Below are 55,891 nucleotides of genomic sequence, written 5' to 3' on the forward strand. Positions count from 1 at the left end.
TGCACCGCGTCCCGCAGCAGCGGGTCGGTGAGGTAGAGGTTGTAGTCCTTCAGTTCGGCAGCCTGGTTGCTGACCTCGTGGGTTTCCCATTCATCCGATTGCTTGGGTTGCATGGCGGTCTCCGGTATCCTGATCGGACTAGTATAGGATTAAAGCTTGCCATGCATGTTCGGATTTTACCCATGACAGATTCCAGCCGGGCGGCGCGCCAGAAGCCCCGCCGCAGGCCGCTCCAGGCGCGCTCCTGGGCCACGTCGCTGGCCGTGCAGGAAGCCTTTGTTCGGGTTTTACTGGAGCGCGGCTACGACGGCGTGACCATCCGCGAGGTGGCGGCCGTGGCCGGCGTGGGCATCGGCACTTTTTACGCCTACTTCCCCAACAAGGAGGCGCTGGCCGCCGTGTGCCTGCGCACGCGCATGAAGGCGGTCGTCACCGGCCTGGCCGAGCTGTCGGAACCTGGCGGCGCGGCCGCGCCGGCCGCGCTGGCGGACGCCATGCTGGACCGCATGGTGGCGCAGTTCGCCGGCAACGCGGCGCAGTGGCAAGCCTTGCTGCACCTGGAACGGCGCATCTCCACGCCGGAAGCCTATGCGCGGCTGTACCGCATGGCCACCGACATGTGGGCGGCCGCGCTGCGCCGCGCGCTGCGGCAGGAGCAGCCGGGCCGGCCGGAACAGGCCGCCGCGCTGGAGCAGCTCGCGTGGATGGTGCATACGGCGTCCTACGCCCTGCTGACCCAGCGCATCATGCAGGACGGCCCGAAAACCGACGCGGCGGCGCTGCGGCGCCAGCTCGGCGTATTGGTGCACGCCTGCCTGGCGGCCGAGGACTGCCGCCAGCCCCCGGAGGCCGGCGGCGCTTGCTAGCTGCCAGCACCCAGGCCCGTGCGCCGCGCATGGCGTACCATGTGCTTATCCCAACCTGCCGAGAGTCCCGCCATGTTCAAATCCATCCGCCTGCTGCCCTTGCTGCTGGCCGCTTCCAGCGCCTGGGCCGTGTCCCTGGCCGACCTGTCCAACAAGGACGTGAACGCCGCGCTGAAAGCGGCGCTGGAACGCGGCTCCACCGCAGCCGTGAGCAAGCTGGGCGCCGAGAACGGCTTTCTCAACAATGAGAAAGTGAAGATCCAGCTGCCGCGCGTGCTGGAACAAGCCCGCCCCATCCTGAAAATGACGGGTCACGCGCAGCAGCTCGACGAACTGGTGGTGTCGATGAACCACGCCGCCGAAGCGGCCGTGCCGCTGGCCAAGCCGCTGCTGGTGGACGCCGTGAAAAAAATGACGCTGACCGACGCCAAAAACATCCTGAGCGGGGGCGACACCTCGGTCACCGAGTTTTTCCGCGAAAAGACCGCCAGCCAGCTGGGCGTGAAGTTCCTGCCCATCGTGAAGAAAGTCACCGATAAATCCGACCTGTCCGCCAAGTACAACGGCGCCATGGCCAAGGTATCGAAAATGGGCCTGGCGCAGTCCGGCACCGTGGAAGACTATGTAACCGAGCGCGCGCTGGACGGTCTGTTCACCATGATAGGCGAGGAGGAAAAAGCCATCCGCAGCGATCCGCTGGGCACGGGCAGCAAGCTGATCGGAAAAGTGTTCGGTGCGCTGAAGTGAACCGCGCGCTCTGCAATCTTGTCGGAAAACTTTACAGTCCCACCCAGGTCGCCGCGCCAAACCGTTGATTTTGCTGCGCGCAAGGACATGGGCATAAAATATGCTTAATATTTCTCAATTATAAATATTTCTTGAGGTTAAGCATGAAGCGCCTGTTCCTTGCAGCTCTGCTGGCCGCCGCTGCCGCCCTGGCCCACGCCGACATCATCTACGACAACGGCCTGGGTCGGGATGACTCCCTGCGCAGCGGCTACTACTCCACGGCATTGCAGCAGCAGCGCCTCTATGACGATTTCAGCCTGGCCGGCGCCCGCACCATCGACAGCGTGTTCTTCCAGATGGGGCTGACGGAAGACCCTTTCGTCGGCGCCTTCACCTTCACCATCTATAACGACGCCGGCGGCGGCAACATCGGCAGCGCGGTCTACAGCCAGACGCTCAACTATGGCGACTACGCGGCCATTCCCAACGCCATCGTCAGCTACCCCTACACCACTTTCTACGACGTCAGCTTCGCCACGAGCGGGATAACGCTGGGCGCTGGCAACTACCTGCTGAGCTTCTACGGACTGGACCTGGAGTTTCGCACCGCCAACACCGACGACCCGAACGGCGCCTTTCTGATACAGTTCGAAGACAGCGGCGACGTTTTTGAGATCGCCGGCGGCATGCCATTCCGGCTGGACGGCACGACGCCGCCTTCCACCGTGCCGGAACCGTCCACCTTGCTGCTGTCAGGCGCCGCGCTGGGCGCGCTGGCCTTGCAACGGCGGCGGCGCCGCAAAGGCTAGACGTTCGGGTCTGTGAATCTGATTCAAAAATCATATTCCATTCCAACGGATTATCAAGGCAATCGCTGCCCGCCATACTGCTCCCATCAACCAACCAAGGGAGCTGTCATGGATTTGAATCTGCAAGGTAAAACCGCGCTGGTGAGCGCATCGACTTCCGGCATCGGCTACGCCATCGCCAGCCAGTTGCTGGAAGACGGCGCCACGGTCATCGTCAACGGCCGCAGCGCGGCCACGGTGCAGCACGCGGCGGCCGCACTGGGGGAGCGCTTCGGCGCCGGTCGCGTGCTGCCGCTGGTGGCGGACATGAGCGTGGCCGGCAGCGAGCTGGCTGCCGCTGCCGCCTATCCGCAAGTGGACATCCTGGTCAACAACATGGGCAGCTACGCGCTCAGCGACTTCTTCAGCACCAGCGACGCGGACTGGCAAGCCATGTTCGAGACCAATGTGTGGAGTGGCGTGCGCCTGGCGCGCACCTATATGAAGGGCATGCTGGAGCGTGGCCGCGGCCGCGTGATCTTCATTTCCAGCGAAGTGGCGCTCACGCCCATGGCCGCCATGGCGCACTACAGCGCCAGCAAGGCCACCCAGTTGTCGATCTCGCGCAGCCTGGCCGAGCTGACCAAGGGCAGCGCCGTCACCGTCAACTCGGTGCTGCCGGGGCCGACCGAAACCGAGAGCCTGAAGGGCTTCATCGAGTCGGTCAATCCCGGCCTGGCGTATGCGGACGCCGAGCGCAAGTTCATGCAGGAAAACCGGCCGTCGTCGCTGATCTACCGCCTGGCCAAGCCGGCCGAGGTGGCCAATGTGGTGGCCTTCCTGGCCAGCGAGCGCGCCGCCGTCATCAATGGCGCGGCCATCCGTGCCGAGGGCGGCACGGTGCAGACCATCGCCTGATGCGGCTTGCTGCCAGGGCCGGCATTACGGCCAGCGGCGCGGGCTGCGGTACCGGCTGCGTTGCGGGCCTGCGTTTTGGGCCTGCGTTATGGGCCTGCGTTGCGGGCCTGCTTACGAGCCTGCGTTGCGGGCCTGCTTATGGGCCTGCTTACGGGCCCGCGTTGCGGGCCTGCTGCAGCGCCTCCCACAGCTCGCGGTACTGCAGCTGCTCGGCCATCGCCTCGATGCCGCGCGCCAGCACCGGATGCCGCGGCGCCAGCTGCTGCAGCAGCCCGTTGAGCTGATGGCGGTCCAGGTGCTGCACGGCGCTGCACAGCGCGTTGTAGGTGGCGGCATCCAGCGCCTGCACGTCAGCCGGCAGCACCGCGCCTTCGCCGGGCGCGGAGGCGCCGTGGTCCAGGGCCGGCTGCGGCGCCAGCGCAGGCAGCGTGCCAAGCTGGCCGATGTCGCTCAGCGCGCCGGACGCCGGGGCCTGCGCTGCGTCGGTGCGCGACAGCGCCAGCACCTGGTCAATCAGCGTGAGCAAGTGCTTGCCCGAGTAATGGATGAAGCGCAGGTTCTCCAGCTCGTCCTCGCCCAGCGACTGCGAGCGCGTCATCAGTTCCGAAAAGCCGATGACCGCGTTGAGCGGTGTGCGCAATTCGTGGCTCATATTCGACAGGAACACGCTTTTTGCGCGGTTGGCCGCCTCGGCCCGGTCCAGCGCCGCCGCCAGCGCCTGCGTGCGCTCTTCCACCAGCTGCTCCAGCCGGCTGCGGTAGCTGGCCAGCTCTTGCTCGGCCAAGGTGCGCTCGGCGTCGCTGTGCGCCAGTCGCTGCTGGGTTTCCCCTATCCAGCCCAGTACACTGTCGCGGGGCGCGTCCGGCAGCGGCGCGGAAAAGTCGCCGCTGCCCAGGCGTGCGATGTGGCTGTACAACTGCGGCACGGTCCCGCCCAGCACCGCCAGCACTTCCCCGCGAGCCATCCACACTAGCGCCAGCAGCATCGCCACCAGGCACAGGAACACTATCCGCAGCTGCAAGGCGCGCTGCTCGCTCAAGCGCACCGCGTTCAGCGTACGCTCGTCCGTCATGACGGCAAAGGCGCGTATGCGTTCCATGATGCCGGCCTTGGCGCTGTGGTAGGCGGCGTTGTGCAGCGTGGCGGTGGCCTGCGCGCGCGCCGCCGCGCTGGCCGCCGCGTCCGGCCCGGCGTCCGCCACCACGCGCATGGCGGCCAGCTCGGTGGCCGTCAGCAGGTCTGAACGCAGCTTGGCTTGTTCCAGTAGCTCGATCTCCTGCGCCGTGAAGCCGGCGCGGCGTATCAGCTCGCGCAGCGCAACGGCCTGGTCCTGCGGGCCGGCGACGGCGGCGTCCACCGGCAGCAGCTCACGGTATATATCGGGATGCCGGGCGGAGCGCGGCAGGCGGCCGTCCCGCACCGCCAGGATCTGATCGAAATGGCGCCTGTAGACCGCGTCGCCGGTGGCGGCGTAGCTGCGCGCCATGCGGGTCAGCTCATCCGAGGATAGGCGCAGCTCATCGGCCAGGTAGGTGGAGCGCAGGCGCATCTCGTTGGCGGCGTCGATTTTCTTCTCCGCCCGCACATAGAATACAAAGCTGGCGGCCAGCAGCAGCGACACCCCCAGCGTGAGCCAGAGGTGTACGGAAAGGCGGGACAGGCGTCGGTTGGAAGCGGCCGTGCTGGGCATAGGTGATCGGGTCTGCGGGTCTGCGGGTCTGCCGTCTCGGCGCGCCCATGGTATGCCTATCGTCCGGCGCGGGCAAGCGCTGTTGCAATTGGCCCCCGCGATTTTGCAGTTCGTCGCAAAATCCACCATGGCGGCGCGCGCCTCACTACAATGGCCTCACTGACAACTCACTGTACTCAAGGGAATACCATGCGCCGTCTCGTGATCCAAACCGCCATCGCCTCGCTCGCCTTTGCTTCCTTCGCCCACGCCGACGAACAGGTGCGCAACCTGCAGCCATTCACCGCCATCGACAGCAAGGGCGCTTACAGCATCGTGGTGGAAGCCGGCAAAACGCAATCGGTGAAAGTGTCCGGCAACGAGAAGTTCGTCAGCAACCTGGCTACCGAAGTGGTGAACGGCGAACTGAAAATTTACCACCGCGACAGCGGCTCCAAGAACACCAACGGCGAGCCGCGCATCGTGATCACGGTGCCGGCGCTGGTGAAATTCATCGGTGAAGGCGCTGGTGAGACGCAGCTGAAAAACATGGCGGGCGACCGCCTCGACGTGAGCTACCAGGGCGCGGGGCGTTTCGCCGCACAGGGCAAGGTGAAGCTGCTGCGCCTGAAGGCGCAGGGCGTGGGGGAAGTGGACACCAAGGAGCTGGACACCGAGCGGGCCGACGTGAACTTCAACGGTATCGGTAATGTGAAGGTCACCGCGCGCGATACGCTGAACGCGGTGGTGAACGGCATGGGCAGCTTGAATTATTACGGCAAGCCGCGTCATGTGAACAAGACTGTCAACGGGATTGGCAACGTTACGGCCGGCGACTGAGCTTGGCGGGTTACGGCTGCGCCTAACCCGCCCTACGGACCAGTCCACCCCACGCTGCACCTCGTAGGGCGGGTTAGCGCAAAGCGCGTAACCCGCCGTTCACCGCAGGCTGCCCGCCAGGCGCGGCGACGACAGCAACTGGCGGAACGCCGCCCAGCGCTGGGCGCGCGCCGTTTCCGGATCGGTGGACGTGGCGTGGCGCTTCACGTACTCGCCCACCAGGTCCGCGCCCACCGTGTAATTGATCACGTAGCCACGGTTCGCGTCATAAAATCGTATGCGCTGCTCGGCCTTTTCCGGCGGATACAGCAGCACATTGACCAGCCACTCCACGGTTTGCGCGCGCGTGGCCTTGCCGTCCAGGTAGGCGCGGGCGGCGTCGTTGTCGGCGTAGGCAAGCTTGCCGAACAGTTGCGTCAGCGCTGCGTATTTCTCGGCCAGCGCCGGGTCCAGCCCGGCCAGCGGATACAGCACGCCGCGCTCGAACTCCAGCCGCTCCTCCGGCGTGAACGCCATCAGGATGCCGTAGTTGGCACTGCCCTCGGCCACCAGCGACATCGGCGAATACAGTGGATAGACGCTGAACTCCTGCCAGTTCTTGCCCTTGACCAGGGTCTGCTCCAGCAGCGCGTTGTAGACGTGGTGGCCGGGGTAGCCTTCGTGGCAGCCCAGGTCCACCGCACGGTCGATGTAGATCGGGAATTCGGTATTAATCTGGATCAGGCTGTGCGCGTCGCCCTTGTACCAGTTGTAGCCGGACCAGGGCTGGTTCTGCACGAACTCCAGCACGAAGCTTTCGTTGGCCGGCATGGCGATGTACTTCGCGCTGCGCTCGCGGCAGGCGCGGATGGCCGCCTCCATCACGGGGCGCAGCTTGTCCTTGGGGATTTCAACGCGGGCACGGAACGCTTTCACGCGGTCGGCCAGCGGGCCTTCTCCGCCCAGCAGCTTGCCGATGCGGTCCTGCAGTTCCAGATAGTAGGCGCGTCCGTGCTGCGGCGCCACGGCGTTGTACATGACGGCGGTTTCCTCGTCGAAGCTGAACTTCTTCCCGCCCAGCATATCGACCCGCATCACCATGGACTGCAGCTGCTTGTCCAGGAAGGTGATGCGCAGCGCCTCGTCGGCGTCCGCGCCGGCCGGAGGCAGCGCCTTGCGCGCCGCCTCCGCCTCGCTGCGGATGGCGGCCAGGCTCAGTTTCTCCTTGACCGCCTGCTCCTGCAGCTGCGCCGGCCCGTAATAGGCGTCCACATAGGAAGCGTCGTGCTGACCCACGGCCAGCACCAGCTTCATGTAGCGTTCACCCACCTCCTGAACCGGGGCCGCCCAGGCACTGCCTGCGATCAGCATGGCCACTCCTCCCGCAAGCAGTTTCCGCATGCGCTATCCTTTACTTTTTCTTGGTGTCCTTCTTCACAGGAGTCTTGGCCGCAGGCGCCGCCGCTGCCGGCTGCGATGCCGGCGTGGTGCCGCCCTGTACGCCCAGCGCGCCGCCGGTACCCAGGCCGCCCGCCACTTCCTGCGCCTTGTAATTGCGCACCGCTTTCACGAGCTGGTTGTACGAGTCCATGAAGGCGGCGATGAGGATTTTACCCTCAGGGGTGTTGGAATAGCCACCGGCGCCTGCGAAACCGCCCGCGAACAGGCCGCCGAACATGTTGAAGTCGAAGTTCTTGGCGCTGCCTTCGGCCGCTGCCAGCTGCACGCCGGAACGGTTGTCGATCATGATCAGCGTGGTGGCCGCCTCGTTCGATTTCATGCCGCCAGCGACCATGCCGGCCACGCTGCCGATCAGGCCGAAGCCGCCCAGTGCGCCGCCCACGCCCGAGGTGCCCTTCTGGCTGAAGGCGATGGTGGGGCTCATGGTGTAGTCGGCGGCGACCATCTGGCCCTTGCCGAAGTTGCTGCCGCCGCGCATTTCGCCGCTCTGCTGGATGTCGCGCTCCATGTTCATGTTCTTCAGCGCGGCACCGCGCTCGACCACCACGAAGCAGTTGGACTGCTGGATCATCATGCGCAGCACCGGCACGGTGGAACCCAGCTTGTACTGGGACAGCGCGTGGTACCACGGCGCCGACTGGTCTTCCACCACGCCCAGCGTGCCGAGCGGCTTGTCGCATTTTTCCAGCTGCGAGCTGGCGTTGGCGGCGGTAGCGCCGCCGGCGGCGCCGGTGGCGACCGTGCCGCCGCCGCCCAGCTGCGGCTGGGTGCCGGCACAGCCGGTCAAGGCCAGCGCGGCGATGGCTGCTGCGAGATATTTACCCTGGATGTGAATCGTCTTATTGGTCTTCATAGTGCTACTCCCCTGGTCGTTTGCGTGGGCAAAAATGCGCTTCATTTTAGTGCTGGGGAGTATATTTCAAACAACAAGTTAGATTCTATACAATTGTCACACTAGTAATTATATTTATCTATCAATCTTAGCGAGACGATAGGTCGCGTCTTTGCAGGCGCAGTACCAGGTTCTCGGGCGACATCACAAAGCCCATGATTTCCCCGGCCTCCGCGCCCGACGCGGTCTGCACGGCGGCGATGTCGTAGCGCGCCAGCACCATGGCCATGGCGATCTTGATCTCCAGCAGCGCCAGATAGCGCCCGGGACAGGTGCGCGGCCCGGCGCCGAAAGGCACGCCCACCTTCTTGTCGGCGGCGACGGCGCCCTGCGCGTCCGGCAACCAGCGCTCTGGATCGAATTCGGCGGCGCGCGGAAAATGGCTGTCCGACACCGTGTGGTGGCGCAGCACGCACCACACCAGGGCGCCCGCCTTCACTTCGATGCCCGCCACCGCCGTGTCGCGCAGCGCTTCGAGCGGCATGAAGGGCGCCACCGGCTTCAAACGCATGGCTTCCTGGATGCAGGCGTCCAGGTAGTCCAGCGCGTCCATCTGCCCGATGCTGAAGGCTGCGGGGTCCGGGGCGTGGCGCAGCACTTCCTCGCGCGCCGCCTGCATGGCGCGAGGATGGCGCTGCAGCAGGTAGAGCAGCCAGGCGATGGTGTTGGCGGTAGTGTCTTCCCCGGCCAGCAGCATGGTCGAGACATTGCCCGCCACGGAACGGTCGTCCACGCCGCTGCCCGGCTGGTCGGCGGCGGCGATCATGGCTTCCAGCAGGTTGCCGGGACGCGCCGCGCGGGCGGGATCGGCCGCCATGCGCGCGCGCGCCTGCACGATCAGCTCATCGACAGCGCTGGCCATGGCGGCCACCGAGCGGTCCAGGCGGCGGTCCTGCGGCAGCTTCACGTAGCGCCAGTAAGGGAACAGCGCAATGCTGCGGCGCGCGACGGCGGGCAGGATGTCGTCCAGGTGGCGCTGTATGGTGTCTTCGCCGCCGTCGATGGTGTTCACTTCGGTGCCGAAGGCCAGGCCGGCGATGATGTCCACCGTGTAGCGCTTCAAGTCCGCCGCCAGGTCGATTTCGCGGCCGTCCTGCGCGGCGCCGTCCCAGCGGCGCTGCAGGCGCAGCGCCACTTTCACCAGCGCGGGAAAATAGGCCTTGATGGCGTGCGGCGCGAAGCCCTGCATCACCATGCGGCGCTGGTTGCGCCAGTCGCCGCCCTCGGCCATGAACACGCCCGGCAGGCCGCCCATTTCGTCGGACACCCTGGCCGTCACGCCGGGGCGGCGGAAGCCGTCCGGGCGGTCGCGCAGGATGGCGGCCACCGCTTCGTGGTCGGCCACTACCAGCACTTCGGTGCGGCCGAAATACACGGGGAAGAAGCTGCCGTAGCGTTGGCACCAGCGCTCGATGTCGCGGTGCACGCTCAGCGGCCGCACTTGCAGCAGATTGCCGACCAGCGGCCATGGGCGCGGTCCGGGCAGCGACGAGATCCGGCGCAGCGGCGGCTGGCCTTCGGTGGACATAGGAAGAATAGTAGACATCCTGACATCATAGCGGATCGCGCACGCCGTTGGTATGGGCCGGCGCAGCGCCGACGCTGCGCCGCTGTCCGCACGGCAGGCGTAAGATCGGCGCATGGACACGCAAGCCACTCCTATCTTTGCAAGGCCGGCCAGGGCCGCGATCGCTGCCATCATCGCCTGCGCAGGCTGCAGCGCCGCTGCGGCGCAGAGCGCGGACGCCGCGCCTGTCGCCACCGTCACCGTGCCTTACACCCGGGACCCGGTGGACAAGTCCTACCGCAAGATGGTGCGCGGCATGGAGCGCTACGAACGGGCGCGCACGCTGGCGCCGCGTTCCTCGCTGCGCTTCCAGGTGTTGCCGCGCCAGCCCGGCGTGAAGCTGGACGGCGTGGCCTTGAAGGTGGTGGGCGACAGCATCGCGCTGCCCGTGCCAATGGGACCGGACCACAGTTTCACGCTGGAGCGCAACGAGCGGGCCTGGCGTGAGGATGCCGCCCTGGTGGCCAACCGCAAGACCAGCAGCATGACCTGGCGCGCCATGGTGCGCAGCATCGGCGTGCCGCCCGGTATGCGGCGGCTCGGCGATTTGCGGCTGGAGTGCCTGGTGGGCATGGAGGCGGGGCTGGTGTCGAACAATTCCGCGCTGTTCGGATGGCTGAGCGATATGCTGGCCGATGCGGACAAGGTGTGCGCTTCGCCGGAGGGCAATTACCTGCAGTTTGCGGACCGGCCGCTGTTCGGGGTGACGCTGCATGCGAACGGCCGCTCGGTGGCGCTGCCGTTCCGCGCCCTGTACGCGGGCGGCACGCAGACCGCCGCCACCCTGCCCTATTGCGACTGCCAGGTGCTGCTGGACCGCAGCTACTACGCGCCGATCTGGGACCGTGCCTGGCCGGACGATGCGCTGCTCAGTTTTGAGTATATGGACGAAGCCGGGCCGCCGGTGCCGCCCGGCGTGGCCAGCAAAGAAGCGGCGCGCGCGGCGCTGGGGGAGCCAGCGGCCGCGCTGCGCTTCGACAGCGGCTACGAGGTGTGGCAGTACCAGTATCCGCCCGCCTCGGGCCTGCCGAAGGGGGAGGACGGCAGGCCGCGGATGGCGGAACTGGTGCTGCTGTTCGACAGCGCCGGCACAACACTGCAATACCGGCGCCGCGAACCGTAGCGGTGCACGGCGGGTTACGCGCCTTCGGCGCTAACCCGCCCTACGGATCGCCAGGACGGCGGCACCGTGGCGCCGTGATGCATGCCGGGTTGCCAGGCCGGCGGCACCGTGACGCCGTGACGCCGTGATGCACGCCAGGTTGCCACGCCGGAGGCACCGTGGCGCCGTAATGGGTTGCCAGGCCGGCGGCGCGGTGACGCCGTAGGTCGGGTTAGCGCATCGCGCGTAACCCGACAGCGCCGCCTCAGTCATTGGCCTGTGGCGAATACTTATCCGCCTGTGCCTTGGCGCCCACGCCGTGGGTGCGCACGTCGTCCGAAATCGGCAGCATGGACGCGTCCCACGCTTCCCACTGCTGCTTCAGCTCAGCCAGCCGCTCCGGATGCTTGCGCGCCAGGTTGGCGCGCTCGCGCTGGTCCTGCTCCACATTGAACAGGTACTCATTCCCGTTGATCTTCAAATACTTCCAGTCGCCCGCCCGCACCGCACGCTGCGCGTTCGCCTTGTAGCGCCAGAACAGCGTGCGCTCGGCAGGCGGCTGCTCGCCCAGCAGCACCGGCAGCAGGTTCTGCCCGTCGGACGGATAGGCCGCATCCGGCTGCGTGCCCGCCGCCGCCAGCAGGGTCGGCAGCCAGTCCATGCTGATGGCCACCTGTTTGCTCACCTGCCCGCCCTTCAGCCGCGCCGGCCAGCGCACGAGGCCGGGCACGCGGATGCCGCCTTCCAGCAGCTCGGTCTTCTGCCCGCTGAACGGCCAGGTTTTCGAAAAACGCTCGCCGCCGTTGTCGCTGGTGAAAACCACGATGGTGTTCTCCGCCAGGCCCTGCTTCTCCAGCGCCTGCAGCACCCGGCCGATGGACGCGTCGAGCGACACCACCATCTTGGCGTAGGTGGCCAGGTCGCCGCCGTCGTAATGGAAGATGTTGTCGATCTGTTTAGCCACTTCCTCGTCCTTCGGGCCTTCCCATGGCCAGTGCGGTGCGGTGTAGTGCAGCGACAGGAAGAAGGGCTTGGACTTGTCCTGCTTCTTCACGAAGGCGGCGGCGCGCTCGCCCAGCAGGTCGGTGTAATAGCCCACTTCGTGCACCGCCACCTCGCCTTCGTACAGATCCTCCTTCACGTCCGGCCCCACGCCCGGCTTGTGGGTGAAGTAATCGATGGCGCCGCCGTAATTGCCGTAGAAGGAATCGTAGCCGCTTTTCAGCGGGCCGAAATTCGGCAGGGAGCCCAGGTGCCATTTGCCCACCAGCGCCGTGTTGTAGCCGGCCTTCTTCAGCAGCGACGGCAAGGTGGGATGCTCGGGCGGCAGGCCGACCGTTTCCGACGGGCCCGCGATCGGCTCTTCCAGGCCGCCGCGCAGGCGGTACTGGTAGCGGCCTGTGATCAGGCCGAAGCGCGTGGCCGAGCACACCGCCGAGTTGGAGTAGGCCTGCGTCAGGCGCACGCCTTGCGCGGCCAGCTTGTCCAGGTTGGGCGTGCGGAAATCGGTCTGCCCGTAGACGCTCAGGTCGCCCCAGCCCAGGTCGTCGGCCAGGATGAAGATGACGTTGGGCTGGTTCTGCGGGCGGCCCTTGCCGGCCGCCAGCGCCAGCGATGGTGCAACAGAAAGGGCCGACAGCCCTCCCAGGCCGGCAACGACGGCGCGGCGTTTCTTGTTGATGCTCATGTGTTCTCCTCGTTCAGAATTCGTGACGGGCTGTAACGCCCACGGTGCGCGGCGTGGCGATGACCGCGTTGTAGGAACCGAAACCGCTATTCCACATACTGGTGTAGTAGTGCTTGTCGAACGCGTTCTTCACCCACAGCGACACGTCCCACGCCGCGCCGCGCGTGGTGCGCAGGCCCAGAGAGAAATTGCTCACGCTGTAAGCCGGGATCTTCGAATACTCGGAGGCGTCCAGCGTACCGTAAGTGGCGGCGCGGTAGGAATAATTGGCGTTGTAATAGGCTTGCCGGCCTTCCCCCGCCGCGTGCGCGTACTGCGCGCCCAGGTTGCCGATCCAGCGCGGCGCGTTCACCAGCGCGTTGCGGCCGGACAGGTCGCAGAAGGTGGCGGCGCGCTCCGGCGGGCAAGGCGCGTTGCGGTAGTCCAGGTAGCTGGCGTCGTTGAAGGACCCGTTGGCGCGCAGCGTCAGCCCTTTCAGCGGCGTGGCGATGGCTTCGATTTCCAGGCCGCGCGTCCTGACGTCGCCCGCGTTGGTGAGATAGGAGCTGCGGCTGACCGGGTCATAAGCGTTGCTCTGATAGCCGTGCACCACGGTGGCGAAAAGGTTGCCGTTCAGTTGCAGGCGGTTGTTCAGCAAGCTGCTTTTCACGCCCAGCTCCAGCGCATTGGCGCGCTCGGTCCCCACCAGCATCGACGCTGCGCCGCCTGTGCCCGGGACGGCGAGGTTGATGCCGCCGGATTTTTCCCCGTGCGATAGGCTCGAATAGAGCAGCACTTCCGGCGTAGCCTTGTAGCCCACGCTGAGCAGCGCCGTGGGACTGAACTGGGTCAGGCCCAGGGTGCCGGAATCGTAGGCGCCGTAGCGGGCGTTGCGCGCGGCCAGCGCCGCCCCTGTGACCGGCGCGCCGCCGGTGGGCGCGTAGCGCAGCACGCGCGCGGTCTTGTCCTCGTAGCTGGCGCGCACGCCGGCGGTGACGTCCAGCTTGTCCGTGGCGTGCCAGGTGGACTGGGCGAACAGCGCGTAGCTGTTCACACGCAGCTGGCCGGGCGCGTCGCTGCTCAGGTTGGCCCAGGCGCCTGCCGGATTGCCGTTGTAGATATCGGCCAGCGGGCCGTTGACGGTGAAGGAGTTGTTGTCCAGCTCCTGGTAGTAGTAATAGGCGCCGAACACCGACTCCAGCGCCTGGCCGGACGGCGTGGCCCAGCGCAACTCCTGCGTGAACTGCTTGTGGCGCGCGGAGGCGCCCACGTTCAGGGTGACCGGTACCGGCAGGCCGTCGTCATTGCGCGGCGTGAAGTTCCAGTAGCGATAGGCGCTGACGGAGGTGAGCTTATGGTCGCCCGCCAGCGTCCAGTTGGCCTCGGCCGAAGCGCCGCCCTGGTGCACCGTCACGTGCGAGCCGTTGTCCAGGTTGACCGCGCGCTGGGCCGGGTCCAGCACCGGCGTGGCGCCCACCAGTTTGGCCTGCGCGATCGCGCGGCCGCTTGGGCCGGCGTTGTAGAAGACCAGTGTGCCGTTGTTGGAGTCTTCCTCGTTGTAGTCGGCGATCAGGCGCAGGCTGAAGTCGCGGTTCGGTTCATACAGGGCCTGGGCGCGGAATCCCTGGCGGTCGCCGCCCTGTACCTTGCCGCCGTCATACAGGTTAGTGATGTAGCCGTCGTCGCGCGTCTTGTAGGCCGACAGGCGGCCCGCCAGCGTGTCGGTCAGGCCGCCGGACAGCACCAGCCTGGCCTGGCCGTAGCCGAACCGGCCGCCGGACAGCTCGATGCTGCGCTCCGGGTTGAAGGTGGGCTTCTTGGTGGCGATATTGAGCACCCCGGCGGTAGTGTTCTTGCCGAACAGCGTGCCTTGCGGGCCGCGCAGCAGTTCCAGCTGCTGCACGTCGAGCGCGTCGAAGGCGGCCATGCCGGGGCGGGCCAGGTAGACATTGTCCAGGTAGATGCCGACGCTGCCTTCCAGGCCATCGCTGGCCGGATTGTTGCCCAGGCCGCGCACGGCAAAGCTCATCTGGCGGGCATGCACGTAGTTGATGGTGGTGCTGGGCAGCAGCTGCTGCAGATCCTGCACGCGGTAGGTGCGGCTGCCGTCCAGCGCATCCTCGCCCAGCACGGTCATCGGCGTGGGCACGTTCTGCGAACTCTCGACGCGGCGGCGGGTCGTCACCAGCACGCTTTGCACGGCGCCCACGATGACCGGCTCGGCGCCGCTGGCGGCGGCGGTGCCCACGCTGGCGGCCGCACCGGCAGCGGCTTCGGCCTGCACATCGGCGGCGGTTTCTGCTGCCGTTTCCGCTGCATCGGCGGCGGCATGCAGCGGCGCAGCCAGCGCCAGCACGGCCAGCGCGATGGTACTCAGTTGCGGAACCGGCCGCGATGGACTGCGGCTGGCGAGACGGTTTGCTGCGGATTTCTGTACCACGGTACTCCCCTTGTTTGAATTTTTGCGCAAGCGCTCCCCTGCCTGTGCGGCATGCGGCATGAAGGGCGCTGCGGATTGCTTTGTTATTTGTCGGCGAGCGCTTTTTCTGAGCGCGGAGTGCCCTGTGGGACCCATTCGTAAGGGACCGGCTGCGCGCGATAGACCCAGTTGGTCCTCACCTGCTTGCCTCCACCACCGACGGCTGAATTGCCGAAATAAGGACTGACGTATTCCCACACGATGTCGCCCTGCGGCGTCACCTGGAAGAAGCGGCCGTTCATGCCTTCGTCCACCAGCGTGTTCCCGTTCGGCAGGCGTCGTGCGCTGCTGATGAAGGCGCTGTAGAAGCTCCACTGGGTCTGGCTGGAATCGGCGGCCGTGTACTGCCACACGATCTGCTTGCTGACCGGATCGATCTCCAGTACCCGCGAATGCGGGAAGATGCCGGGGCTCACGCGCGGATAGCCCGCCTCTCCCTGGTTGTCGAACACCAGGAGGTTGCCCGCGCCGGGCAAACCCTTGGCGATCAGGTGCGCGTCGTGCGGGCCGATGATCTGGTCCACGGCGCGCGGTACCTTGGAGCCGGCAATGGCCTGGTAGTCCGGGCCCAGGTTCCACACCACCTTGCCGCTCTGCTTGTCGATGATGGCGATGAAGTTCGCCTCGCGGGAACCGATGATGATGTTATCGGGATGGAAGCGCCGGTCGCCCTGCTCGAACCACTTGTTCGCGCCCAGCACGGCCATATTGTTCACGTGCAGATAGTCCACCGGGCCGGCACCCAGGTGCGGCCGCGCCGCGCGCACCAGCTTCAGCGCCTCGGGCGTAAAGCCGAATTCCTCCAGGTGGTCGGACGCCACCCATTTCCACGCGATGGCGCCGGACGGCGTGACCTCATAAATCACATCATCGAGCACCTGTGCGGCCTGGAAGCCCGGCACGCTGTGCACCAGGTTGGCGAGCACCAGCGTGTTACCGTTGGCAAGGCGGCGCCAGTCATGGTGCTGCTTGGCCGCGCCGCCCGGCGCGCCGCTGCTGGCCACCGAGGCCGAACCATACGCTTCCTGTGCGCCGGCGCCCCATTGCCACACCACCTTGCCGTTCCAATCGAGTTCGCCGATGCTGGTGTTGCCCAGGCCATTGCCGGTGGTCTGCGCACCGGGCACGCTGCCCAGCTGCAGCAGGATGTTGCCCTGCTTGCCGCCCGCCAGCGCAGGCTCCAGCAGCAAAGGCGGAAAGCCCTCGTGCGGCCACTGGCGCACCTCGTTGCCGTTCATGTCGATCAGGTGGGTCTTCTTGTCCTGGCCGCTGAATACCACGTAGCTGTTATAGGCGCGGGCCGGATCGTAGCGCGTGACGCCGGTGGGGTAAACGCTGGGCCCCGCCATCGCAGCGCCGGCCGCCATCGCCAGCCAGGCGCCCGCCGCCGCAACCGTTCCCCATGCCGCACCTGCCTTCGCTACCGCCATCACCGCCTCCTTGTGCATCCCGCAATGTTGAAATTCGAGACTGCATCATAGGGAGGCGCGCGGCGGCGCACCACGAATCATTTTGCATAATATTATTTGGCGCCCCGGCATTAGCTCATAGCCAAATACATAGGTTCAGCGCGGCACGACCATCACAGGGCACAGCTGGTAAGGATAAGGATCGGCGCCGATGTGGGCCGGGTAGATTTTGCAGGCGGTGCCGTCCAGCGCCAGTCCGTAGCCTTGCAGCGTCTTCTGCGCCTCGGCCACCACGGCGCGGTCCAGCGCCGGCAAGTCCATGCGGTACTTCGGCTGCAGCTCCAGCGCGCAATGCTGCCCGCCCGGCGCGCCCGCCAGCGGCTGCATTTGCACCTGGAAGCGCACGCGCTTCAGTATGCGGTCCAGCTTCGCGCAGCCGGCCTCGCTTTCGGTCAGGCCCAGCATCTGCGCCAGCTTGAGCTTTCTCGGCACGCTGTCCTGCTTGTAGTTCTTGTTGGCGTAAAGCATGGCGTAATGCGGTCCCGGGCGGCTGGCGATGACGGCGTTGATGCGGTCCACGTGGGCCGGGGTGGAAGGGAAGCCCACCAGCGACACCACGCTCACCTCTTTCGGCATGAGCGTGGCCATCCAGCCCATGGGCGGATGCACGTGCGCGGTGAACACGATGGTGGACGCAGGCTGCGCAAACGGCGGCAGCTCGGCGCTGAAGCTCTTGCTGGCCCATGGCGCATGGCCCCAGGTAACGAAGGGGAACACCGCCAGCGTGGTGAAGGCCAGCACCCAGCCGCCCACGCGGCGTGCAGCACCCGGCGCAAGGACACGCTGCAGCAGCACCCACACCACCAGCGGCGCCAGCATCTCGATAGGGATCAGGTAGCGGTGGATGCTGAACAGCTTCATCCAGCCCAGGTAGCCCAGCGCGAAGAAGACCAGCACAAAACAGGCACGCGGCGCCAGCGCGGGCTTGCCATCGCGCCGCTTGGTCACGCGCACGAACAGCAGATAGGCGCACACGCCGATAAACAGCAGGTACACGATGGGCCAGATGGTCTGGCGCAGCGCCACTTCCGACACCCGCAGGAAGTCGAAAGTGAATACGATGGGCCAGAACAGCGCTTCGAGCGCGTTCTTGGGCAAGTGGAAGGCATCCATCACGGCCACTTGCTGCGCCAGCGGGCTGCGGAAGATGCCGTTAAATTGCGGGAACAGCGGATTGCCGAAAGCCTGCCACATCTTCAGGAGCCACCAGCCGGCCGTCACGGCGATGCCGGCCAGCGTGGCGACGCCGAACAGGAAGGCGAGGCGGAAGCGCAGCCACAGCGTGCCGGGCGCCACGGCGAAGGCGGCGCACAATGCCAGCGCATAGGTGGCATTGGTCAGTTTCAGGCCGGTGCCCAGGCCCATGACGAAGCCGGCGCCCAGCGCGGCCAGCACGGCGGCGCGGCTCCATTGCTGCAACTGGTCCCAGCGCCGCAGCAGGATGAGCAGCGCGCCCAGCACCAGCAGCGCGGTCATATTGTCGCCCATCGAATTGCCCAGCTCCGACAGGAAGCCGGCGCTGCATGCGCCGGCTATCCCCAGGAGCAGCGGTACGCGGTAGCCGCCGCCCTGGTCCGCACCCAGCACGCAGCGTGCGATGGCGAACAGCAGCACGAAGTTCAGCCCATGCAGGACACCGAACACGAAGCCGGTGACCGGGCCGGGGAACCAGGCGGTCATCAGATAGTACGGTAGGTCCAGCGTGGGGTTGAAATAGCTTTGCCACTGGCCGGGCGCAATGTCCACGCCCATGCGGCCGTTCAGCAGCGCGTGCGGGTTGTAGAGGTGATAGTTCTTCATATCCCAGCCGTCGTCCTGGCCCAGCATCAGCGACATGAGGCCGAACAGCAGCGGCACCAGCACTGCGGCAAGCATGGGGGCGCGCGGGCCGGACAGCGCCCGGGTGCGGCGCGCGAACCAGGCTTCCAGGGCAACGAGGGGCCGTAACAGCAGAGAGAGGGAAGACGTCATGGTCTAACAGCAAAAAATCGGGAAGGTGGCATTATAGTGCGTCCAAGCAGCAGCCTTGCCAGAAATGCAAATCAAACAGGGGCTTGGCAAATCGAAATTTGGTTTGTATAATTGCGGGCTCTTGGCCTGGTAGCTCAGTTGGTAGAGCAGAGGATTGAAAATCCTTGTGTCGGTGGTTCGATTCCGCCCCGGGCCACCAAGAACATCGTTCACGCAACGCCCACTCATGCAAGTGGGCGTTTTTGTTTCTAGCATGCAGTGACTGCCGGCTTATGCGACGCACAAGACAGCACACATGGTCGCCTTCAAGAGCTCCTCATCATCGACGAGTTCCTTATACTGCGCGTATGGGCTCAGGACAACGTTCCCGCAGCTGGCCTGGGCTTATCGCCGCACGCCGCGCAATCGCCTTCCCGGCACGCCAAAGTATCTGACCGCTGATTGCCGGCCCCGGGCGTTTTCCATGGTAACGAGGAAGTGCCTTCCATATGCAGCATCAGTTCCGAACCGAACTTGAAACGAGCTTATATCTTCCAGCTTAACCCCGTGCTTGGCACAGAACTCGGGAAGTACTTCCCGATAGAGTAAAACTGCACGGGCGAGACTGGGGGACGCAGGCGAGCCCGTAGTGGTCGCTCTGAGGAAATCCACGAGAATGTACCCCTCTTTCGAGGCAGCCGCTTCGGCAAAAACATCCATCGCATAATATCCCACCAGAAGGCCGATTCCACTCGCAAACGAATCAGCGAAGTTATGTCCGATGGCTTTAATCGTTCCGAGCTTCGTCGTCATATCTTTCAAGTCATTGATCGAACCCAACTGATTGCCCAGATGTGCGCAGTGGCACTCCGCTCACTGTAGCACAGCCCAACCCAGCCTTGAACGCCCGCTTGTTACCTGATGTAATAAGTAAAGTAAATCACCGGACATTTACAGCCCCCGGCGTGTGCAATACGCTGGCGATGTCCGTGGGCAAGCCGCCCGCCTTACTCTGGAGTTCTCAATGAAAAAGACCATACTCGCCGGCCTGCTGGCCGCCGCCGCCAATCTCGCCACCGCCGGCACCGTGCTGGTGGTGGTGTCCGACCAGGACAAGCTGGACCTCAAAGACGGCAAAGTCATGCAGACCGGATTCTTCCTGAACGAGCTGATGGAGCCGGTCCAGGCCTTCATCGCCGCCGGGCACACCGTCGTCTTCGCCACGCCCAGCGGCAAGGCGCCGTCGGCCGACCAGAAGTCGGACGATGTGAATTTCTGGGGCGGCAATGAAAAAGCGCGCCAGGAAAGCAAGGCCTTGCTGGCCACGCTGAAATTGACCGCCAAGGCGGGCTCGCCGGCAATCAGCTTGGCGCAGGTGAAACGCATCGGCTACGACAAGTTCGACGCGGTGTTCGTACCCGGCGGCCACATTCCGATGCAGGACCTGCTGAAGAACAAGGACCTGGGCGAGCTGCTGACCAGCTTCCACAACAATGGCAAGGTGACCGGGCTGACCTGCCACGGCACGATCGCCCTGCTGTCCACCATCCCGGACGCGCGCGGCTACGTGGGCAAGCTGGAATCGGGCCAGCGTCCGCAGCCTGCGCAGTGGATCTACACGGGCTACAAGATGACGGCCTTCACCAACGAGGAGGAGGAGCAGGCCAAGGGCTACCTGAACGGCGGACAGATGAAGCTGTTCCCGCAGGACGGCCTCGTCGCGGCCGGCGGCAACTTCGTGGAAGCCAAGGCCTGGAGCGAAAATGTGGTGGAAGACCGCGAGCTGATCTCCGGCCAGAATCCGCAGTCGGCCAAGGCGGTGGCGCTGGCCATGCTGAAGAAGCTGCACTGATCCACAGGCCGGCTCTCGCCGCTCACGCCGCTCAAGCCGCCACGACCTTGAGCGGCGGCGGCTGGGGATCGTTGCCGCCGGCGGGGCCGGGCAGCTGCCCGTCAAACCGGAAGCCGCTTGCTTCATGCACCGCCCATGCGCCCTCCCCCAGCAATTGCAGCACATGGGTGTGGTGACGCAGCACGGCGGGGCGGTGGGCGATGCTGATCAGGGTGGCGCCGCTGCTGCGCAGGCGTTCATAGAGCGAGGCTTCGTTGCCGCTGTCGAGCGCGCTGGTTGCTTCGTCCAGGATCACAATGCGCGGCGCATGCACCAGCACGCGGGCGAAGGCCAGCCGCTGCTGCTCGCCGACCGACAGCAGCTTTTCCCAGTCCTGCACTGCGCCCAGGCCGCCCACGCGCTCGGCCAGCTGCGGCAGATGGACCTGCTCCAGGATCGCGAGCAACTGCTCGTCGTCCAGGCTGGACTCCGCGCTCGGGTAAATCAGCTGGCTGCGCAGCGTGCCGGGCTGAAGGTAGGGCTGCTGAGGCAAGAAGAAAACGCTGTCCAGTGGCGGATGCTGTATGACCCCGCTGCCGGTGTGCCACAAACCGGCGATGGCGCGCAGCAGCGAGCTCTTGCCGCAGCCGCTGTCGCCGGTGATGAGGAGCGCGTCGCCCGGCCGCAGCGCCAGCGTCAGCTCCTTGATGAGCACGCGTTCGGAGGCCGGCGGATGCAGGGTCAGCGCTTCCAGCGCGATGTGCTCGCCCGGACGCAGCTGGATGCGCGGGTGCGCGCCGTCCGGCTCGGCCTCGGGCTGCACGCCGGGCAGCACCAGGTTGGACAGCACTTGCAGCCGGCCGATGCCCGCCACGAAGCGGCTCAGGCTCTCGAAATTGTCGACAATCACCGCCACCGCTGCGAGCACGGCTGTAAATGCACCGGCAGCCTGGATGGCCCGTCCCACTTCCAGTTCGCCCGACAAGACGCGGTCGGCCAGGATCACGCCCGGCAGCACCAGCGTGAGCTGGCTGAAGGTGCGCTGGAACAGGTTCAGCGAGCGCTGCTTCCTGATCAGCCGGGCAAAGTTGTGAAACACCTTCTCGAACTTGCTGTCGATGTGCGCGCGCTCCTGCGCCTCGCCGCGGTAGAAGGCGATGGATTCGGCCTTCTCGCGCAGGCGCATTAGGCTGAAGCGGAAGTCCGCCTCGCGCCGCAGCTGCAGGAAATTCAGGTGGATCAGCGGCGTGCCGAAGACGTAGAGCGCTACCACGGTGCCGATCAGCGCATACGCCGCCAGCACGCCCACCAGCAAATGCGAGATCGACCACAGCACCGCGCTGAACGCGACCAGCTGCATGACGGAGCCTAAAAAGATCAGCAGGAAGTGGATGGACCGGCCGGTGAAGGTGTTGATGTCTTCGCTGATACGCTGGTCGGGATTATCGATTTCACTGTCGGAACCCAGGTGGTAGTACTTGCGCCCTTTGAGGTAGCCGTCCAGGAAACGGCCGGTGAGCCAGCGCCGCCAGTGATTGGCGAACAAGTCCCGCATGTAGTAATAGAACGCATAAATCGGCACGGCGAACGCAAGGACGAACAGGCAGGCGCGCACCGACGTCCAGAAGCGGTCGCCGTTTTTGGCGGCCAGCGCCGAGGTCATCTCGCCGGCCTGGTTGTTCAGCATGACGGCGAACTTGGTCTCGGCCAGCATCAACACGATCAGGAGTGTCAGCAGGAACCAGGCCTTCTTTTTTTCTTCGCCCAGCCAATACGGCTTGGCCACGCTGACGAATTGCCGCCATGCGGCGAGCGACAACAAGGGAACACGGCGTTTTCTCGCCGGCGGCGCCGGGATCTCGCTGGTGGGAGCGGCCGTGCCGCTCTTGCTGGTGGAGTGAGGCGTGCTCATAGTTATACCGCAGTCTTAGCCAAGGATGGAACGTTAGATTCGGCATGCCTCGCTGCCGGAATCACACGCCAAGAATACGGCGAGGCACGAGGCCGTTCAGTGCGGAAACGGACATAAGAACGGTTATCGCCAAAAAAATGACACGGAGCCATCCTGGGCTGCTTGCTGAATCCGGTCAGTCCAATTAACATCTGGCTAGACCAAATTTTCCGGCTGCGGCCGCGCCCTTTCATGCATATCTTGCTCCCTTCAGCCGGCCGGGCCGCCATGGCGCTGCTGGGCGCCGCCCTGCTCTGGCTGGCCCATCCGGCAAACGCGGCGGCGCAGCCCGGCGCCGCCGGCGAACTGCGCTTCGACTTCACCGGCCAGCCTGCGCCGGGCGCCGTGCGCGTATCCTGGAACAGCCAGGCCAACGCGCCGCTGTACGACGCCGCGGCCGGCTACGGCTTCGTGGAGCGCACTGCCGCAGTGCCTGCCCGCCCCGTGCACACGGCGGAAATCCGCAGCGACGCGGGCGGCGCCCGCATCAGCGAGCCGCGCTTTGACGGCGACGCCGGCAGCGACCACCACAACAACTACGGCATGGCCTTCCGCGTGAAGGCGGCGCCGGGCGCCTACGCCATCCGCGTGCGCACCACATCGGACGCCGCCGACACCATCGTCTCCGTCAGCGGCATGCAGGCCAGCCGCCTGAATCCCGGGGTGTTCTGGGACGCGGCCGGCCTGCTTCCCAACCGGACCACGGCGGCCTGGGAGGGCAAGCAGTGGTCCTTCCGCTATGCGAACGGGCGCGGCTACATCGACATTGAAATCGAACCGCGCAAGACCAATGTGCCGGTTGGCGTGGCCGAGATCAGCATCACCCCGATTGCGGCGCAGGCGCGCCCGGCCAACGCCCTCCCGACCATCTACACGCTGGGCGATTCCACCGTCAAATCCTATACCTTCGATGAAGCGCCCATGAGCGGCTGGGGCCAGGTGTTCGGCCGGCTGTTCGACCAGCAGCGCGTGCGCGTGGTGAACTATTCCATGGGCGGGCGCTCCTTCCGCAACGCCTACGCGGAAGGCCGCCTGAACGACTTGCTGCTGCACGCGCACGCGGGCGACTACCTGTTGATCCAGTTCGGCCACAACGACGAGAGCACGGACGAGACGCGCCGCTGGGGGCGCGGCGCCACCGAGGACATGTACGAATCCATGCTGCGCGACGTCTACCTGCCGGCGATCCGGGCGCGCGGACTGGTGCCGCTGCTGGTAACGCCGATGTCGCGCGTGAACGGCGCGCCCAAGCCGGGCGAACCCTTCCAGAACTCTTTCCAGAAAAGGCGCTTCCCGGAACTGATGAAGGCCATCGGCGCAGCGCAAGGCGTACCGGTGCTGGACCTGAACAGCCGCAGCGTGGCCTACTACAACGAGGCCGGTGCGGCCGCCATCAGTGCCATGATCATGTCGATCGAGGCCGGCGAAACGCCGGGCAAGACCAACGACGGCAGCTACGCCAACGGACACCCGGCCAACAAGATCGACGGCACGCACTTCAAGGAGTCGCTGTCGAAGCAGTATGCGCGCCTGGTGGCGGACGAACTGGCCCGCCTGGCCAGGGAGGGCGACCGCACGGCGGCTGGCATCACCGCCTATTTCCACCCTGCCGTGAAGGCAGCGATAGACCGCCGCGACTGGTCCGGCGTGTATCCGGAGATTGCGCGCGACATCGCCGGCGGCGAGAACGCCTATTACCGCAATCAGATCGAGAAGCTGCTGCAGCTGGGCGCCCTGCGCACCGACGCGGACGGCAACTTCCGCCCCGCTGCCATCATGTCCACGCGTGAATTCGTCAACGCGCTGTGCACCCTGATGCGCACGCCCTGCGGCGCGCTGGCGGACTATGGCGACGGCCCCTTGCGCCGCGAGGTGATGGGCGCCATCCTGCATGACGCCTACCGCGAAAAATTCCGCGCCAAACCAGCCTACATGACGGACTACAACGGCAAGACCGCCGTCACCGGCACGCCCGGCTACGACCCCAACCTGGACAGCGGCGCGCAAGGCGCCATGTACTACCCGCTGCTGCGCTGGGAGCAGCTGGCCGATCCCGCCTATGCCGACAAGCTGCGCGCGGCCTACGAATTGGGCCTGATCCGGGCGGAATCGGGCATCGCGCGCGGGCGCATGGTCAATGGCCGCGCGCTGGAGCCTTCAACGCCGGTCAGCCGCGCCAAGGCGGCCAAGGCGCTGTACTTCATGTGGGTGCTGGCGCAGCCGCCCAAAGCGGAGAACGACACGCTCGCGCCGCATTGAAACGGGGCGCGTGCCGGGAGGTGTGACTCGGTGCGGCGATGGTCCGTCCGGCACGGACAGCCAGGGTTCTTATTTCTGCTGCGCGGCTCGGGCGATGGCATCCGCCACCAGGCGCACCGATGGCAGCTGGCCACGGCGGTGCGGCATCAGTAGCGTCGTGGTCACCGTGCCGGCCCGCCACCCGGGCAGCACGCGCTGCACGCGGCCCGCCTCCAGTGAGGCCTGGACCATGCGCTGCGGCAGGCAGGCAATCCCCAGCCCGGCTTCGGCAGCGCGCAGCAGCACGCTGGATTCATCCGCATGCATGCGCGGCGCCAGCCTAACCTCCACTTGCTCGCCCGCGTCGCTCTCCAGCCGCCAGGCACCGCCGTGCATGGTGCTCATCAGGCCGTCGTGGAGTGCCAGGTCTTGCGGAACCTGCGGCACGGCACGCGCGGCCAGGTAGGCGGCGGACGCCACCAGCAGGACGCACTCGGTGGCCACGCGCCGCTGCACCAGCCCGGAGTCCGGCAATGGCGCGAAGTGGTCGCGCACGGCCATGTCGAAACCTTCCTGCACCAGGTCCACCGCGCGGTCGGTGACGTGCACCGAGACCTGCACCCTGGGATGCGCCACGGCCAGCTCGACCAGCACCTCGCCCAGCATGGTCTGCACCGTGGGCACGGACGCCGTGATCCGCACTGCGCCGCTGGGCTCGGCCAGCCGCCCTTTCACCACATCCTCCGCGGCCTGGGCCTCGATCAGCATGGCCGATGCGTGGCGATAGAATTCCTGTCCTAATTCCGTCACGGTGAAGCGCCGCGACGTGCGCTGGATCAGGCGCACGCCCAGCTCCGCTTCCAGTGCCGCCAGCCGCGTGGAGAGCGTCGATTTGGGCAGGCCGCTGTGCCGTGCCGCCTGCGCAAAGCCGCCCTGGTCCACCACCAGCACAAAGTAAAAATAGTCGTTCAGGTTTCGCATTTATCGTTCAGATCCACGTACGCTCCATCCATATTTTGCCATCTTTTCGCTCATCGTTCAGGTACGTATATTCCCCTGCTCAACCACACAGGAGAAATCACATGGAAACAGTTATTTTCTACGGCGTACCCAGCGGCTGCTCGCTGGCCTCCGTCATAGCATCGGAGTGGCTGGGCCAGCCTTACCGCCTGGTCCGCATCGAGATGATGGAGGAGTGGCCCGCGCGCTTTGCGCAGGTGAACCCGCGCATGAAGACCCCTGCCATGCTGACCGCGCATGGCCACACGCTGACCGAAAGCCTGGCGATCCTGCAGCACATCGGCCAGCGCGGCGCCGCGCAAGGACTGGGCTTCGCGCCGGGAACGCATGACGCGGACCGCCTGGCGGCGATGCTGTCCTACCTGGTGACGGATCTGTTTGCAGCGTTTGCCCCGCTGTGGGCTTTGTACGACGCCGGCGTTGACGACCCGGTGGTGAAACAGGTCCTGCGCAAGCATGGCGAAGACCACGTGCGCAAGGAGTACGCCTATCTCGACGCCCTGCTGGCGGACCGTGAGTGGCTGCTGGACGGCGGCAAGCCGACCGTGGCCGATGCCTACCTGTTCGCCATCGGCCGCTGGGCGGAATACCACAAGGTGTGCGTGCTGGAAGGGAGCTATCCGAACGTGGCGCGCTACATGCGCAAGCTGGCGGACGATCCGGCGGTCCGCTTCGCGCTGGAACTGGAAAAGAGCGGCAATGCGGCCGGCGGCAGCGGCAGCTGCCTTGGCCATGTGAGCCTGGCGCAGCTGGACATCCCGCAGGCCGCAGGCATGCACGCGCCGCTCGCGGCGTAGGCCGGACGCCCGCGCGCGGCGCGGCAGCGGCGGCTAGCGTTGCAGGCTGCCGTCCGCGCGGGCGAAGAGGTGCCGCACCAGGTGCCCCTTCCACATCCATAATCCCAGCAGCACGATGGCGGGGAAGAAGCCGTAGCGTATCGAGGCGGCATAGTTGTGCAGCTCCTCGATCGGCCCGTAGATGTAGCCGGCGACCGGGATCGCCAGCAAGGCATGGGTCCAGCGCAGCAGCGCACGTTTGGTGGATTCGCCCATCATGCCGCCGCTCCCGCCGCCACCTGCTCCAGCTGGTTGAAAAAGTTCTGCCAGCCGTACTGCGCGCCCTGGTAGGCCTGTTCCTGGTCGAGCCGGAAGCCGGCTTGCTCCATCCGCAGATGCGTGCCTTTGCTGGTCGCGTCCAGGGTCCAGGTGACGACGGTCTCCACGCCGTAGGCGGACCAGGTGTAGGACAGCGTTTTCAGCGGATCGACTTCTTCCACCCGGCAATCGACCGAGCCCCAGTCCGCATTGAACTGGAAGCGGTGGCCGGCCACCGGCTGGAAATCGCTTTTCATCAGCCACGCTTCAATCAGATGGGGCTGGGTGAGCGCGCGCCAGAGCTTTTCGGGCGGATGCGGGAACTCGCGTTCGACTACGACGGTGCGGAGTTGTTGGGCAACTTGGTTCATTGGTCCATCCTTTTCAAGAGGTCATCAAGATCGTCGAACCGGCCTTCCCAGAAGCGCGTCATCTGGTTGGTCCAGTCCAGCAGCGGAGCCAGCGCGTTGAGCTGCGCGCTGTAGTGCGTCTGGCGGCCCTGGTGCCGGTCCAGCACCAGGCCGGCCTGCTTCAGTACCGCGAGATGCTTGGAGACGGCGGGCTGCGAAATCTGCGCGTGGCCAGTCAGCCCGCCCACGGTTTGCTCGCCGCCCGTGCACAGCTGTTCAAAAATGGCGCGCCGGGTCGGATCGGCCAGTGCCCGGAAGAGCGCGTCGTGTGCGTTGTTGTGCATGTTATTCATAGCCATCGAGTTATGGATTAAGTATAGCCAGCTGGTTATGGGTCGTCAAGAGAAAGCTGCGATGCTGGAATTGATATAGCGTCCGCCAAATTTGTTATTAGACCGGCGCGGCGCGGCGGCCTACCATCGCTGCACTGCCTTTGCCGAGAGAACAATAATGAAGAGACTCCTCACCGCGCTGAGCCTGGCAGCCAGCGCGCCGATCAGCCTTGCCGCGCCGCCGGTACAGGCACCGGTCCAGCTCACCGTGGATGCCGCCCGCGTCACGGGCCCGATGACCCCGATCTGGGCCTGGTTCGGCTACGATGAACCGAACTACACCACCGCCCCCAACGGCAAGAAGCTGCTCAGCGATATTGCCGCCCTGAGCCCGGTGCCGGTATACGTCCGCGCGCACAACCTGATGACCTCGGGCGACGGCAGCTACGCGCTGAAATGGGGCTCGACCGGCATGTACAGCGAGGACAAGGACGGAAAGCCGGTCTACAACTGGACCATCGTCGACCAGATCTTCGACACCTACGTGGAGCGCAAGATGAAACCGCTGGCGCAGATCGGCTTCATGCCGGAAGCGCTGTCGCAGCGTCCGCAGCCCTACCAGCACCGCTGGAAGCCGGGCACGCCCTACCAGGAGATCATGACAGGCTGGGCCACGCCGCCCAAGGACTACGACAAGTGGGCCGAACTGATCTACCAGTGGGTGACGCACTGCGTGGCGCGCTACGGCCGGCAGGAGGTGGAAAGCTGGTACTGGGAAGTATGGAACGAGCCGGACGGCCACTACCTGATCGCGCCCGACACCAAGCTGGAATACTTCAAGATGTACGACTACGCGGCCGACGCCGTCAAGCGCGCGCTGCCGACCGCGCGCATGGGCGGGCCGCACACGGCCGGCGCCGGGCGCTTCATGGACGACTTCCTGCAGCACGCGCTGCACGGAACCAACTTCGCCACCGGCAAAACCGGCTCGCCGCTGGACTTCGTGGCCTTCCACGCCAAGGGTTCGCCCAGGGTGGCCGGCGGCGTGGTCCAGATGGGCATGGGCATCCACTTCAAGCGCCTGGACCAGGGCTTTGCGCTGGTGGAGAAATATCCGGAACTGAAAGGCGTGCCGGTAATCATCGGCGAATCCGATCCCGAAGGCTGCGCCGCCTGCGGCATGCAGACCAACCCGGAGAACGCTTACCGCAACGGCACGCTGTACGCGAGCTATACGGCGGCCTCGATTGCGCGCGAATACGAACTGGCCGCGCGGCGCGGCGTGAACCTGGTCGGCGCCGTGAACTGGTCGTTCGAGTTCGAGGATCAGCCCTGGTTCGCCGGCTTCCGCGACCTGGCCACCAACGGCGTGAACAAGCCGGTGCTCAACGTATTCCGCATGTTCGGCATGATGCGCGGCGAGCGCGTGGCGGTAGGCGGCGACCAGGCTTACGACGCGGCCGCCATCATGGCCGGCGGCGTGCGCGGCGCGCGCACCGATATCAATGCCCTGGCCAGCAAGGACCGGCACAGCATTGCCGTGATGGTGTGGAACTACCACGACGACGACCTCCTCGACGCCGGCTCGCCGGTGGAACTGCGCATCGCCGGCATCCCCGCCGCGCAGGTGCAACTGCGCCACTACCGCATCGACAACGACAACAGCAATTCCTACAGCGCGTGGCAGCGCATGGGCTCGCCGGCCAGCCCGAGCGCGGCGCAGGTGGCGGAACTACAGAAGGCCAGCGAGCTGGCGCAGCTGGGCGCGGCCAGCACGCTGCCCACACCGGGCGGCAAGGCCACCGTCAGGATGCAGCTGCCGCGCCAGGCGGTGTCGCTGGTGGTGCTGGAATACTAGCCCCCGCGCTTGGTGATGACGACTTCCAGGTATTCGGCCGGCACCACCAGGGAGGCGCCGCCTGCCGTGTTGGCGCTGTCCAGCAAGGCGGTCAGATCGCGTTCCAGCGCCAGCTTGCCGGGGTCGTCCAGGGCCGCGAACGCCTTGTGCACCGGACCGTAGAAATCGCGGAACACTTGCAGCCAGTGCGCGGCGGAGGCGTAGCGGAAGTTGAACATCTTGCGCTGCACTTCGAAGCGCTCCGCCTGTTCGCCGAACAGCTGGCCCAGGTAATCCTCGGTGCCCCACAGCCCGGGCGGCTTCACGCCCGCCGGCGGCGGCACGTGCTGGCCTATAGTCTTGAACAGCTGGCCGATGAAGCCCTGCGGCGTCCAGTTGGCCATCCCGGCGCGCCCGCCGGGGCGCAGCACGCGCATCATTTCGCTGGACGACTGGACGTGGTTGGGCGTGAACATGATGCCGAAGGTGGACAGCGCCACGTCGAAGCTGCCGTCGGCAAAGGGCAAGGCTTCGGCGTCGGCCTCGCGGAACACCACCGCCAGGCCTTCGGCGGCGGCGCGCGCGCGGCCTTTTTCGAGCAGCGCCGGCACGTAGTCGGTGGAGGTGACGTGCGCGAAGCGGTGTGCGGCCGCCAGGGTAGCATTGCCGTTACCGGCCGCGATGTCGATCACCTCTTCGCCGGCGCGGATATCGGCCGCCTCCGCCAGCGATTCGCCGACAATTTGCAGGGTCACGCCGATGATGGCGAAGTCGCCGCTGGCCCAAGTGGCTTGCTGGCGTTGCTTGATCGCGGAAAAATCGGGCGCTGGCGGGCTGTCGGCTTGGCTCATGGCGTTCTCCTGGCGAATGAGATTCAGTATAGGCGCTGCGCGCAGCGCCGCTGAACAACTTCGCCTAGGCCCGCTCCAGCTCCTGCAGCGCCAGCCTGGCCATGGTGCGCGCGCCCTCGTAGGATTTCACGGCGGCGATGAACCTGCCGTTGTGGCAGAAGCCAGCGTCCGGCACGCCGGTGACGGCGGCCAGTTCCGCGTCGCGCAGTCCGGCCCAGGACGCCGGCAGATCGGCCCGCGCCTTGAAGCTTTCGGCGCTGACCGGCACCGTGTGCAGCACGTAGCGCTGTTCGGCAACGCTGTGGCTGATGACGAACAGCACCTTGGGCATTTCCTTGCGCACCACCTGGGTCCAGGGCAGCGCGCTGTTTTTCAGGAACAGCACCTTGCCGTCTTCCAGCACCTCGCCCTGCCGCACTTGCGCCACCGCCAGCATGGCGCCGACCCGGTACCGTACCGCGTTGATCAGGATATCCGTCAGCAGCGCCATCGCGCGCTGGAACTGTTCCAGGCGGTAGGCATCGGCCGGCGCGCCGTAGCCCAGCCTTTGCTCGTCAAGCCAGTTGGGGTTGAAGCCGGACACCACCGCCGACAAGCCGTAGCCGCCGGGCGCGCTTTTCGCCGCGCCCACGTCCGACAGGTCCAGGTATTGCACGATGTCGGCGTCGATGCCGTAGGCGATCTCGCGCGCCTCGCCATCGGCCAGCTGCTGCCCGGTGTGCGCGGCGGCCAGCGCAGCGACGCAGCGGGCGCCGTATTCGCGCCACACCAGCCCTGCGCTGGCGTAGGGCACGCCGCTCGCGCGGGCGCCGCTGAAGCCTTTCTGGTGGTGGTCGAAGCGGCCCGCCGCCGGGTCCCAGATGCCGCCCACGTCGATGGCGAAATCCGCCGCCTCGATGGTTGCGGCATCGCGCGTGCGGACGATTTCGCTGCCGGGGAATAAAACATTCAGGACGGCGACCGCCCAGGCGTCGTCCGCATGGAATTTGCCGCTGTGGGTCACGATAACCATATCAGTTCAACTTTCTCACATCTGTCAGACAACTGTCAGACCGCATCATACCCGTCATTGCGGCACCGGGCGGTGTCTTAAAGGCTGCTTAAACGAACGGATTTCATTTGGGAATTCGAGCGAACGGGACTAATGTCTCCTCATCGGGCGGCCCACACCCAGGCGGCCGCCGGAACCTGACTTAGGACGTGCATATGTTAATTTCCTTCAAATCCAAATCCTCGCCCGAGGTACTGATGTACCAGGAGCATGCCGAGCGCATCCTGCGCCTGCTGCACAAAAGCCCCCAGCGCGGCGTGATCACGGCGGCCGAAGCGACCGCCGCCCTGTCCCTGCTGGAGCAGGAAGTGAGCTACACGAAGCTGCACCCGAAAGAGGACGTCGAGCACGACGTCCACACGCCTGAGCAGGAAGAAGGCGAGAGTACCGAGCATGCCCTGCAGCAGCGGGTGAGCTTCTCGGCGCGCGCCTATCCGCTGCTGGAAATGCTGCGCTCGGCCAGCAGGGAGAACGAGTACATCATGTGGGGCGTCTGACCCACGCACGCGTCCGCACGCCGGGCGCCGCCTGATTCGGGCCGGGACTATACTGGTTTTTCATCGCCAGTTCCCGGCGGTTGCGGGGCTGGCCACTCTACAACGCACTGATAGGGAGGCGATATGCACACCACGTGGATACTTTCGGCCAACGCCGGCCGTGCGCGGTTCTTTACCGAGTCCAGCCCCAACGGGCCGCTGGTGGAAGTCGAGGACATGCTTAATTCAGCAATGCGTCAGCGCATGCTGGACACGATCTCCGACAAGATCGACCCCAAGGCTGCCACCAGTAGCGGCCATGGCATCGGCGGAACGCAGGGCCCGGGCCAGGCCCACAACGCCAGGGCGGGCGCGCCGAACAAGGACTACCAGCCGGCGCAGACACCGGACCAGCACCAGGCCGAACAGTTTGCGCGGGACATCTCGCGCTACCTTGTGACGGCGCACCAGCAAGGACGGTTCCAGCAACTGTTCATTGCCGCCTCGCCGGAATTCCTCGGCACCTTGCGCGGCTGCCTGGCCCCGCAGATCGCCGCGCTGGCCAAGCAGGAACTCAACAAGGACTACACCCAGCTCGACGCGCAGCAACTGCAGGAGCGCCTGCATGGGCAGGTGCGCGCGCAGCACGCTCATCCTCGATAGCGAAAAAGCGTTTCACAGCGTGAAACAGGCGCAAAAAAACCAGCACGGAATTCATCTCATTTTTTGAAAGTTTGTTTCGTATCCCGAAATACGATATTCAACGCTTTGAATTCAAAGAGAAAAATTCTAGTTATATGTCTTATATAAGACTCTGGTGCGCCGCAATAAAAAGGCCTACTATTAATGCATGCGGTTTCACTTTCTTGCATCACCTTCTTGCATTACTACTTAGGAGATTCACACCATGTCCCAGTACCAAGACGACATCAACGCCATCGGCGCCCTGAAAGAACAGCAAGGCAGCGCCTGGAACGCGATCAACCCGGAATCGGCCGCCCGCATGCGCGCCCAGAACAAGTTCAAGACCGGCCTGGACATCGCCAAGTACACCGCCAAGATCATGCGTGCGGACATGGCCGCCTATGACGCCGACCCGTCGAAGTACACGCAGTCGCTGGGCTGCTGGCACGGTTTCATCGGCCAGCAAAAGATGATCTCCATCAAGAAGCACTTCAACAGCACCGACCGCCGCTACCTCTACCTGTCCGGCTGGATGGTGGCCGCGCTGCGCTCCGAGTTCGGCCCGCTGCCGGACCAGTCGATGCATGAAAAGACCGCTGTCTCGGCACTGATCAAGGAGCTGTACACCTTCCTGCGCCAGGCCGACGCGCGTGAACTGGGCGGCCTGTTCCGCCAACTGGACGCCGCCGAAGGTTCGGCCAAGGCCGCCATCCAGGCGCAGATCGACAACCACGTGACCCACGTGGTGCCTATCATCGCCGACATCGATGCCGGCTTCGGCAACGCCGAAGCGACCTACCTGCTGGCCAAGCAGTTCATCGAAGCGGGCGCCTGCTGCATCCAGATCGAGAACCAGGTGTCGGACGAGAAGCAGTGCGGCCACCAGGACGGCAAGGTCACCGTGCCGCACGAGGACTTCCTGGCCAAGATCCGCGCCATCCGCTACGCCTTCCTGGAACTGGGCGTGGACGACGGCATCATCGTGGCCCGCACCGACTCGCTGGGCGCCGGCCTGACCAAGCAGATCGCCGTAACGGCCAAGCCGGGCGACCTGGGCGACCAGTACAACTCCTTCCTCGACTGCGAAGAAGTGTCGGCCGACGCGCTGGGCAACGGCGACGTGATCATCAAGCGCGACGGCAAGCTGCTGCGTCCGAAGCGCCTGCCAAGCAACCTGTTCCAGTTCCGCGCCGGCACCGGCGAAGAGCGCTGCGTGCTCGATTGCGTGACCGCGCTGCAGAACGGCGCCGACCTGCTGTGGATCGAAACCGAAAAACCGCATATCGCCCAGATCGGCGGCATGGTCAGCGAAATCCGCAAGGTCATCCCGAACGCCAAGCTGGTGTACAACAACAGCCCGTCGTTCAACTGGACCCTGAACTTCCGCCAGCAGGTGTACGACGCGATGAAGGAAGCGGGCAAGGACGTGTCGGCCTACGAGCGCAGCAAGCTGATGAGCGTGGAATACGACCAGACCGAACTGGCCATCGCCGCCGACGAGAAGATCCGCACCTTCCAGGCCGACGCGGCCCGCGAAGCCGGCATCTTCCACCACCTGATCACGCTGCCGACCTACCACACCGCCGCGCTGTCGACCGACAACCTGGCCAAGGAATACTTCGGCGAGCAAGGCATGCTGGGCTACGTGGCCGGCGTGCAGCGCAAGGAAATCCGCCAGGGCATCGCCTGCGTCAAGCACCAGAACATGTCCGGTTCGGACATCGGCGACGACCACAAGGAATACTTCAGCGGCGAAGCGGCGCTGAAGGCCGCCGGCAAAGACAACACCATGAACCAGTTCTAAGCAGCACGCAGTCTTAGCTTTATAGTTTTACCCTCGCCCACAAGGCAACCGGTCGCAAGCCCCCGCGCTGTATCCAGCGCGGGGGCTTGTTCATTTCGGCCTGAACTGTTTGCGGTAGGCGGCCGGCGAGAGCGAGAACGCGGCCGTGAACTGCTGGCGCAGCGAGACGGTGGAGCCGAAGCCGGCCAGTTCGGCCACGCGGTCGATGGCCTGGTCGCTGGTCTCCAGTAGGCGCTGGGCGGCGGCCAGGCGGTGGTTGAGCAGCCATTGCGCCACGGTGGCGCCGGTGCGGGCCTTGAAGCGGCGCGTGAAGTTCCTGCGGCTCATGGCGGCGCGCGCGGCCAGCTTGTCCAGGCACAGCGGCTGGTCCAGGTGGGCCTGGGCCCAGGCCAGCACGCTGTCGAGCGGGTCGCCGCTGCCGGCCTTGGGCAGGGGCTGTTCGATGTACTGCGCCTGGCCGCCGTCGCGGTGCGGCGCTACCACCATGCGGCGCGCCACGCGGTTGGCCACGTCGGCGCCGTGGTCGCAGCGCAGCAGGTGCAAACAGCAGTCGATGGCGGCGGCGGTGCCGGCCGAGGTAAGGATGTCGCCGTCATCCACGTACAGCACTTTCTGGTCCAGTTTCACCTTGGGGTATTTACGGGCGAAGTCCTCGGCCCACACCCAGTGTGTAGACGCTGCGCGCCCGTCCAGCAGTCCGGCCTCGGCCAGCACGAAGGCGCCCAGGCACAGGCCCACCACCCTGGCCCCGCGTTCGTGCGCGGCGCGCAGGGCCTGCAGCAGGGCTTCGGAAGGCCGTTCGTCCGGGTGTCCCCAGGCAGGCACGATGACGGTGTCGGCGCGCTCCAGCGCGGACAGGCCATGCGGCACGTCGATGCTGAAGCCGGACATGGTGGCGGTGAGGCCGGGCCGCTCGCCGCACACCAGCAGCTCGTAGCGCGGCCCGCCCAGGCGCGCCATGTCGTCGCCGAACACCATGCAGGGCACGGACAGGTGGAAGGGGCTGATGCCTTCGAAGGCGATGACGGCGACAGTGTGGCCAGAGGTGGATTCGGACATGGCCCGATCCTATCACATGTTGTCCTGCGGGACACTTTCGGGGCGGACGGCGCGGCGCGATACTGATCCCACCGCACAACCAACCAGGAGATCACATGAACCACCCCACCATCCGCACCATGGCCGGCGCCAGCGCCCCGCAAGCGATCGCCGCGAACAGCACCGCCCTGCTGGTAATCGATTTTCAGAACGAGTATTTCAGCGGCAGGATGCCGATCCCGGACGGCATGGCCGCCCTGCGCAACACGCAGCGCCTGGTGGCGCACGCGGACCGCGCCGGCATGCCGGTGTTCCACATCCAGCACGTGACGCCGGCCGGCAGCCCTATCTTTGCGGAGGATGGCGACACGGTGCCCTTCCACAGCGGGCTGCAGCCGGCGCCGCACCATGCGGTGGTGAAGAAGTCGCAGGTGAGCGCCTTCCAGGGCACGGACCTGGACCAGCGCCTGAAGGCGGCCGGCATCAAGACGCTGATCGTGTCGGGCCTGATGACCCATATGTGCGTGACCGGCGCCGCGCGCGACGCGGTGCCGCTGGGCTACGCCGTCATCGTGCCGCACGACGCCTGCGCCACGCGCGACCTGGACGGGCCTACCGGCCTGGTGCCGCACGCGGAGCTGCACCGCGCCGCGCTGGCGGCCATCGCGGACGCCTTCGGCGACGTGCTGAGCACCTCGCAGGTGCTGGAGCTGAAACTGGAGCGGGAAGCGGCGTAAAACCCCCGCCAAGGGCTTACCACATCAGGTCGTCGGGGATCTTGAAGGCTGCGTACGGATCGTCCTCCTCGACCTCGGTGCTGGTCTGCTTCACGCGCACCACGATGGATTCATCGCGCTCGGCGATCTTGTCGGCAATCACGCGCGGCACCAGTTCCACGGCGCCGTTCAGGCACACGATTACCAGGCGGCCGGCGATCAGGTGGCCCTGCACTTCCGGCGACACGTAGATGCGTTCGATCTTGGTGCCGTGCGTGAAGTTGTAGGCCACGTCGCCCTTGCCCTTGTTCTGGCGGTTCTGCTGCACCATCTGCGCGATCTGCGCCTGGATCGCCTTCTGGGCGGCGGCAGCGTCGCGCTGGGCGTTCAGCTCGCGCGCGCGCTCGGCCTGCTTGCGCTGCATTTCCTGCGCCGCCAGGCGCGCCTCATCCACGGTCTCGGTGCCGCTGCGGCGCTCTTCCTTTTTCTGCTTGCTCTTGTCCTGCTGGACTACCTTGACCTTCTTTTTATCGACCAGGCCAGCTTTGAGCAGTTGATCTGCCAACGAAACCATATCCATTACTCCGTACGAAAGACGCTAGCATAACAAACCTTGGCGCCGTCCTTGACTTCCAGTTTGCCAGCACTAGGCTTAACTGATCGGTTATCTGCGGCACGACCATCCGCGACTGCTGTCGGACTGCCGATTTATCAGGAGGCATGTCATGGATATACAGGAAAACAAGAAGCTGGTGATGGACGGCTATCGACTGTTCCAGACCGGGGATATCCGCAACCTGCTGGACCGCTACCACGACGACGCGGAGTGGGTCGGGCCCGATTCAGAGTTTGTTCCGTTCGCCGGCCGCTACCACGGCAAGGCGGAGATTGCGCAGTTCTTCGAGAAGCTGGACCGGGCGGTGATGCCGGTGCGCTTTGAGCCCAAGCAGTTTATCGCCGAGGGCGACACGGTGGTGGTGACGGGCGACGCCACCTGGATGGCCAGGCAGACCGGCCTCACCTACGACAGCCCCTGGGTCCACGTGTTTACCCTGCGCGACGGCAAGGTAGAACGCTTCCAATCGTATTACGACACGGCCGCCACCGAGCGCGCGCTGCATGTCGACCAACCCGGCCAGGCGGCCGCAGCAGCCCAGCTGCATCATTAAGTCATTGCTTCTCCCAAGGATTGGTATTACATTGGTATTTTTTAATCCCGGGGGAAGCATGCAACATACCGTCAAGGCCGCTCTGGCCGCCGCCGCTCTGGCTCTGGCCACCCTTGTGCCGGATGCGCAGGCGCAAGCCGGTACCCCCTGGCCCATCGCCAGCACCAGCCCGCAGCAGCTGGACGACAGCGACCTGAAACCGTTCGCCGACGCCATCGGCAACGCGCGCATCGTGGCGCTGGGCGAGCAGACCCACGGCGGGCGCGAAGAATTCCTGCTGAAGACGCGCTTGCTCAAGTTCCTGCACGAGAAAATGGGCTTCGACGTGTTGCTGCTGGAGAGCGGTTTCTACGACATGGCGCGGCTGGCCGAACGCATGGAGCGCGGCGAGAAGCTGGACGATATCGCGCCCGGCAATGTGTTCTTTATGTACGCCAACACGGCTGAAGGCCGCGGCATGCTGCAATACGTCGACAGCCAGCGCGCGCAAGGCAAGCCGATCGCGCTGGGCGGCATCGACAGCCAGCACACCGGCGAGACCAGCAAGAAGGAGTTGCTGCCGCGCCTGCAGGCCTATCTGAAGACGGCCGCACCGGGGCTGGCCGAAGGCGACGGCTGGCGGCGCTATGCGCAAGCGGCCCAGCCGCTGCTGGAGATGCAGCGCGCGCCGCCAGCGGGCGAAGCGCAAGCGGCATTCCGGCAGCACGCCGCCGCGCTGCGGGCCGCCCTGTGCCAGGCCGTGCCCGCGGCGCCCAGCGCAGGCTTCTGGTGCCAGGCTGTGAAGAGCGTGGAGGCGCAGGCGGCCAGCTACTGGAGCGCGGACCACGACTACCAGCGCGACAATCAGATGGGCGATAACACGATCTGGCTGGCCGACAAGCTCTACCCGGGCCGCAAAGTGGTGATCTGGGCGCATACGGTGCACACCGCGCGCGGCTTCCAGCGCACGCCGGTGAATCTGCAGGCCGGGGAAGTGATGCACCGGCACTGGGGCGCGGACTACAAGATCGTGCAGTTCAGCAGCGCCGGCGGCAAGATCCTGGACTTCGTCAGCAACCAGCGCCTGCCCTTGCCTGCTATTCCGCCGGACAGCCTGGAAGCGGCCCTGGCCCGCCAGCCGCACGCCCTGCTCGGCCTGACCGCCGGCGCCCTGCCGCAGCCGCGACCGAAAGACCAGCCGCAGTTCAGCTACGAATACGAACTACAGCGCGGCGGCCAGCTGGGCGTGAACTGGGATGTGCTCTTCTTCATTCGTCAGATTACACCCGTCAGCATGGCGCGCTGACTGCCACACTGAGCCGCTGGCAGGCCACACGGTTGCCGTTGCGCGGCGGGTGGCGGCCGCAGTCAAAATCCGATAAATTGATTAGGCGCGCTCCTACTTGCCGGGTCCGGCGGCAGTGGAATAATGGCCGCTCACCCAACCTAAGGAGGAATGCCATGAAAGCTCAAGCGACTACCGCAGTGTTGGCCCTGCTGCTCAGTGCCGGGGCCTGGGCGCAGAACCAGGACCCGCGTGGCCAGGACCCTTACGGCAACGCCGCCGTGCAGCAGCACACCACCGATCCGCAACATGCGGACAAGCACAAGTCCAAGCAGAAAAAATCCAGTAAGCGCAACAATACCAGCGACACTGGCGACACCAGCAGAAGCATGGACCAGAACAGTTCCGGCAGCAGCGGGACCAGTGGGACCGCCGGCGGCACCGGTAGCGGCACGTCCGGCAGCAGTGGCACCAGCGGTACCACGGGCACCGCCGGCAGCGGCACCTCCGGTACGTCGGGCAGCAGCGGTAGCACCGGCACCACTGGCAGCGGCACTACCGGTACGTCGGGCACCAGCGGCACCACGGGCACCGCCGGCAGCGGCGACCGCCCTTCGGATGTCGCGCCGATGACGCCAACTACCCGCCCGACCGACCGGTCATCCCAGAACCCGTCCGACACCCGCACGCCGACCACCAGGTAATGCGGCCGGCCGATGGCCGGAACGCGGCCGGCGCGGCCGGCTTGCTCAGTACTTGTACGTCAGGCCCAGCACGAAAGTGCGGCCGGAGTGCACGTACAGCAGCGTGTCGTTGCGCTGCAGGTCACGGCCGTAGCGCAGCGGGGTGTCTGTCAGGTTCTGGCCTTCCAGGCTCACGCGCAGTTTCGGCGTGATGTTGTAGGACAGGCTGAAGTCGACACTGGTGGAGCCGTCCACCACGGTGAAGTCGTGCCCGGCCACGTCGCCCAGCACATTCAGCAGGTAGGACGAGCGGTGCGCCGCCGAGACCCGCGCGCTGAACTTCGGATCTTCGTAGAACAGCGTGATGTTGTGCGCGTTCGGCGACAGGCCGGTGAAGTTGGCGGTCTTGCTGAGCAGCTCGTTGGCCGGCGTGTTCGGATTGTCCACCCGCGTCACGTAAGTGATCTTGGAATCGACGTGGGTGTAGTTGGCCAGCAGGCCGAAGTTGCTCCACACCCCGGGCAGGAAGCTGAACGGCGCCTGCAGGTTCACCTCGAAGCCGTTCAGCGGCCCGCCCGGCGTGTTGACCTTGCGCGCCACCGTGACCACCGTGTCCGGCAGCGTCGGGCAGGCCGGCGTGCCGCCGGTGATGCTGCAACCGCCGCCGATCAGCACCGAATCCGGCAGGCCCAGCGAGGAGAACGGCGCGCGCTCGGACACGCCCTGGATGAAGGTGTTGATCTCCTTGCGGAAATAACCCACCGACAGCAAGGCGTTCTTGGCGTAGTACCACTCGGCCTGCAGGTCGTAGGTGCGCGCGCGGATCGGGTCCAGGTTCGGATTGCCGATCGAGACCGACTGGCTTTGCGTGGTCAGGGTGGCGGTCGGCGCCAGGTCGGTGTACTCGGGGCGCGACAGCGTCTTGCCGGCCGAGAAGCGCAGCATCACGTCCTGCGGCAGCGAGGCAGTCACGTTCAGCGCCGGCAGCACGTCGCGGTACTTGTGCTCCACCGTGGCCGGCGTCAGCGCGCCATTGGCGTTGATCAGCGCGAACGAGGTGGCCTTGGTTTCTGCGCCGCGCACGCCCACGTTGCCGCGCAGGCCGACCGGGCCCACGTCGTACTTGAAGTCCACCATGCCGTACAGCGCATTGATGCCCTCTTCCACGCCGCGGTTCACCTGGCCCAGCAGGTTGTATTCCGAGCCCGGTACTTTCGAGCAGTGGCATTCGATGTCGTACACGGCGCGGAACTTGTCCAGGTCCACCGCGGCCCACGAGGTGGGCACGCCGCTGCCGCCCAGGCCGCGGCCGAAGCCGTCGATCTGGCGCGTGATGCTGGCCATGGTGGTGCCGGCGGGCAGCGCCAGGCCATTGCCGCCGGAGCCAATCTCCACGTTGGTCCAGGTGTTCTTGCGGTTTGAGACGCCGCCGCGCAAGGTGATGTTGTCGTTCACCTCGAAGCTGGCGTTGATGGCGTTGGTGCGCAGCTTGTTCTTGGTGTGCAGGTAGCGGCCCACGAACTGGCCGTGGAAGGTGCCGTCGGCCTCCTGCGGCGCGAAGGTGAACAGGTTGGGATTGGCCACGTCCATGCCGAAGTTCAGGGTGGGCACGTTGCGGTTGTTGCGGAAATCGAAGGCGAAGCCGTTCACGTTCGGATTGTCGAACTGCACGGTGGCGCGCATCGGTTCGTCCAGGTCGGAGTTCGACACGCCGGCCAGGAAGTCCACCTTGAAGCGGTCGGTGATCTCGCGGCTGCCGGACAGCACCTGCTGGCGGAACAGCGTGGTGTACTTGTCCAGCAGGCCTTCGGTGCGGATGTCCACCGCGTTGAACTTGCCGTAGTCCCAGCTGCCGTTGCTGTCGAAGTGGGCGTCCACGATGGACGATTGCGGCTTGCCGTTGGACTGGCCCAGCGTGCGGCCGAAGGAGATGGCGGAAATGTAGTTGTCGTAGCGGTCGTTGACGAACTTGCCGCCCATGAAGTCCAGGTTCAGCTCGGTCTTGGTGTCCGGGCGCCACTGCGCGGACGCGGTGAGGCCGGTGCGCTCGTAGTTGGTGAGCGAGCGGCGGTAGCGCGGGATGCGCGGCGCGAAGGCGCCCGAACCGGCGGCCGGACTGGCCACGGTGCCGCCGTAGTTGTCGGTGCGGCCCATCACGTCGTTGTAGGCGGCCAGGCTGGAGGTGCGCGGCACGCCGAAGCCGCAGCTGGTGGCGGTGATGCCCTTGGCCGGCGTATTGACCGGGTTTTGCGGCGTGTAGCCGAGCGGCGAGCAGAAGCCGCCGTCCTGGCTGGCGCTCAGCAGTTCAACCGCCTCGTAGCCCTCCTCCTGGATGGTGCGCTTGGAATAGGCCACCGAGGCCAGCGCGCCGATCTTGCCGATCGGCGTGTCCCAGCGGTCCGAATACAGCGCAGTCACGCGCGGCTCGGCCTTGCGCGACAGGCCGTTCCACGATTCCTGCCCGCCCAGGCTGAAGGTCCGGCCCTTGAAATCGAACGGGCGCGCGGTGCGCAGGTCCACCGTGGCGCCCAGCGAGCCTTCTTCCACGCCGGCTTCGGAGGTCTTGCGCACTTCCAGGCTGTTGAACAGTTCCGAGGCGAACACGCTGAAGTCGAAGCCGCGCCCGCGGTTGGTGCTGCCGTTGATGTCGGACGCGCCGGTGGCGGTGACGCCCTCGATGCCGTTGATGCGCACCCGCGTAAAGCCCGCGTTCAGGCCGCGCACGGTGATCTGCTTGCCCTCGCCGCCATCGCCGCGCGTGAGCGAAACGCCCGGGACGCGCTGCAGCGATTCGGCCAGGTTGGCGTCCGGGAACTTGGCGATGTCCTCGGCCTTGATCACGTCGACGATGCCGTCGCTGTTCTTCTTGGTGTTCAGCGCGCTGTTCAGGCTGGCGCGGAAGCCGGTGACCACCACCACGTTGTCGTCGGCCTTGGCTTCCTGGGCTTGCGCTTGCAGCGAGGCGGCCAGCGCGAACACGGCCAGGGCGATCAGGGTGGGCTTTGATGCGGGAGAGGTACGGGTGCTGCGAGTACTGGTGCTGCGGTTCCGGCTAGTCATTGAATTTCCTTGTGATTTATTTGTTCGGAAATGAAGCGCGCGTCCCAACGCGATTTGGATCATATGCGGATTCATTTCGTCCGGCGTGCGCCGGCCACAAATACTCACTTTGTTGATTGAGGAAATCCCGGAATGCTCAAGCGGCGGTGGCTGCGCCGTGATAGGGGCGGGCGTCGAGCGGAATGTCGATGACGAAGGTGGTGCCGTCCTGTGGGTTGCTTGCAACAATGATGCTGCCGCCGTGGGCCTCGGCGGCCTTGCGCGCGAACGGCAGGCCCACGCCCCAGCCCTGCACGCCGTACTTGCCGCGCGCGGCGCGCCGGTAGAGCTGGAAGATGCTCTCGCATTCCTCGGGCGGGATCGGGTCGCCGTCGTTGTGCACCGCAATCCTGGCGCGCTCGAAGTCGCTGCTCACGCTCAGCTTGACCGGAGCGCCGGGACGGCCGTACTTGACGGCGTTGCCGACCAGGTTTTCCACAGCGCGCCGCAGCGTCTCGCGGCACCAGTGCCCGGCGACGGGCTGCGGCGGCAGGTCCAGCTCCACGCGCGAGGCGGTCTCGATGGCGGTGGCCACCTCGCGCGCCAGCTCGGCCAGGTCGAACTCGGCGATGCGCAGGGCCAGCTTGCCGGCGCCGCCGAACACGATCCTGTCGAGCAGTTCGCAGGTCATGGTGTCTATCCTGGCGGCACTGCGCAAAATGGTCTGGGCCAGCTGGCGCACGTCGGGATCGCCGGCCATGCGCTCGATCAGCTCGGCAGCCATGCGCGCGTTCGACAGCGGCGTGCGCAGGTCGTGCGTGATGGCGGCAATGAACTGCTCGCGCAGCGCGGCCTGCACCGCAGCAAAGGCGTTGGCGCTGTCGCGCATCATGTTGTCGAGGCAGTTGGCCACCAGCGCGCGCTGCGCCAGGTCCAGCGGCGCGCCGCTTTGTTCCATCTCGGCAAACAGCACCCGCTTGAACAGCTGCAGCTCGTGAATCAGGGTGGTGATGTCGTACGGCGTCAGGCGCGCCCGCTCACCGCCGTGCTCGTTTGCCAGCGTGGTCAGGTCGCTGATGGCGTGGTCGCGCTCCCCTTCCGTCAGCAGCAGGGCCACGGTATCGACAATGGCGGGCAAGGTGTTGCCGAGGATGGCCAGGTGCAGCGGGCCGGCCTTGGGCACGGACTTGCGCATGGTATCCATCCACGCGTTGACCACCGCGTCGCGGCGGGCCATGAGCGCGCGCGTGGCCGGCGCCAGTCCGGGCTGGCTCGGATCGCTTGTGCCTGTCAGATTGGAGCTCATGGGATAAATATAGCGCGCTGCCGGCCAGTGCGCCGCCCGTTTGGCGGGTGCTGCAACGCAGCAACAGCGACGCCGCGCAGCGGTCAATTTGCAACGCGGGGCCGCGTCCGATTGACCGCCGCCAGCGGCAGGGGGATACTTGCTTATCGGATAGCGCTGATGGCATAAGGACATGACCGAACTGCATGCTTCACTCAAGTGCGCGCACAAGTTCTCGCTGAACTGGGGCTACCTCAACGCCATTGCCAGCGGCGTGTCCGCCATCGACCTGGGCGCGCTGGCCTTGCGCAACCTGCACGACGCGCGCCAGTTCGTGCTGGAGTACGGCTTCGACCTGGCCCAGCCGGCCGCCCCCGCCGTGATCGCCCGCGCACACCGGGAAGCGGTGGCCTTTATCGCCAGCACCTTCCTGGCGCCGGGGCAGGCAGCGTTGATCCCGGCCGAGGTGCGCGCGCCGGACGACCCGCTGCAGCTGCTGGTGTATGCGTCGCGGCGCGGCCTGCAGGCCGATGCGCTGCGCATGTGGTCGTGCGCGGTGCTCAAGGTCATGCACGGCATCTTTTACATCGACAACAATCTGAAGCTGCGCCACTTCAACACCATCCGCGAGCAGGTGTTCGCCTCGCTGGACGAGGTGATACGCTGCGACGACGGCCAGTACTTCCTGACGCACGGCGACACCTGTTTGCCGCTGCTGCAGTTCGACCGCAAGAACAACAAGGGCCGCGCCAGCATCCTGCTCAAGCTGCTGCAGAAAGCGGCCTACCTGGCGGCCGACGTGTACGACCACCTGGGCGTGCGCATGATTTTCAATACCCGTTTCGAGTGCCTGCTGGCCTTGCAGACGCTGCAGCGCGCGCACCTGCTGTCGGTGACCAACGTCGATTCGCAGCGCACCCGCAACACCCTGCTGGACATGGAGGCGGCCAAGGAGGTGTTCTGCAAGTACCGGCCCATGCTGGAGCGCAGCGAGCACTATCCGGCCGGGCTGCTGCGGCGCATGGACGAGGAGCTGCTGGCGCTGTCGGCCCAGCAGACCCGCAGCGACAACCCGCACAGCGGCGAAGGCTTCAGCAGCATCCAGGTGACGGTGCGCAAAATGATCCACTTGCACGCCAACGACGCCGGCGGCAGCAGCCTGCCCCTGTTTGCCGCGCAGGACGCCGCGGCGGCCGAGTCGGCCGAACCGGACTACGACGTGGGCTTTTTCTTTGAGTATGAGATCCAGCTGATGGACAAGGCCAGCCATGACCGCAGCCTGAGCGGACCGGCCAGCCACGAAGCATACAAGCGGCGCCAGGTGGACACGGCGCGCCTGCGCGTGCTGGGCCGCGAACTGCTGCGCTGGATGGATGAGCACAGCGGCGTGGCTGCCGCCTGAACGGACCGCCATGCCGCCGCCACGCATATCTGCAGCCGCTTTCTGCGCCGCTTTCGTCAGGGTTCTCGCCAAGGTGATCGCCAAGGTTCCCGCCACGGCGCTCGCCGCGGTGCTTGGCTGCGGCGCGCTGTCCCCGGCCACGGCCGCCCCGCTGCTGCTGCGCACGGCGGCGCAGGACAACAACACCCTCAAGTACGAGGTGGGCGCCAGGCGCAAGGGCATCTGCGTGGAGGTGATCAAGGCTGTCGAGCAGGTGGCGCCGGGCTTGCGCTTCACCGGCTGGACCCAGCCCATGTCGCTGCCGCGCATCGAATCGGCGCTGGCGGAAGGACAGCTGGACGTGTTCTGCGCGCTGATCCGCACCGGCGCGCGCGAAGCGAAATTCGGCTACATCGACGTGCCGGTGTACACGGTGCGCCACAAGATCGCCGTGCGCGCGGACGACAAGGTGGCCGTAAAGACCCTGGACGACATCCGCAAGCTGGGGCCGGACAGCGTGATCATCGTATCCAGGGGCAGCGCCTACGCCAGCCAGCTGGCGGGCGAGCCCGGACTGCGCCTGGACGCCAGCAGCAGCGACCCGGAAGTCAACCTGCGCAAGCTGATGAACCGGCGCGGGCGCTTTTTTTACCACGCCGAAGGCGCGCTGCGGCGCACCATCGCGGACGAGCACCTGACCGGCATGGTCAAGCTGCTGCCGGCTGTGTTCAAGGAGGAGCCGCTGTACTTCGCGGTGTCGCGCACGCTGGCGCCGGCCACTGCCGCGCAGCTCAGGCACGCGCTGCAGACGCTGGCCGAGCAGGGCGAGCTGCAGCGTATCTACGCCAGCTACAAGGACGACTGAGACATGCCGCGCCAGGCTGCTTCCCGCTCCGCGCGCGTCCGCGCCGCCCTTGCGGCGTTCGCGCCGGCTGCGCTGCCGGCGTTGCCAGGTGCGTTGCCAGCTCCGTTGCCAGCTGCGTTGCTGGCTGCGTTGCTGGCGGCCGGCGCGGCGCACGGCGGCGAGCCCGGGGCTGCCACGCCGCAGCCGGGCCCACCGGGCCCATCCGCGCCGCTGGTCATGTGCTACGAGGACGTGGAGCAGCGCCCCTGGAGTTCGCCGGACGCCAGCGGCCTGAATTTCGAGCTGCTGCGGCGGGTGGAAAAACAGCTGGGCGAGCGCTTCGTCTACGCCCCCAAGCCCTGGCGCCGCTGCATCGAAGAGCTGCGCCTGGGCACAGTGGACGCGGTGGTGGCCGCCGCCGACGCGAAATCGCGGCGCAGCTTTGCGGCCTACCCGCTGCGGCCCGACGGCAGCGCCGATCCGGCGCGCGCGCTGTATTCGGACAGCGTCAACGTGTTCCTGCGCGCGGGAGGGCGCGGCAGCTGGGACGGACATACCCTGGTCGCGCCCAACCAGGAAGTGGCGGTGCAGTCGGGCTACCTGATCAGCAGCGTGCTGCGCGAGCGCGGCTACCGCCCGCGCGAACTGGTGAAATCGGCCGAGGACGCGCTGCGCCTGCTGCAAACCGGGATGTTCGACGTCGCCCTGCTGCAAGGGGCCGAGGCCAGCCGCCTGGCCGTCAGCGACCCGCGCTTCCAGGGCAAGGTGGTCCAGACGGGGCCGCCGTACTGGGTGCTGCCGCTGCACCTGGCCTTCAACCGCGCGGCCTACCGCCGCAACCCGCAGCGCGCGCACGCCATCTGGGAAGCCATCGCGGCGGCGCGCGCGTCGGCCGACTATCGCAGGCTGGCCGCCGAAGCCGGCGTACCCGAGCCCTAGGCCGGTTCCGCGCCGCGCCACGCCGCGACGCATCCTGCTTAGCAAGCTGACCGGTTTACTTTTTTTGCAACAGCGCCGGCCGTTCTTGGATACAATATGGCTCCATGACCACCCCACCGCCACGGCCTTGATCGACGGCCGCCTCTCGCTGACCACGCCGGAAGGCACCCGCCTGCTGCTCACCCCGGCCGGCCCGGCGCCGCGCGCCTGGGCCTGGGCGCTGGACGCCACCCTGTGGCTCAGCTTCATGGGTCTGGCCGGCTGGCTGCTGAGCGGGCCGCGCATGGCGCAGGGCGTGCTGGCGGTGCTGGCCTTCCTCAGCTACTGGGGCTATCCCGTCATCTGCGAAGTCTATTTCCAGGGCCAGACCATCGGCAAGCGCGCGCTCGGCCTGCAGGTGCGGCGCGACAACGGCCTGCCCGTGGGCTGGCGCGAATCGGCGCTGCGCAACCTGCTGCTGGTGGCGGACTTCCTGCCGCTGGCCTATGCCACCGGCCTGGCCTGCATGCTGTACGACCGCCAGTTCCGCCGCCTGGGCGACATCGTGGCCGGCACCCTGGTGGTGTACCGCGACCGGCCGCCGGCCCGCCCCACCGTGCGCGAGGCCGCGCCGCTGCCGCTGCCCTTCCCGCTCACGTCCGCCCAGCAGCGCGCGCTGGCCGACCTGTTCGACCGCGAACAGGGCCTGCCGCCGGCGCGGCTCGAAGAGCTGGGCAGCATCGCCGAGCCGCTCACCGGCACCATCGGCGCAGCCTCGCTGGAACGCCTGCGCGCCTACGCGGCGGGGCTCAAGCAATGAGGCCGGCGCCATGAAGCAGACCCAGTTCGAACAGCGGCACGCGCCGCTGTGGGAGGCGGTCGACGCCATCCTGCACAACCGCTCGGACGATCCGGCCGCCCTGCCCGCGCTGTACCGGCGCCTGTGCCAGTGCCTGGCGCTGGCCGGCCAGCGCGGCTATTCGCCGGCGCTGACCGACTACCTGCACGCGCAGGCGGCGGCCTGCCACCTGCGCCTGTACGGCAGCGCGGCCGAGCGCCCGCGCGCGCTGCTGCAGTGGCTGCTGGTGGACTTCCCCTGCCGCGTGCGCGCCGAATGGCGTTTGCTGCTGGTGGCGGCGCTGGCGGTGTTCGGCGTGGCGCTGGCACTGGGCCTGCTGGTGTGGCAGCAGCCGCACTGGGCGCACAGCTTCATCGATCCGGCGCAGCTGGAAAAATACCGCCAGATGTACCGGCCCGGCCGCATCGGCCTGGGGCGCGGCCAGGAAGGCGACCTGCAGATGTTTGGCCACTACATCTGGAACAATGTGTCGATCTGCTTCCGCACCTTCGCCGGCGGCATCTTCGGCGGCCTGCCGTCGCTGCTCAGCCTGGCCTTCAACGGCATGCACATGGGCGTGATCGCCAGCTGGCTGAGCATGGACCCGCTCACGCGCACCAATTTCTGGTCCTTCGTGGTGACGCATTCCAGTTTCGAGATCACCGGCCTGGTGCTGGCCGGCCTGTCCGGCATGCGCCTCGGGCTGGCGCTGATCGCGCCGGGCCGCCTGAGCCGGCGCCACGCGCTGCACGCCACCAGCCGCGCCATGTTCCCCGTGATCGTGGGCGCCGCCGTGCTGACGCTGCTGGCCGCCTTCGTGGAAGCGTTCTGGTCCGCCAGCACCGCGGTGCCGCCGCAGGTGAAGTACGCGGTGGGCGGCGTGTGCTGGACGGCGGTGATCGCCTTTTTCGCGCTGGCCGGCCGCGGCCGGGGCACGCACAGCGGGGGAGCCCTGCGTGCGGATTGACAAGCTGCAGATCGCGCTGCGCCCGCGCCCGGCGCCGCAGGCCCTGGACCTGGGCTTCGCGCTGCTGCGCGCGCACGCCGGGCCGGTGTACAAAACCTGGCTGGCGCTGTGGCTGCCCTTGTGCGGGCTGGCGCTGCTCCTGATCTGGGCGGCGCCGTCGTGGGCCGCCTTGTGGATGTTCCTGCCGTGGTGGCTGCGGCCCTTGCTGGAGCGCGGCCCGCTGTACGTGCTGTCGCGCCAGGTGTTCGGCGAGGACGTGACGTGGCGCCAGGCGCTGCGGGCCTGGCCGCGCCAGCTGGGCGGCGGCTGGTTCCGGCTGATGACCTGGTGGCGGCTGTTCATGCCGGGGCGCGGGCTGTACCAGCCGATCTGGCAGCTGGAGCAGGCGCGCGGCGCCACCGCCAGCGAACGGCGGCACGCCATCGGCCGCAACGGCACCGGCGCGGCAGCCTACCGCTTCGGCCTGGCCTGCGCGCACTTCGAGGCGGTGCTGAACTTCGGCCTGATGGCCCTGGTGGGCCTGTTCCTCAGCGATGGCCCCGCCGTCAATCCCTTCGCCATTTTCAGCAAAGGCGCCAGCGGCACCTGGCTCGACCTGGTGGCCATGGCGGCTTACGCGGTGGCGGCCGGCATCGTGGGGCCGGTTTACACGGCCTGCTGTTTCACCCTGTACCTGAACCGGCGTGCCACGCTGGAGGCATGGGACATCGAGATCACGCTGCGCCAGATCCAGGCGCCGGCCGCGCGGCACCAGCCGCAGCCGCAGGCCGGCCATGCCAGCCCGCTGCTGCTTGGCTGGCTGGCCATGCTGGCATTGGCGGCGGCGCTGGCCGTGGCCCTGCCGGCCGCCCCGGGCCGCGCCGAGCCGCTGCAGGCGGCCGCGCCGCCGCCCGCGCCGGGCCCGGACCGCATCCGCTGCGCGCGCCCCCCGCACTTGCAGAACCCGATCGGCAAGCATGCCCCCGCGCGCAGCGCGGAGCAGGCCGCGCTGCAGCAGGAAATCAAGCGCCTGTACGACAGCGACGACCTGCGCGGCTACAAGTGCGAGGATAGCTGGCACCTCAAGGATTTCGATGCGCCCGAACCCGAAAAGCCGCTCAAGATGCCGGACCTGAGCCTGCTGGCACTGGCCATCAAGGTGCTGCTGATCGCCGGCGGCGTGGTCCTGCTGGCGTGGCTGCTGTACCGCTACCGGGGCAAGTTCGCCTGGCTGTTGCCGGCGCCGGCCGTGATGGCGGCAACCGAGATCGCGGGCCTGGACATCCGCGCCGAAAGCCTGCCGGCCGACGTGGCGGACGCCGTGCGCAGCCTGTGGGAGCAGGGAGAACGGCGCGGCGCGCTGGCCTTGCTGTACCGCGCCACCCTGTCGCGCCTGGTGCAGCAGGACGGGCTGCAGCTGGCCCAGGGCGCCACAGAGGGCGAGTGCCTGCGCATGGCGCAGCAAGCCGGCCTGGCGCCGGCGCGCTACGGCATCGCCGCCACCGCCACCACGCTGTGGCTGAACGGCGCCTATGGCGCGCGCTGGCCCGACAGCGCCGCGCTGTACGCGGCCTGCGACGCGTGGCGGGCGCAATTCGACGCGGCCACCGGCGCACATGCAGGCGCGCATGCAGGCACGCCCGCTGGTGCGGCCGTTGGTGCGCTGGCTAGTGCGCCAGCTAATGTGCACACCGAGGCCCACGGCAAGGCGCACGCCGCGGAAGCCACGACGCCGCGGGAGCACGGCCGGTGAGCGCCGCAGGGCAAGCCATGCCGCGCCGCCCGGGCCGCAGGGCCGGCATACGCGCGCTGGTCGCGCTGGGCTGCCTGGCGGCGCTGGCGGGCTGCGTGGCGCTCTGGTACGCCGTCATGGAGCGCTCGCCGAACGCGGTCACTTATATCTCGCCGCTGGCCATCGACAACCCCATGCTGGCCGCCGGCACGCTGCTCAAGCAGCACGGCTACACCGTCAGCGTGGAAAAGAGCCTGAGCGGCGCCGGCCTGGGCAAACTGCCCGGCGGTACGCTGATCCTGGCCGATAACAGCGGCCAGGTCGACCCGGTACAGGCGGCCCAGCTGCTGGACTGGGTCCGGCGCGGCAACACCGTCGTGATGCAGCCCAAGTGGGTGGCGCTGCACTACGGCGACGACGGCAAGCCGGACCGCCCCGGCGCGCGCAAGCGCCTGGCGCCGCTGACGGAACCGGACCCGCTGGGCGCGCGTTTCGGCGTTGCCCTGAGCTACCGCAACAAGCTGCGCGCCAGCTGCGACACGGTCAACGGCGCCATCGCGGCGCTGCCGCCGGAGGACGACGAGGACGGCCAGGACGACGAGGACGAGGACCAGGAAGAGGACCAGCATCCGGAGCCGGCGCAGGAGCAGGCGCGGCAACGCGCCCCCGGAAAACCATCGGGCGCGGTGGACAAGCCGAAAGAGCCGCGCCAGCTCACCTGCGTCCCCCTGCCCGGCGCCGCCTATCCGCTCGCGCTGGACACCGGCACCGAAGTGCTGCAGACCATACGCGAAGGCCGCCAGCCCGCCTGGAGCGACTTCGACGGCATGTCCGTGCGCGTGTACGCCGAGGGCCGCGGCCACATCGCCATGGTGTCCGACAATTACTTCAACAACCAGCGCCTGCCGCGCTTCGACCACGCCGAACTGCTGCTGGGCCTTACTCGCCTGAACCAGCAGGGCCGCAACGTCATGGTGGTGCTGCACGCCGACGCCTCGCCCTGGTACGCCTTGCTGTGGCGCGCCGCGTGGATGCCGCTGACCGCGCTGGCCCTGCTGCTTGCGCTGCTGCTGTGGCGCGCGGCGCGCCGTTTCGGTCCCCTGCTGCCCGAGCCCTCCGGCGAGCGCCGCTCGCTGCTGGAGCACGTGGAGGCGAGCGGCAACTGGCTGTGGCGCGCCAAGGGCGGGCGCGAGGTGCTGCTGGCCGCCGCGCGCCAGGAGACCCTCGCCCTGCTGCGGCGCCGCGCGCCGGAACTGCAGCCGCTTGCAGAGGATGACAAGGCGGCGCGCCTGGCGCGCCTGTGCAACGCCCAGCCGGCCGAGATGCGCAGCGCGCTGGCCGGGCCGGCCGCGCCCCACCCGGCCGCCTTCACGCGCCAGATCCAGCTACTCCAACAAGTGAGAACCCATTATGAACGACAGTAATCAGCCAGCCCCGAACGACGACAGCACAGCCAGCGGCATCGGCCCCGAGCGCCTGCAGCAGGCGCTCGACATCGTCCGCCGCATGGGCGAGGAAATCCGCCGTGCGGTGGTGGGCCAGGAAGAGGTGATCGAGCAGGTGCTGGCCTGCATGCTGGCCGGCGGCCACGTGCTGGTGGAGGGCGTGCCCGGCCTGGGCAAGACGCTGCTGGTGCGCGCGCTGGCCAAGACCTTCGCCGGCGAGTTCTCGCGTATCCAGTTCACGCCCGACCTGATGCCGGCCGACGTGATGGGCCACGCCGTGTTCGACCTGAAGAACCAGACCTTCAGCGTGCGCAAGGGCCCGGTGTTCGCCAACCTGCTGCTGGCCGACGAGATCAACCGCGCGCCGGCCAAGACCCAGTCCGCGCTGCTGGAGGCGATGCAGGAAAGCCAGGTGACCATCGAAGGCGAGGCGCACCTGCTGGCGCCGCCGTTCATGGTGCTGGCCACCCAGAATCCGCTGGAGAACGAGGGCACGTATCCGCTGCCGGAAGCGCAGCTGGACCGCTTCCTGATCAAGGTGCGCATCGCCTACCCGAGCGAGGGCGAGGAGCAGGCCATGCTGCAGGCGGTGACGCGCAACCGCGTGGGCGACGGGCTGGACGTGGCCGCCGTGGCCACCCTGGTCAAGCCGGAAACCGTGCTGGCGCTGCAGCAGCTGGTGGCGCGCATCCGGGTCGACGACAGCGTGGCCAGCTACGCGGTGCGCCTGGTGCGCGCCACGCGCGACTGGCCCGGCATTGCCATCGGCGCCGGGCCGCGCGGCAGCATCGCGCTGGTGCGCATCGCGCGCGCCATGGCCCTGCTGGCGGGCCGCGACTACGTGACGCCGGACGACATCAAGCAGGCCAGCCTGCCGGTGCTGCGCCACCGCATCGCGATTTCGCCGGAAAGCGAACTCGATGGCCTGAACAGCGACCAGCTGCTGGCGGCGCTGGTGCAGCAGATCGCCGCGCCGCGCGCATGACGCCTTCGCGCCGCCTGCTGTTGCTGGTGCTGGCCTGGGCCGGCGCGGGCGCGGCCGCCAGCGTGGGCGCGGCGCAAGCCGGCCTGGGGTCGGCCCCGGCTCAGGCGCTGGCCGCCGCGTGGTGGCTGGCCGGCGCCGCGCTGCTGGCCGCCGCACTGGCCGACGCCTGGCAGGCGCTGCGCGCGCCGCCGCTGCGGCTGGAACGCCAGCTGCCCGGCGTGCTGCCGGTGGCGCTGTGGCACGGCGTGACGCTGACGGTGCACAACCTGGGCACGCGCCCGCTGCACCTGGAACTGTTCGACGACTACCCCGCCGCCTGGGCCATGGAGGGCATGCCGCACGCCTGCACCGTGGACGGCGGCGCGTTCGTGTCGCTGGCCTACCGGGTCAAGCCGGACCGGCGCGGCAACGCGCAGTTCGGCCAGCCGCACGTGCGCGTGGCCACGCCCTGGGGCTTGTGGCAGCGCACCCGCCGCCTCGGGCCGCAGCAGGCGGTCAAGGTGTTCCCCGATTATTCGCGCCTGCTGGGCCAGACCCTGCAGGCTACCGACCGCCGCGCGCCGGCGGCCGGCGCCGTCCGCAAGCGGCGGCGCGGCGAGGGCACGGACTTCCGCCAGCTGCGCGAGTACCGCCAGGGCGACAGCCTGCGCGCGATCGACTGGAAGGCCACTGCGCGCCAGCGCAAGCCCATCGCCCGCGAATACCAGGAGGAACGCGACCAGCAGGTGGTGTTCCTGCTGGACTGCGGCCGGCGCATGCTGGCCAGCGAACAAGGCGCCAGCGCGCGGGACGGGGGCGCGCAGAGCGGGGGCGGGCAGGACGCGGGCGAAGCGGGCAGCCACTTCGACCACGCGCTGCAGGCGGTGCTCACGCTGGGCTTCGTGGCGCAGAAACAGGGCGACGCGGTGGGCTTGATGACCTTCGGCGGCGCGGCCGGCGGCACCGACGGGCGCTGGCTGGCGCCGGCCAAGGGCCGCGCCGGCTTCGACCGCCTGCTGGCCGGCGTGTACGACGTGCAGCCCGATGAAAGCGCGCCCGATTACACCCTGGCGGCGGGCGCGCTGATGAACAAGCTGTCCAAGCGCGCTTTCGTGGTGTTGATCACCAACCTGCGCGACGAGGACGACCAGGCCATGCGCAGCGCCTGCGAGCTGCTCGGCACGCGCCACATGGTGCTGTGCGCCAGCCTGCGCGAGCAGGCGCTGGACCGCGCCGCCGCCGCGCCGGTGGCCGGCTTCCAGGACGCGCTGCGCCAGCCGGCCGCCATGCTGTACCTGCAGCAGCGGCGCGAAGCGATCCGGCGCCTGGGCCTGCGCGCCAACGCGCTGGTGGACGTGGCGCCCGGCCAGCTCAGCGCGGCGCTGCTGGGCCGCTACCTGGACATCAAGGAAAGCGGCCAGCTGTAGGCCTTACAGGCCCTGGCTCGATGCGGCGCGCGCCCGCTGCGTATAATCCTGGTAGGCCGGGATGGCGACGGCGGCCAGGATGCCGAGCACGATCACCAGCACCGGCAGCACCAGGCCCAGCACCTTGATTGCGGTGCTGTTGGGCGCCGGCGGCGGGCCGAAGTCGTTGCTGCCCTCGTCGCCGCGCGCGAAGATCAGGTACAGCGAGACGACAAAGTTCACCAGCGGCACCCACAGCAGCAGCGAAAACCAGCCGGAGCGGTTGGCGTCGTTGAAGCGGCGCTTGGCCAGCACAAAGCTGAACACCAGCAGCGGCAGGTACAGCAGGGTGCTGATGCCGACTATCGCTTCCGGGTTGTTGGCCAGCACGCCGGCCGCGCCCAGCACGCCCATCACGATGGTCACCGGCAGCATGTTGATGAGGGAGATGATGAACAGGTAGGCCAGGTAGCGCAGCCGGCCGATGCGCCCGCGCCAGGCCCACAGGCGCGGCTGGTAGCTGTCCTGGCCGGCGGCCGCGCCGGACAGGGCGGCGCCGGGCGCCGAGTAGGGATTGGGGGTGTTCACGGTGGTGTTCATGGATGCTCCTGTAGTGTGATTCGTTTAAAAGGAAAAGCCTGTCATGGATACGCAACAACTGGTTTATTTCATCAGCGCCCTGCTGTCGCTGGGCGCCGCGCTGCTGATGGCGCTGGTCTTGTTCGACCGCCTGGCGCCGCTGCCGGCTGCGCGCGCCGGCCTGGCGCTGGAGCGGCTGCGCGCCGGCCTGCGCCTGCGCCAGGCCAGCGTGCCCGGCTTCGCCATGCCCTACCTGGAGGGCGGCAAGGGCGAGACCCTGGTGCTGCTGCACGGCTTCGCCGGCGACAAGGACAACTTCACCCGCATGGCGCGCTGGCTCACGCCGCACTACCGCGTGCTGTGCCCGGACCTGCCCGGCTTCGGCGAGGCCGGGCGCGACCCGCAGGCCGGCTACAGCATCGCGCAACAGGCCGAGCGCCTGCGCGCGCTGCTGGACCAGGTGGCGCCCGGCAAGGTCCACCTGGGCGGCAATTCCATGGGCGGCTTCATTGCCGCGCAGTTTGCCGCCGCCTGGCCGGAACGGGTGGCCAGCCTGTGGCTGCTGGACGCGGCCGGCACCGAGGCCGCGCACAGCTCCGAAGTGCTGCAGCGCTACGAGGCCAGCGGCGACATGCCGCTGCTGGTGCGGCAAGAGCAGGACTACGGCGCCCTTATGGACACCTGCACCGCAGAGCGCCCCTTCCTGCCCTATTCCGTGCTCACCGCGCTGGGCCGGCGCGCCGCCGCCGACTTCGCGCTGCACACGGCCATCATGCGCCAGGTGGCTGCTGCGCCGCTGCTGCAGCCGCAGCCGCAGTACGCCGCCATCCCGGCGCTGGTGGCGTGGGGCGAGCAGGACAGGATATTGCACCCGTCCGGCGCCGCCGCCCTGGCCCGCCTGTTCCCGCGCAGCCGCACGGTGATGATGGCGGGCGTGGGCCACTTGCCGATGGTGGAAGCGCCCAGGCGCACCGCGCAGGACTACCTGGACTTCCGCCGCACCCTGGCCTGAGCGGCGCCTGCACCTGCTAGCGGTCGGTGACGGTGAACTCGCCGAATTGCTTGAGCTGTTCTTCGATGGCCTTCCTGTCGCCCACCACCACCACGGACTGCGTCTCCGGGGTGAAGTATTTCCTGCCCATGTCGCGCACCTGCTCGGCGCTCACTTTCTGGATCTTCGGTACGAAGCTGCCGAGGAATTCGGGCGGCAGGCCGGCCAGCCAGTTGGCCGCCAGCGTGGCGGCCACCGCGCCCTGCAGCTGGTTGGTAAGCAGGTAGGAGCCGGCCACGTAGCGCTTGTTCATGCGCATTTCATCGTCGCTCACCAGCTCCGTGCCCAGCTTGCGGTATTCCTTGAAATATTCGCCCAGCGCGGCGCCGGCGACTTCGTTGCGCACGTCCGCGCCGCCGATGATGGCGCCGCCGTTGCGGCTCATGCGGGCGCCGGCCGAGGCGCCGTAGGTGTAGCCCTTTTCTTCGCGCAGGTTGAGGTTGACGCGGCTGCTGAAGCCCCCGCCCAGGATGGTGCTGGCCAGGCGCAGCGGCACGTGGTCTTCCACGCTGGCGGCGGCGCCCGGACGGCCCAGGCGCAAGGTGGCTTGCACGCTGCCGGGACGCTCCAGCAGCAGGCGCTGCGGCGGCATGGCGGCGGCGGCCGGCGGTGTTTCCGGCAGCGCCGGGCCGCTGGCGCGCCAGTCGCCGAAGGCCGATGCGGCCAGCTTCATGGCGTCCGCCTCCTTGATGCGGCCGG

At 67.2% G+C, this 55,891-nt stretch carries 50 protein-coding genes and 1 tRNA gene (2 of these 51 only partly in view); 28 read left to right on the plus strand and 23 right to left on the minus strand.

The features are described from left to right. Positions 1–113, minus strand: partial view of an isovaleryl-CoA dehydrogenase gene (locus ASC94_RS27070; protein ID WP_056403685.1) — the 5' portion only. The gene continues 1,549 nt to the left of window position 1, outside the view; 113 of the gene's 1,662 nt are visible here — the first part of the coding sequence; it begins with the start codon at positions 111–113; its stop codon lies off the left edge, out of view. 69 nt (positions 114–182) lie between these two features. Between ASC94_RS27070 and ASC94_RS27075 the strand changes: the two genes are divergently transcribed. The 4 genes from ASC94_RS27075 (at position 183) to ASC94_RS27090 (ending at position 3,301) form a co-directional block, all read left to right on the plus strand. Next, a complete protein-coding gene (locus tag ASC94_RS27075) occupies positions 183–866 on the plus strand; it encodes a TetR/AcrR family transcriptional regulator (RefSeq protein WP_056403687.1) in 684 nt (227 codons plus the stop codon). 72 nt (positions 867–938) lie between these two features. Further along, complete coding sequence (locus ASC94_RS27080) at positions 939–1,613, plus strand: DUF4197 domain-containing protein (RefSeq protein ID WP_056403690.1); 675 nt, start codon at positions 939–941, stop codon at positions 1,611–1,613. Between the two features lie 143 nt (positions 1,614–1,756). Further along, entirely contained in the window at positions 1,757–2,404 is a 648-nt protein-coding gene (locus ASC94_RS27085) for a PEP-CTERM sorting domain-containing protein (protein ID WP_056403693.1), read from the plus strand. A gap of 108 nt (positions 2,405–2,512) precedes the next feature. Beyond that, positions 2,513–3,301, plus strand: coding sequence for an SDR family NAD(P)-dependent oxidoreductase (locus ASC94_RS27090; RefSeq protein WP_056403698.1), 789 nt, complete (start codon positions 2,513–2,515; stop codon positions 3,299–3,301). A 148-nt stretch (positions 3,302–3,449) separates the two neighbouring features. Here the strand turns inward: ASC94_RS27090 and ASC94_RS34205 are convergent, their stop codons facing one another. Beyond that, the gene (locus ASC94_RS34205) at positions 3,450–4,991 is read right to left on the minus strand and encodes a histidine kinase dimerization/phospho-acceptor domain-containing protein (protein WP_056403701.1); all 1,542 of its coding nucleotides are present in this window, start codon (positions 4,989–4,991) and stop codon (positions 3,450–3,452) included. A 189-nt stretch (positions 4,992–5,180) separates the two neighbouring features. On the opposite strand from ASC94_RS34205, the gene ASC94_RS27100 reads away from it, so the two are divergent. Beyond that, positions 5,181–5,810 carry a GIN domain-containing protein gene (locus ASC94_RS27100; RefSeq protein ID WP_056403704.1) on the plus strand — a complete coding sequence of 210 codons (630 nt, stop codon included), beginning with the start codon at positions 5,181–5,183 and terminating at the stop codon, positions 5,808–5,810. A 99-nt stretch (positions 5,811–5,909) separates the two neighbouring features. On the opposite strand, the gene ASC94_RS27105 is transcribed toward ASC94_RS27100, so the two are convergent. The 3 genes from ASC94_RS27105 to ASC94_RS27115 form a co-directional block, all read right to left on the minus strand. After that, on the minus strand, positions 5,910–7,190 hold the full coding sequence (locus ASC94_RS27105) for a hypothetical protein (protein ID WP_082616877.1): 1,281 nt from the start codon (positions 7,188–7,190) through the stop codon (positions 5,910–5,912). Between the two features lie 10 nt (positions 7,191–7,200). Continuing rightward, positions 7,201–8,103 carry a CsgG/HfaB family protein gene (locus ASC94_RS27110; protein WP_056403709.1) on the minus strand — a complete coding sequence of 301 codons (903 nt, stop codon included), beginning with the start codon at positions 8,101–8,103 and terminating at the stop codon, positions 7,201–7,203. A 127-nt stretch (positions 8,104–8,230) separates the two neighbouring features. After that, positions 8,231–9,688: a cytochrome P450 gene (locus ASC94_RS27115; RefSeq protein ID WP_229417428.1), complete on the minus strand. Its 1,458-nt coding sequence runs from the start codon at positions 9,686–9,688 to the stop codon at positions 8,231–8,233. 94 nt (positions 9,689–9,782) lie between these two features. Between ASC94_RS27115 and ASC94_RS27120 the strand changes: the two genes are divergently transcribed. Then, positions 9,783–10,832 carry a hypothetical protein gene (locus ASC94_RS27120; RefSeq protein WP_157201611.1) on the plus strand — a complete coding sequence of 350 codons (1,050 nt, stop codon included), beginning with the start codon at positions 9,783–9,785 and terminating at the stop codon, positions 10,830–10,832. A 244-nt stretch (positions 10,833–11,076) separates the two neighbouring features. Here the strand turns inward: ASC94_RS27120 and ASC94_RS27125 are convergent, their stop codons facing one another. The 4 genes from ASC94_RS27125 to ASC94_RS27140 form a co-directional block, all read right to left on the minus strand. After that, positions 11,077–12,498 carry a sulfatase gene (locus ASC94_RS27125; protein WP_082616878.1) on the minus strand — a complete coding sequence of 474 codons (1,422 nt, stop codon included), beginning with the start codon at positions 12,496–12,498 and terminating at the stop codon, positions 11,077–11,079. A gap of 13 nt (positions 12,499–12,511) precedes the next feature. After that, the gene (locus tag ASC94_RS27130; protein ID WP_229417429.1) at positions 12,512–14,917 is read right to left on the minus strand and encodes a TonB-dependent receptor; all 2,406 of its coding nucleotides are present in this window, start codon (positions 14,915–14,917) and stop codon (positions 12,512–12,514) included. Between the two features lie 83 nt (positions 14,918–15,000). Beyond that, positions 15,001–16,386 (minus strand): aryl-sulfate sulfotransferase, encoded by a 1,386-nt coding sequence (locus ASC94_RS27135; protein ID WP_056404334.1) that lies wholly within the window; start codon positions 16,384–16,386, stop codon positions 15,001–15,003. A gap of 135 nt (positions 16,387–16,521) precedes the next feature. Beyond that, positions 16,522–18,396, minus strand: a complete 1,875-nt coding sequence (locus ASC94_RS27140; RefSeq protein ID WP_157201612.1) for a glycosyltransferase 87 family protein — start codon at positions 18,394–18,396, stop codon at positions 16,522–16,524. 123 nt (positions 18,397–18,519) lie between these two features. Here ASC94_RS27140 and ASC94_RS27145 point away from each other — a divergent pair. Then, positions 18,520–18,595, plus strand: a tRNA-Phe gene (locus tag ASC94_RS27145). Positions 18,596–18,780: 185 nt separating this feature from the next. Here ASC94_RS27145 and ASC94_RS27150 read toward each other — a convergent pair. Next, complete coding sequence (locus ASC94_RS27150; RefSeq protein WP_056403717.1) at positions 18,781–19,188, minus strand: hypothetical protein; 408 nt, start codon at positions 19,186–19,188, stop codon at positions 18,781–18,783. 211 nt (positions 19,189–19,399) lie between these two features. On the opposite strand from ASC94_RS27150, the gene ASC94_RS27155 reads away from it, so the two are divergent. Next, positions 19,400–20,227: a type 1 glutamine amidotransferase domain-containing protein gene (locus tag ASC94_RS27155; RefSeq protein WP_056403720.1), complete on the plus strand. Its 828-nt coding sequence runs from the start codon at positions 19,400–19,402 to the stop codon at positions 20,225–20,227. A gap of 31 nt (positions 20,228–20,258) precedes the next feature. Here ASC94_RS27155 and ASC94_RS27160 read toward each other — a convergent pair whose 3' ends face one another. Further along, on the minus strand, positions 20,259–22,118 hold the full coding sequence (locus tag ASC94_RS27160) for an ABC transporter ATP-binding protein/permease (RefSeq protein WP_082616881.1): 1,860 nt from the start codon (positions 22,116–22,118) through the stop codon (positions 20,259–20,261). Positions 22,119–22,349: 231 nt separating this feature from the next. Between ASC94_RS27160 and ASC94_RS27165 the strand changes: the two genes are divergently transcribed. Beyond that, positions 22,350–24,416, plus strand: a complete 2,067-nt coding sequence (locus ASC94_RS27165; protein ID WP_082616882.1) for a GDSL-type esterase/lipase family protein — start codon at positions 22,350–22,352, stop codon at positions 24,414–24,416. A 69-nt stretch (positions 24,417–24,485) separates the two neighbouring features. On the opposite strand, the gene ASC94_RS27170 is transcribed toward ASC94_RS27165, so the two are convergent. Next, on the minus strand, positions 24,486–25,376 hold the full coding sequence (locus ASC94_RS27170; RefSeq protein WP_056403726.1) for a LysR substrate-binding domain-containing protein: 891 nt from the start codon (positions 25,374–25,376) through the stop codon (positions 24,486–24,488). A 101-nt stretch (positions 25,377–25,477) separates the two neighbouring features. Here ASC94_RS27170 and ASC94_RS27175 point away from each other — a divergent pair, with 101 nt between their 5' ends. Continuing rightward, positions 25,478–26,212 (plus strand): glutathione S-transferase family protein, encoded by a 735-nt coding sequence (locus tag ASC94_RS27175; protein ID WP_056403729.1) that lies wholly within the window; start codon positions 25,478–25,480, stop codon positions 26,210–26,212. A 33-nt stretch (positions 26,213–26,245) separates the two neighbouring features. On the opposite strand, the gene ASC94_RS27180 is transcribed toward ASC94_RS27175, so the two are convergent. Genes ASC94_RS27180 through ASC94_RS27190 form a run of 3 tightly spaced genes read right to left on the minus strand, consistent with a single transcriptional unit; the run spans position 26,246 to position 27,212 of the window. Further along, on the minus strand, positions 26,246–26,470 hold the full coding sequence (locus ASC94_RS27180; RefSeq protein WP_056403732.1) for a hypothetical protein: 225 nt from the start codon (positions 26,468–26,470) through the stop codon (positions 26,246–26,248). Further along, positions 26,467–26,880 (minus strand): SRPBCC domain-containing protein, encoded by a 414-nt coding sequence (locus tag ASC94_RS27185; protein ID WP_056403735.1) that lies wholly within the window; start codon positions 26,878–26,880, stop codon positions 26,467–26,469. Before ASC94_RS27185 ends, ASC94_RS27180 begins: the two co-directional genes overlap by 4 nt. After that, positions 26,877–27,212 carry a helix-turn-helix transcriptional regulator gene (locus ASC94_RS27190; protein WP_200955845.1) on the minus strand — a complete coding sequence of 112 codons (336 nt, stop codon included), beginning with the start codon at positions 27,210–27,212 and terminating at the stop codon, positions 26,877–26,879. Before ASC94_RS27190 ends, ASC94_RS27185 begins: the two co-directional genes overlap by 4 nt. Before the next feature lie 157 nt (positions 27,213–27,369). Between ASC94_RS27190 and ASC94_RS27195 the strand changes: the two genes are divergently transcribed. Continuing rightward, on the plus strand, positions 27,370–29,049 hold the full coding sequence (locus ASC94_RS27195; RefSeq protein WP_056403742.1) for a beta-xylosidase: 1,680 nt from the start codon (positions 27,370–27,372) through the stop codon (positions 29,047–29,049). Here the strand turns inward: ASC94_RS27195 and ASC94_RS27200 are convergent. Continuing rightward, on the minus strand, positions 29,046–29,879 hold the full coding sequence (locus ASC94_RS27200) for a class I SAM-dependent methyltransferase (protein WP_056403745.1): 834 nt from the start codon (positions 29,877–29,879) through the stop codon (positions 29,046–29,048). The two genes, ASC94_RS27195 and ASC94_RS27200, sit on opposite strands and share 4 nt — an antisense overlap. Before the next feature lie 64 nt (positions 29,880–29,943). Continuing rightward, positions 29,944–30,891, minus strand: coding sequence for an MYG1 family protein (locus ASC94_RS27205; RefSeq protein WP_056403749.1), 948 nt, complete (start codon positions 30,889–30,891; stop codon positions 29,944–29,946). Between the two features lie 194 nt (positions 30,892–31,085). Here ASC94_RS27205 and ASC94_RS27210 point away from each other — a divergent pair, with 194 nt between their 5' ends. The 3 genes from ASC94_RS27210 to ASC94_RS27220 all read left to right on the plus strand — a co-directional run bounded on the left by ASC94_RS27210 (position 31,086) and on the right by ASC94_RS27220 (position 33,894). Then, the gene (locus ASC94_RS27210; protein WP_056403752.1) at positions 31,086–31,427 is read left to right on the plus strand and encodes a DUF1840 domain-containing protein; all 342 of its coding nucleotides are present in this window, start codon (positions 31,086–31,088) and stop codon (positions 31,425–31,427) included. A 123-nt stretch (positions 31,428–31,550) separates the two neighbouring features. Continuing rightward, positions 31,551–32,069, plus strand: a complete 519-nt coding sequence (locus ASC94_RS27215) for a host attachment protein (protein ID WP_082616883.1) — start codon at positions 31,551–31,553, stop codon at positions 32,067–32,069. Positions 32,070–32,313: 244 nt separating this feature from the next. After that, the gene (locus ASC94_RS27220) at positions 32,314–33,894 is read left to right on the plus strand and encodes an isocitrate lyase (RefSeq protein ID WP_056403755.1); all 1,581 of its coding nucleotides are present in this window, start codon (positions 32,314–32,316) and stop codon (positions 33,892–33,894) included. Between the two features lie 90 nt (positions 33,895–33,984). On the opposite strand, the gene ASC94_RS27225 is transcribed toward ASC94_RS27220, so the two are convergent. Further along, positions 33,985–34,953 carry a GlxA family transcriptional regulator gene (locus ASC94_RS27225; protein ID WP_056403759.1) on the minus strand — a complete coding sequence of 323 codons (969 nt, stop codon included), beginning with the start codon at positions 34,951–34,953 and terminating at the stop codon, positions 33,985–33,987. Between the two features lie 95 nt (positions 34,954–35,048). Here ASC94_RS27225 and ASC94_RS27230 point away from each other — a divergent pair, with 95 nt between their 5' ends. Further along, positions 35,049–35,669 (plus strand): cysteine hydrolase family protein, encoded by a 621-nt coding sequence (locus ASC94_RS27230; protein ID WP_056403763.1) that lies wholly within the window; start codon positions 35,049–35,051, stop codon positions 35,667–35,669. A 16-nt stretch (positions 35,670–35,685) separates the two neighbouring features. Here ASC94_RS27230 and ASC94_RS27235 read toward each other — a convergent pair whose 3' ends face one another. After that, positions 35,686–36,222, minus strand: coding sequence for a DUF2058 domain-containing protein (locus ASC94_RS27235; RefSeq protein WP_056404341.1), 537 nt, complete (start codon positions 36,220–36,222; stop codon positions 35,686–35,688). 151 nt (positions 36,223–36,373) lie between these two features. Between ASC94_RS27235 and ASC94_RS27240 the strand changes: the two genes are divergently transcribed. The 3 genes from ASC94_RS27240 (at position 36,374) to ASC94_RS33315 (ending at position 38,785) form a co-directional block, all read left to right on the plus strand. Beyond that, positions 36,374–36,817 (plus strand): nuclear transport factor 2 family protein, encoded by a 444-nt coding sequence (locus tag ASC94_RS27240; protein WP_056403767.1) that lies wholly within the window; start codon positions 36,374–36,376, stop codon positions 36,815–36,817. A gap of 58 nt (positions 36,818–36,875) precedes the next feature. Continuing rightward, the gene (locus ASC94_RS27245) at positions 36,876–38,102 is read left to right on the plus strand and encodes an erythromycin esterase family protein (RefSeq protein WP_056403770.1); all 1,227 of its coding nucleotides are present in this window, start codon (positions 36,876–36,878) and stop codon (positions 38,100–38,102) included. Between the two features lie 155 nt (positions 38,103–38,257). After that, positions 38,258–38,785 carry a hypothetical protein gene (locus tag ASC94_RS33315; protein ID WP_200955836.1) on the plus strand — a complete coding sequence of 176 codons (528 nt, stop codon included), beginning with the start codon at positions 38,258–38,260 and terminating at the stop codon, positions 38,783–38,785. 45 nt (positions 38,786–38,830) lie between these two features. On the opposite strand, the gene ASC94_RS27255 is transcribed toward ASC94_RS33315, so the two are convergent. Then, positions 38,831–41,824 carry a TonB-dependent receptor gene (locus ASC94_RS27255; RefSeq protein ID WP_162251458.1) on the minus strand — a complete coding sequence of 998 codons (2,994 nt, stop codon included), beginning with the start codon at positions 41,822–41,824 and terminating at the stop codon, positions 38,831–38,833. A 136-nt stretch (positions 41,825–41,960) separates the two neighbouring features. Beyond that, positions 41,961–43,109, minus strand: a complete 1,149-nt coding sequence (locus ASC94_RS27260; protein ID WP_056403781.1) for a sensor histidine kinase — start codon at positions 43,107–43,109, stop codon at positions 41,961–41,963. A gap of 172 nt (positions 43,110–43,281) precedes the next feature. Between ASC94_RS27260 and ASC94_RS27265 the strand changes: the two genes are divergently transcribed. From ASC94_RS27265 to ASC94_RS27305, 9 genes are all read left to right on the plus strand, one after another. Beyond that, complete coding sequence (locus ASC94_RS27265) at positions 43,282–44,490, plus strand: TIGR04552 family protein (RefSeq protein ID WP_056403784.1); 1,209 nt, start codon at positions 43,282–43,284, stop codon at positions 44,488–44,490. 10 nt (positions 44,491–44,500) lie between these two features. Then, positions 44,501–45,334 carry an ABC transporter substrate-binding protein gene (locus ASC94_RS27270; RefSeq protein ID WP_056403787.1) on the plus strand — a complete coding sequence of 278 codons (834 nt, stop codon included), beginning with the start codon at positions 44,501–44,503 and terminating at the stop codon, positions 45,332–45,334. A 105-nt stretch (positions 45,335–45,439) separates the two neighbouring features. Further along, positions 45,440–46,252, plus strand: a complete 813-nt coding sequence (locus ASC94_RS27275) for a transporter substrate-binding domain-containing protein (RefSeq protein WP_162251459.1) — start codon at positions 45,440–45,442, stop codon at positions 46,250–46,252. 85 nt (positions 46,253–46,337) lie between these two features. Next, a complete protein-coding gene (locus ASC94_RS27280; RefSeq protein ID WP_162251460.1) occupies positions 46,338–47,051 on the plus strand; it encodes an RDD family protein in 714 nt (237 codons plus the stop codon). 10 nt (positions 47,052–47,061) lie between these two features. Further along, positions 47,062–48,036: a stage II sporulation protein M gene (locus tag ASC94_RS27285; RefSeq protein ID WP_056403798.1), complete on the plus strand. Its 975-nt coding sequence runs from the start codon at positions 47,062–47,064 to the stop codon at positions 48,034–48,036. Continuing rightward, on the plus strand, positions 48,026–49,768 hold the full coding sequence (locus ASC94_RS27290) for a hypothetical protein (protein ID WP_056403801.1): 1,743 nt from the start codon (positions 48,026–48,028) through the stop codon (positions 49,766–49,768). The genes ASC94_RS27285 and ASC94_RS27290 overlap by 11 nt, the downstream gene beginning before the upstream one ends. A gap of 17 nt (positions 49,769–49,785) precedes the next feature. Beyond that, entirely contained in the window at positions 49,786–51,171 is a 1,386-nt protein-coding gene (locus ASC94_RS27295) for a DUF4350 domain-containing protein (protein WP_056403804.1), read from the plus strand. Then, positions 51,158–52,177, plus strand: a complete 1,020-nt coding sequence (locus ASC94_RS27300) for a MoxR family ATPase (RefSeq protein ID WP_056403807.1) — start codon at positions 51,158–51,160, stop codon at positions 52,175–52,177. Before ASC94_RS27295 ends, ASC94_RS27300 begins: the two co-directional genes overlap by 14 nt. After that, positions 52,174–53,583, plus strand: a complete 1,410-nt coding sequence (locus ASC94_RS27305; RefSeq protein WP_056403810.1) for a DUF58 domain-containing protein — start codon at positions 52,174–52,176, stop codon at positions 53,581–53,583. Before ASC94_RS27300 ends, ASC94_RS27305 begins: the two co-directional genes overlap by 4 nt. Positions 53,584–53,586: 3 nt before the next feature. On the opposite strand, the gene ASC94_RS27310 is transcribed toward ASC94_RS27305, so the two are convergent. After that, entirely contained in the window at positions 53,587–54,162 is a 576-nt protein-coding gene (locus tag ASC94_RS27310; RefSeq protein WP_056403813.1) for a DUF805 domain-containing protein, read from the minus strand. A gap of 43 nt (positions 54,163–54,205) precedes the next feature. On the opposite strand from ASC94_RS27310, the gene ASC94_RS27315 reads away from it, so the two are divergent. Then, positions 54,206–55,153, plus strand: coding sequence for an alpha/beta fold hydrolase (locus ASC94_RS27315; protein ID WP_056403816.1), 948 nt, complete (start codon positions 54,206–54,208; stop codon positions 55,151–55,153). A 16-nt stretch (positions 55,154–55,169) separates the two neighbouring features. On the opposite strand, the gene ASC94_RS27320 is transcribed toward ASC94_RS27315, so the two are convergent. Continuing rightward, positions 55,170–55,891 carry the 3' portion of a pitrilysin family protein gene (locus ASC94_RS27320; RefSeq protein WP_056403817.1) on the minus strand. 721 nt of this gene lie beyond the right edge of the window, so 722 of the gene's 1,443 nt are visible here — the last part of the coding sequence; its start codon lies off the right edge, out of view; its stop codon occupies positions 55,170–55,172.

The organism is Massilia sp. Root418, assembly GCF_001425265.1.
Lineage (GTDB): Bacteria > Pseudomonadota > Gammaproteobacteria > Burkholderiales > Burkholderiaceae_D > Rugamonas.

Bases quoted from the DNA above. Each gene is read 5' to 3' on its own strand.
- ASC94_RS27075 (WP_056403687.1), top strand. From the start codon at position 183: ATGACAGATTCCAGCCGGGCGGCGCGCCAGAAGCCCCGCCGCAGGCCG.
- ASC94_RS27080 (WP_056403690.1), top strand. From the start codon at position 939: ATGTTCAAATCCATCCGCCTGCTGCCCTTGCTGCTGGCCGCTTCCAGC.
- ASC94_RS27085 (WP_056403693.1), top strand. From the start codon at position 1,757: ATGAAGCGCCTGTTCCTTGCAGCTCTGCTGGCCGCCGCTGCCGCCCTG.
- ASC94_RS27090 (WP_056403698.1), top strand. From the start codon at position 2,513: ATGGATTTGAATCTGCAAGGTAAAACCGCGCTGGTGAGCGCATCGACT.
- ASC94_RS34205 (WP_056403701.1), bottom strand. From the start codon at position 4,991: ATGCCCAGCACGGCCGCTTCCAACCGACGCCTGTCCCGCCTTTCCGTA.
- ASC94_RS27100 (WP_056403704.1), top strand. From the start codon at position 5,181: ATGCGCCGTCTCGTGATCCAAACCGCCATCGCCTCGCTCGCCTTTGCT.
- ASC94_RS27105 (WP_082616877.1), bottom strand. From the start codon at position 7,190: ATGCGGAAACTGCTTGCGGGAGGAGTGGCCATGCTGATCGCAGGCAGT.
- ASC94_RS27110 (WP_056403709.1), bottom strand. From the start codon at position 8,103: ATGAAGACCAATAAGACGATTCACATCCAGGGTAAATATCTCGCAGCA.
- ASC94_RS27115 (WP_229417428.1), bottom strand. From the start codon at position 9,688: ATGTCTACTATTCTTCCTATGTCCACCGAAGGCCAGCCGCCGCTGCGC.
- ASC94_RS27120 (WP_157201611.1), top strand. From the start codon at position 9,783: ATGGACACGCAAGCCACTCCTATCTTTGCAAGGCCGGCCAGGGCCGCG.
- ASC94_RS27125 (WP_082616878.1), bottom strand. From the start codon at position 12,498: ATGAGCATCAACAAGAAACGCCGCGCCGTCGTTGCCGGCCTGGGAGGG.
- ASC94_RS27135 (WP_056404334.1), bottom strand. From the start codon at position 16,386: ATGGCGGTAGCGAAGGCAGGTGCGGCATGGGGAACGGTTGCGGCGGCG.
- ASC94_RS27140 (WP_157201612.1), bottom strand. From the start codon at position 18,396: ATGACGTCTTCCCTCTCTCTGCTGTTACGGCCCCTCGTTGCCCTGGAA.
- ASC94_RS27150 (WP_056403717.1), bottom strand. From the start codon at position 19,188: ATGACGACGAAGCTCGGAACGATTAAAGCCATCGGACATAACTTCGCT.
- ASC94_RS27155 (WP_056403720.1), top strand. From the start codon at position 19,400: ATGAAAAAGACCATACTCGCCGGCCTGCTGGCCGCCGCCGCCAATCTC.
- ASC94_RS27160 (WP_082616881.1), bottom strand. From the start codon at position 22,118: ATGAGCACGCCTCACTCCACCAGCAAGAGCGGCACGGCCGCTCCCACC.
- ASC94_RS27165 (WP_082616882.1), top strand. From the start codon at position 22,350: ATGCATATCTTGCTCCCTTCAGCCGGCCGGGCCGCCATGGCGCTGCTG.
- ASC94_RS27170 (WP_056403726.1), bottom strand. From the start codon at position 25,376: ATGCGAAACCTGAACGACTATTTTTACTTTGTGCTGGTGGTGGACCAG.
- ASC94_RS27175 (WP_056403729.1), top strand. From the start codon at position 25,478: ATGGAAACAGTTATTTTCTACGGCGTACCCAGCGGCTGCTCGCTGGCC.
- ASC94_RS27180 (WP_056403732.1), bottom strand. From the start codon at position 26,470: ATGATGGGCGAATCCACCAAACGTGCGCTGCTGCGCTGGACCCATGCC.
- ASC94_RS27185 (WP_056403735.1), bottom strand. From the start codon at position 26,880: ATGAACCAAGTTGCCCAACAACTCCGCACCGTCGTAGTCGAACGCGAG.
- ASC94_RS27190 (WP_200955845.1), bottom strand. From the start codon at position 27,212: ATGAATAACATGCACAACAACGCACACGACGCGCTCTTCCGGGCACTG.
- ASC94_RS27195 (WP_056403742.1), top strand. From the start codon at position 27,370: ATGAAGAGACTCCTCACCGCGCTGAGCCTGGCAGCCAGCGCGCCGATC.
- ASC94_RS27200 (WP_056403745.1), bottom strand. From the start codon at position 29,879: ATGAGCCAAGCCGACAGCCCGCCAGCGCCCGATTTTTCCGCGATCAAG.
- ASC94_RS27205 (WP_056403749.1), bottom strand. From the start codon at position 30,891: ATGGTTATCGTGACCCACAGCGGCAAATTCCATGCGGACGACGCCTGG.
- ASC94_RS27210 (WP_056403752.1), top strand. From the start codon at position 31,086: ATGTTAATTTCCTTCAAATCCAAATCCTCGCCCGAGGTACTGATGTAC.
- ASC94_RS27215 (WP_082616883.1), top strand. From the start codon at position 31,551: ATGCACACCACGTGGATACTTTCGGCCAACGCCGGCCGTGCGCGGTTC.
- ASC94_RS27220 (WP_056403755.1), top strand. From the start codon at position 32,314: ATGTCCCAGTACCAAGACGACATCAACGCCATCGGCGCCCTGAAAGAA.
- ASC94_RS27225 (WP_056403759.1), bottom strand. From the start codon at position 34,953: ATGTCCGAATCCACCTCTGGCCACACTGTCGCCGTCATCGCCTTCGAA.
- ASC94_RS27230 (WP_056403763.1), top strand. From the start codon at position 35,049: ATGAACCACCCCACCATCCGCACCATGGCCGGCGCCAGCGCCCCGCAA.
- ASC94_RS27235 (WP_056404341.1), bottom strand. From the start codon at position 36,222: ATGGTTTCGTTGGCAGATCAACTGCTCAAAGCTGGCCTGGTCGATAAA.
- ASC94_RS27240 (WP_056403767.1), top strand. From the start codon at position 36,374: ATGGATATACAGGAAAACAAGAAGCTGGTGATGGACGGCTATCGACTG.
- ASC94_RS27245 (WP_056403770.1), top strand. From the start codon at position 36,876: ATGCAACATACCGTCAAGGCCGCTCTGGCCGCCGCCGCTCTGGCTCTG.
- ASC94_RS33315 (WP_200955836.1), top strand. From the start codon at position 38,258: ATGAAAGCTCAAGCGACTACCGCAGTGTTGGCCCTGCTGCTCAGTGCC.
- ASC94_RS27255 (WP_162251458.1), bottom strand. From the start codon at position 41,824: ATGACTAGCCGGAACCGCAGCACCAGTACTCGCAGCACCCGTACCTCT.
- ASC94_RS27260 (WP_056403781.1), bottom strand. From the start codon at position 43,109: ATGAGCTCCAATCTGACAGGCACAAGCGATCCGAGCCAGCCCGGACTG.
- ASC94_RS27265 (WP_056403784.1), top strand. From the start codon at position 43,282: ATGACCGAACTGCATGCTTCACTCAAGTGCGCGCACAAGTTCTCGCTG.
- ASC94_RS27270 (WP_056403787.1), top strand. From the start codon at position 44,501: ATGCCGCCGCCACGCATATCTGCAGCCGCTTTCTGCGCCGCTTTCGTC.
- ASC94_RS27285 (WP_056403798.1), top strand. From the start codon at position 47,062: ATGAAGCAGACCCAGTTCGAACAGCGGCACGCGCCGCTGTGGGAGGCG.
- ASC94_RS27295 (WP_056403804.1), top strand. From the start codon at position 49,786: ATGCCGCGCCGCCCGGGCCGCAGGGCCGGCATACGCGCGCTGGTCGCG.
- ASC94_RS27300 (WP_056403807.1), top strand. From the start codon at position 51,158: ATGAACGACAGTAATCAGCCAGCCCCGAACGACGACAGCACAGCCAGC.
- ASC94_RS27305 (WP_056403810.1), top strand. From the start codon at position 52,174: ATGACGCCTTCGCGCCGCCTGCTGTTGCTGGTGCTGGCCTGGGCCGGC.
- ASC94_RS27310 (WP_056403813.1), bottom strand. From the start codon at position 54,162: ATGAACACCACCGTGAACACCCCCAATCCCTACTCGGCGCCCGGCGCC.
- ASC94_RS27315 (WP_056403816.1), top strand. From the start codon at position 54,206: ATGGATACGCAACAACTGGTTTATTTCATCAGCGCCCTGCTGTCGCTG.